The sequence below is a fragment of the Nostoc sp. DedSLP04 genome, from assembly GCF_034530775.1.
GTDB lineage: Bacteria > Cyanobacteriota > Cyanobacteriia > Cyanobacteriales > Nostocaceae > Nostoc.
The window spans coordinates 1-57,671 of the sequence record NZ_JAVRCL010000004.1; the positions used below are offsets into that span (position 1 = coordinate 1).

The 57,671-nt window shown below is 41.4% G+C and carries 44 protein-coding genes (1 of these 44 running past the window's edge); 26 read left to right on the forward strand and 18 right to left on the reverse strand.

Features of this window, described 5'->3' with window-relative positions; all coding sequences use genetic code 11:
* The first annotated feature begins 53 nt into the window (after nt 1-53).
* Nucleotides 54-5,279 carry a PAS domain S-box protein gene (locus tag RMX89_RS03390; RefSeq protein ID WP_322687925.1) on the forward strand — a complete coding sequence of 1,742 codons (5,226 nt, stop codon included), beginning with the start codon at nt 54-56 and terminating at the stop codon, nt 5,277-5,279.
* 125 nt (nt 5,280-5,404) lie between these two features.
* Here RMX89_RS03390 and RMX89_RS03395 read toward each other — a convergent pair whose 3' ends face one another.
* Both RMX89_RS03395 and RMX89_RS03400 read right to left on the reverse strand, forming a co-directional pair.
* Nucleotides 5,405-6,454, reverse strand: a complete 1,050-nt coding sequence (locus RMX89_RS03395; RefSeq protein WP_322687926.1) for a DUF6745 domain-containing protein — start codon at nt 6,452-6,454, stop codon at nt 5,405-5,407.
* A complete protein-coding gene (locus RMX89_RS03400) occupies nt 6,441-6,734 on the reverse strand; it encodes a hypothetical protein (protein WP_322687927.1) in 294 nt (97 codons plus the stop codon). Before RMX89_RS03400 ends, RMX89_RS03395 begins: the two co-directional genes overlap by 14 nt.
* A 509-nt stretch (nt 6,735-7,243) precedes the next feature.
* On the opposite strand from RMX89_RS03400, the gene topA reads away from it, so the two are divergent.
* The 4 genes from topA (at nt 7,244) to RMX89_RS03420 (ending at nt 11,943) form a co-directional block, all read left to right on the forward strand.
* Complete coding sequence (gene topA / locus RMX89_RS03405; RefSeq protein WP_322687928.1) at nt 7,244-9,895, forward strand: type I DNA topoisomerase; 2,652 nt, start codon at nt 7,244-7,246, stop codon at nt 9,893-9,895.
* A gap of 414 nt (nt 9,896-10,309) precedes the next feature.
* A complete protein-coding gene (locus RMX89_RS03410) occupies nt 10,310-10,450 on the forward strand; it encodes a hypothetical protein (RefSeq protein WP_012410890.1) in 141 nt (46 codons plus the stop codon).
* A gap of 7 nt (nt 10,451-10,457) precedes the next feature.
* The gene (gene aroQ / locus RMX89_RS03415) at nt 10,458-10,922 is read left to right on the forward strand and encodes a type II 3-dehydroquinate dehydratase (protein WP_322687929.1); all 465 of its coding nucleotides are present in this window, start codon (nt 10,458-10,460) and stop codon (nt 10,920-10,922) included.
* Nucleotides 10,923-11,001: 79 nt separating this feature from the next.
* Complete coding sequence (locus tag RMX89_RS03420; RefSeq protein WP_322687930.1) at nt 11,002-11,943, forward strand: ADP-ribosylglycohydrolase family protein; 942 nt, start codon at nt 11,002-11,004, stop codon at nt 11,941-11,943.
* Between the two features lie 109 nt (nt 11,944-12,052).
* Here the strand turns inward: RMX89_RS03420 and RMX89_RS03425 are convergent, their stop codons facing one another.
* The gene (locus tag RMX89_RS03425; RefSeq protein ID WP_322672928.1) at nt 12,053-12,217 is read right to left on the reverse strand and encodes a hypothetical protein; all 165 of its coding nucleotides are present in this window, start codon (nt 12,215-12,217) and stop codon (nt 12,053-12,055) included.
* On the opposite strand from RMX89_RS03425, the gene RMX89_RS03430 reads away from it, so the two are divergent.
* Both RMX89_RS03430 and RMX89_RS03435 read left to right on the forward strand, forming a co-directional pair.
* The gene (locus RMX89_RS03430) at nt 12,170-14,863 is read left to right on the forward strand and encodes an HD family phosphohydrolase (RefSeq protein WP_322687931.1); all 2,694 of its coding nucleotides are present in this window, start codon (nt 12,170-12,172) and stop codon (nt 14,861-14,863) included. The two genes, RMX89_RS03425 and RMX89_RS03430, sit on opposite strands and share 48 nt — an antisense overlap.
* A 269-nt stretch (nt 14,864-15,132) precedes the next feature.
* On the forward strand, nt 15,133-16,401 hold the full coding sequence (locus RMX89_RS03435; RefSeq protein ID WP_322687932.1) for a GTPase: 1,269 nt from the start codon (nt 15,133-15,135) through the stop codon (nt 16,399-16,401).
* A 102-nt stretch (nt 16,402-16,503) separates the two neighbouring features.
* Here the strand turns inward: RMX89_RS03435 and RMX89_RS03440 are convergent, their stop codons facing one another.
* The 3 genes from RMX89_RS03440 to RMX89_RS03445 all read right to left on the reverse strand — a co-directional run bounded on the left by RMX89_RS03440 (nt 16,504) and on the right by RMX89_RS03445 (nt 17,910).
* Nucleotides 16,504-16,941 (reverse strand): DUF2442 domain-containing protein, encoded by a 438-nt coding sequence (locus RMX89_RS03440; protein ID WP_322687933.1) that lies wholly within the window; start codon nt 16,939-16,941, stop codon nt 16,504-16,506.
* Nucleotides 16,942-17,067: 126 nt separating this feature from the next.
* Nucleotides 17,068-17,178, reverse strand: coding sequence for a DUF4160 domain-containing protein (locus tag RMX89_RS34430; RefSeq protein ID WP_416211958.1), 111 nt, complete (start codon nt 17,176-17,178; stop codon nt 17,068-17,070).
* Nucleotides 17,179-17,253: 75 nt separating this feature from the next.
* Nucleotides 17,254-17,910 carry a TetR/AcrR family transcriptional regulator gene (locus RMX89_RS03445; protein ID WP_322687934.1) on the reverse strand — a complete coding sequence of 219 codons (657 nt, stop codon included), beginning with the start codon at nt 17,908-17,910 and terminating at the stop codon, nt 17,254-17,256.
* Nucleotides 17,911-18,243: 333 nt separating this feature from the next.
* Here RMX89_RS03445 and RMX89_RS03450 point away from each other — a divergent pair, with 333 nt between their 5' ends.
* The 4 genes from RMX89_RS03450 to RMX89_RS03465 all read left to right on the forward strand — a co-directional run bounded on the left by RMX89_RS03450 (nt 18,244) and on the right by RMX89_RS03465 (nt 22,515).
* The gene (locus RMX89_RS03450) at nt 18,244-19,197 is read left to right on the forward strand and encodes a Rieske 2Fe-2S domain-containing protein (protein WP_322687935.1); all 954 of its coding nucleotides are present in this window, start codon (nt 18,244-18,246) and stop codon (nt 19,195-19,197) included.
* Nucleotides 19,198-19,267: 70 nt separating this feature from the next.
* Nucleotides 19,268-20,617 (forward strand): cytochrome P450, encoded by a 1,350-nt coding sequence (locus RMX89_RS03455; protein WP_322687936.1) that lies wholly within the window; start codon nt 19,268-19,270, stop codon nt 20,615-20,617.
* A 138-nt stretch (nt 20,618-20,755) separates the two neighbouring features.
* Nucleotides 20,756-21,817 carry a hypothetical protein gene (locus RMX89_RS03460; RefSeq protein ID WP_322687937.1) on the forward strand — a complete coding sequence of 354 codons (1,062 nt, stop codon included), beginning with the start codon at nt 20,756-20,758 and terminating at the stop codon, nt 21,815-21,817.
* Nucleotides 21,818-21,939: 122 nt separating this feature from the next.
* Nucleotides 21,940-22,515 carry a Uma2 family endonuclease gene (locus RMX89_RS03465; protein WP_322672889.1) on the forward strand — a complete coding sequence of 192 codons (576 nt, stop codon included), beginning with the start codon at nt 21,940-21,942 and terminating at the stop codon, nt 22,513-22,515.
* 74 nt (nt 22,516-22,589) lie between these two features.
* Here the strand turns inward: RMX89_RS03465 and RMX89_RS03470 are convergent, their stop codons facing one another.
* From RMX89_RS03470 to RMX89_RS03480, 3 genes are all read right to left on the reverse strand, one after another.
* Complete coding sequence (locus RMX89_RS03470) at nt 22,590-23,825, reverse strand: DUF445 domain-containing protein (RefSeq protein ID WP_322687938.1); 1,236 nt, start codon at nt 23,823-23,825, stop codon at nt 22,590-22,592.
* 145 nt (nt 23,826-23,970) lie between these two features.
* A complete protein-coding gene (ubiE, locus tag RMX89_RS03475; protein WP_322672887.1) occupies nt 23,971-24,675 on the reverse strand; it encodes a bifunctional demethylmenaquinone methyltransferase/2-methoxy-6-polyprenyl-1,4-benzoquinol methylase UbiE in 705 nt (234 codons plus the stop codon).
* A gap of 82 nt (nt 24,676-24,757) precedes the next feature.
* Nucleotides 24,758-25,702, reverse strand: a complete 945-nt coding sequence (locus RMX89_RS03480; protein ID WP_322687939.1) for a response regulator — start codon at nt 25,700-25,702, stop codon at nt 24,758-24,760.
* 305 nt (nt 25,703-26,007) lie between these two features.
* Here RMX89_RS03480 and RMX89_RS03485 point away from each other — a divergent pair, with 305 nt between their 5' ends.
* Nucleotides 26,008-27,096: a RuBisCO accumulation factor 1 gene (locus tag RMX89_RS03485; protein WP_322684986.1), complete on the forward strand. Its 1,089-nt coding sequence runs from the start codon at nt 26,008-26,010 to the stop codon at nt 27,094-27,096.
* Nucleotides 27,097-27,423: 327 nt separating this feature from the next.
* Here the strand turns inward: RMX89_RS03485 and RMX89_RS03490 are convergent, their stop codons facing one another.
* Both RMX89_RS03490 and RMX89_RS03495 read right to left on the reverse strand, forming a co-directional pair.
* On the reverse strand, nt 27,424-28,434 hold the full coding sequence (locus RMX89_RS03490) for a TauD/TfdA family dioxygenase (RefSeq protein WP_322687940.1): 1,011 nt from the start codon (nt 28,432-28,434) through the stop codon (nt 27,424-27,426).
* A gap of 86 nt (nt 28,435-28,520) precedes the next feature.
* Nucleotides 28,521-29,180: a hypothetical protein gene (locus RMX89_RS03495; protein ID WP_322687941.1), complete on the reverse strand. Its 660-nt coding sequence runs from the start codon at nt 29,178-29,180 to the stop codon at nt 28,521-28,523.
* Between the two features lie 538 nt (nt 29,181-29,718).
* Here RMX89_RS03495 and aqpZ point away from each other — a divergent pair.
* From aqpZ to RMX89_RS03510, 3 genes are all read left to right on the forward strand, one after another.
* Nucleotides 29,719-30,471, forward strand: coding sequence for an aquaporin Z (gene aqpZ, locus RMX89_RS03500; protein ID WP_322684987.1), 753 nt, complete (start codon nt 29,719-29,721; stop codon nt 30,469-30,471).
* 255 nt (nt 30,472-30,726) lie between these two features.
* Nucleotides 30,727-33,153, forward strand: coding sequence for an ATP-dependent helicase (locus tag RMX89_RS03505; RefSeq protein WP_322687942.1), 2,427 nt, complete (start codon nt 30,727-30,729; stop codon nt 33,151-33,153).
* A 199-nt stretch (nt 33,154-33,352) separates the two neighbouring features.
* Nucleotides 33,353-34,075, forward strand: a complete 723-nt coding sequence (locus RMX89_RS03510) for a hypothetical protein (RefSeq protein ID WP_322687943.1) — start codon at nt 33,353-33,355, stop codon at nt 34,073-34,075.
* 4 nt (nt 34,076-34,079) lie between these two features.
* Here RMX89_RS03510 and RMX89_RS03515 read toward each other — a convergent pair whose 3' ends face one another.
* Entirely contained in the window at nt 34,080-34,619 is a 540-nt protein-coding gene (locus tag RMX89_RS03515) for a GrpB family protein (protein ID WP_322687944.1), read from the reverse strand.
* 115 nt (nt 34,620-34,734) lie between these two features.
* Here RMX89_RS03515 and rpmI point away from each other — a divergent pair, with 115 nt between their 5' ends.
* From rpmI to RMX89_RS03545, 6 genes are all read left to right on the forward strand, one after another.
* A complete protein-coding gene (rpmI, locus tag RMX89_RS03520; protein WP_109007939.1) occupies nt 34,735-34,932 on the forward strand; it encodes a 50S ribosomal protein L35 in 198 nt (65 codons plus the stop codon).
* A gap of 19 nt (nt 34,933-34,951) precedes the next feature.
* Complete coding sequence (gene rplT, locus RMX89_RS03525) at nt 34,952-35,308, forward strand: 50S ribosomal protein L20 (protein ID WP_322672880.1); 357 nt, start codon at nt 34,952-34,954, stop codon at nt 35,306-35,308.
* 12 nt (nt 35,309-35,320) lie between these two features.
* Nucleotides 35,321-36,136, forward strand: coding sequence for a transporter substrate-binding domain-containing protein (locus RMX89_RS03530; protein ID WP_322672879.1), 816 nt, complete (start codon nt 35,321-35,323; stop codon nt 36,134-36,136).
* 111 nt (nt 36,137-36,247) lie between these two features.
* Nucleotides 36,248-36,772, forward strand: a complete 525-nt coding sequence (locus RMX89_RS03535) for a tetratricopeptide repeat protein (protein ID WP_322684992.1) — start codon at nt 36,248-36,250, stop codon at nt 36,770-36,772.
* 406 nt (nt 36,773-37,178) lie between these two features.
* Nucleotides 37,179-39,161 carry a primary-amine oxidase gene (locus RMX89_RS03540; protein ID WP_322687945.1) on the forward strand — a complete coding sequence of 661 codons (1,983 nt, stop codon included), beginning with the start codon at nt 37,179-37,181 and terminating at the stop codon, nt 39,159-39,161.
* Nucleotides 39,162-39,503: 342 nt separating this feature from the next.
* A complete protein-coding gene (locus RMX89_RS03545; protein WP_322687946.1) occupies nt 39,504-40,073 on the forward strand; it encodes a peptidylprolyl isomerase in 570 nt (189 codons plus the stop codon).
* A gap of 72 nt (nt 40,074-40,145) precedes the next feature.
* Here the strand turns inward: RMX89_RS03545 and mutS are convergent, their stop codons facing one another.
* Together mutS and RMX89_RS03555 are read right to left on the reverse strand one after the other, a co-directional pair.
* On the reverse strand, nt 40,146-42,827 hold the full coding sequence (mutS, locus tag RMX89_RS03550; protein ID WP_322672927.1) for a DNA mismatch repair protein MutS: 2,682 nt from the start codon (nt 42,825-42,827) through the stop codon (nt 40,146-40,148).
* A 251-nt stretch (nt 42,828-43,078) separates the two neighbouring features.
* On the reverse strand, nt 43,079-43,537 hold the full coding sequence (locus tag RMX89_RS03555) for a tellurite resistance TerB family protein (RefSeq protein ID WP_322672875.1): 459 nt from the start codon (nt 43,535-43,537) through the stop codon (nt 43,079-43,081).
* Between the two features lie 660 nt (nt 43,538-44,197).
* Between RMX89_RS03555 and RMX89_RS03560 the strand changes: the two genes are divergently transcribed.
* Both RMX89_RS03560 and RMX89_RS03565 read left to right on the forward strand, forming a co-directional pair.
* A complete protein-coding gene (locus RMX89_RS03560) occupies nt 44,198-45,490 on the forward strand; it encodes a hypothetical protein (RefSeq protein ID WP_322687947.1) in 1,293 nt (430 codons plus the stop codon).
* A gap of 1,548 nt (nt 45,491-47,038) precedes the next feature.
* Nucleotides 47,039-48,208 (forward strand): PAS domain S-box protein, encoded by a 1,170-nt coding sequence (locus RMX89_RS03565; protein WP_322672873.1) that lies wholly within the window; start codon nt 47,039-47,041, stop codon nt 48,206-48,208.
* An 11-nt stretch (nt 48,209-48,219) separates the two neighbouring features.
* Here RMX89_RS03565 and RMX89_RS03570 read toward each other — a convergent pair whose 3' ends face one another.
* The gene (locus tag RMX89_RS03570; RefSeq protein WP_322672872.1) at nt 48,220-48,909 is read right to left on the reverse strand and encodes a type II CAAX endopeptidase family protein; all 690 of its coding nucleotides are present in this window, start codon (nt 48,907-48,909) and stop codon (nt 48,220-48,222) included.
* Between the two features lie 781 nt (nt 48,910-49,690).
* Here RMX89_RS03570 and glpK point away from each other — a divergent pair.
* From glpK to argC, 3 genes are all read left to right on the forward strand, one after another.
* Nucleotides 49,691-51,205 carry a glycerol kinase GlpK gene (gene glpK, locus RMX89_RS03575; protein WP_322672926.1) on the forward strand — a complete coding sequence of 505 codons (1,515 nt, stop codon included), beginning with the start codon at nt 49,691-49,693 and terminating at the stop codon, nt 51,203-51,205.
* 103 nt (nt 51,206-51,308) lie between these two features.
* Entirely contained in the window at nt 51,309-51,911 is a 603-nt protein-coding gene (locus RMX89_RS03580) for a hypothetical protein (RefSeq protein ID WP_322672871.1), read from the forward strand.
* Nucleotides 51,912-51,983: 72 nt separating this feature from the next.
* A complete protein-coding gene (argC, locus tag RMX89_RS03585; RefSeq protein ID WP_322672870.1) occupies nt 51,984-52,958 on the forward strand; it encodes an N-acetyl-gamma-glutamyl-phosphate reductase in 975 nt (324 codons plus the stop codon).
* A gap of 103 nt (nt 52,959-53,061) precedes the next feature.
* Here argC and RMX89_RS03590 read toward each other — a convergent pair whose 3' ends face one another.
* The 3 genes from RMX89_RS03590 to RMX89_RS03600 all read right to left on the reverse strand — a co-directional run.
* Nucleotides 53,062-54,060, reverse strand: a complete 999-nt coding sequence (locus RMX89_RS03590) for a DUF1350 family protein (protein ID WP_322687948.1) — start codon at nt 54,058-54,060, stop codon at nt 53,062-53,064.
* A 164-nt stretch (nt 54,061-54,224) separates the two neighbouring features.
* Nucleotides 54,225-57,092 (reverse strand): hypothetical protein, encoded by a 2,868-nt coding sequence (locus RMX89_RS03595; protein ID WP_322687949.1) that lies wholly within the window; start codon nt 57,090-57,092, stop codon nt 54,225-54,227.
* Between the two features lie 198 nt (nt 57,093-57,290).
* Nucleotides 57,291-57,671 carry the final stretch of a TonB-dependent receptor gene (locus RMX89_RS03600; RefSeq protein ID WP_322687950.1) on the reverse strand. Its footprint extends 3,516 nt past the window's final position, so the window shows 381 of its 3,897 coding nt (coding positions 3,517-3,897); its start codon lies beyond the right edge, outside the window; its stop codon occupies nt 57,291-57,293.

Sequence of the window (57,671 nt, forward strand, 5' to 3'; positions counted from 1 at the left end):
TTTTTCTTTTAATCCTTTTATTCAGAATACTCGGAAAGTGACAGAAGAGGGGTATGCTGACAGGACAAGGAGATGAAATTACTGCTGTCCGTGCGATGAAAAGTGGTGTGCAAGATTATCTGGTTAAAAAGAAACTCACACCTGAAGTTCTTCAAGGTGCAATTCATCATGCCATTGAACGGATGGACTTGACTCGACAGTTAGAACAAAGTCGAGAACAACAACAACTGATAGCCGCGATCGCCTTACGGATTCGTCAGTCTCTAAAGTTAGAAGAGATTCTGCGTACCACAGCCACAGAAGTGCGGCAGTTTCTCAAAGTAGATAGAGTAGTTATCTATCAATTTCAGCCGGATATGAGCGGCACAATTATGGCAGAGTCAGTGCTTCCTGGTTGGACAGTGGCTGTGGGAAAGCAGATTCTAGACACCTGTTTTCACAAGGGAGCCAGAAGTGACTATCGTCAAGGGAAAAAACGAGCAATCGACGATATTTATCAGGCTGGCTTAACCAATTGTCATTTGCAGCTTCTAGAACAATTTGAAGTTAAAGCCAATCTAGTAGTACTTATTTTGGTCAAAGAGCAATTATGGGGATTATTAATTGCTCACCAATGTAGTGCGTCTCGTCATTGGCAATCAGTAGAACTAGATTTGTTAGATCGACTAGCGGTGCAAATAGCGATCGCCATTCAACAGGGAAGTGCGTATCAGCAACTACAGGCAGAACTAGCAGAACGCCAACGGACAGAAGCAGCGCTAAAAGCCAGTGAAGAAAAACTCAAGCTGACCCTGAGTTTTGCTGGTATTGGCTATTGGGAATGGAACCCAATCACTAATCAAATATTTGCTAACGAGAATGCAATTCGCTGTTTTGGTGCCGATCTGAGTGATGTGAACTGGACTTATGAAAAGTGGCGGGGTCAAGTACATCCAGAGGATCGAGAATGTATTGAGCAGCAACTGAGGCAGGCGATCGCCACCCAAACCGATTATGCTGTGGAATATCGAGTTGTCTGGCAAGATGGCAGCATTCACTGGGTATCGGTAAAAGGACGGGGAGTTTACAACGCAACCGGACAATTACTGCGAATGCTGGGCGTGCTGATAGATATCACAGAACGCAAGCTCTCAGAGGAGGAACGGCGGCGGGCCCAAATGCTGCGAATTGAATTACATCTTCTGGAGCAAATTCTTGAAGTCGGCCTAGCAGGTTACTGGGACTGGGATATTCCCGGCAATCAAGAGTACTTGAGCTTAACCTTCAAGCAGATGTTCGGCTATGAAGATCGTGAGTTGCCAAATACACCAGAGAGCTGGCAACGCCTGATTTTTGCAGAGGATTTACCAGGTGTTCTGCAACTTTTTGAGCAACACGTCCAAAGTCGCGGACAAATCCCCTTTTACAATGAGGTGAGATATAGACATAAAAATGGTTCTACCGTTTGGGTCATTTGTTCCGGTCGCGTCATTGCGTGGGATCGAGACGGCAATCCCCTGCGGATGATTGGTTGTCATATTGATATTACACAGCGCAAACAGGCAGAAGCTCAATTGTTAGCGATCGCTAATTTGCAACAAGCTATTTTAGATGGCACTGACTATGCCATTATTTCTAATAACTCAAATGGCATTCAAACCTTCAACGCAGCTGCTCAGAAAATGTTGGGCTACACAGCAGATGAAGTTGTTCGGCAAATAAATCCAACTACATTTCACGACCCAGATGAACTCAAACAACGAGCAGCAGAACTCTCGTTGAAATTGGGTAGGGAAATTGCACCTGGTAGGGAATTTTTTACTATCGTCACTCAAGACGGAAATACCTATGAAAACGAATGGACTTACATTCGTAAAGATGGCTCTCGGTTCCCTGTATTTCTGTCAGTAAAAATTCTCCAGGATCTAGAAGGAAACAATATCGGCTTTCTGGGTATTGCCAAAGATATTACCCAGCAAAAACAAATAGAGACAGCCCTGCGAGACAGCGAACTCCGTTATGCAAATTTGGCAGAAGCTGCTCCTGTAGCTATTTTCCGACTGGATGCCTTTGGTAACTGCATCTATGCTAACGATCGCTGGAGTGAGATGACTGGTAGACCAACACAGGCAGCATTGGGGATAGGTTGGCTACAGGCTTTGCACCCAGAAGACGCCGAGCGTTTGGGCAGGGAATGGTCTCTAAAATTTGAGCAAGAACATGTTAATCCAAGGGAATTCTATCAGAGTGAGGGCAGACATCTACGCCCAGATGGCAGCATCAACTGGTTCTATGTCCAAGTGTTACCTGAAATCAACACCAACGACACCATTATTGGCTACATCGGCACGCTGACAGATATCAGCGAACAGCAAGCTGCGCTGCGCGAACGCAAACAAGCAGAAGAACAGTTGCATCACCTCTCCGAACGGCTAACCATAGCTATCGGTTCTGGAGGATTTGGTATTTGGGAATATGATTTCGTCCAAGCAAGGCAGATTTGGGACGAGCGCATGTACCAACTATATGGAGTGAGCAACACTGATTTTAGTGGTTCTTTTGATGCTTGGTTAAACTGCCTACACCCAGACGATCGCCCTTATATGTTGGAAACTATAGAGCAAGTTTTGCTAGGAAAGCAAGAATATAATGTCGAGTTCCGCATCGTTCAACCAAGTGGAGAAATTCGTTATCTTAAAGGCTACGGCATTCTCAAGCGTGCTCAACAGGGTGAACCTGTACAGATGATTGGGGTTAACTATGATATCAGCGAACGCAAACAAGCCGAAGAGGAACTCATCCACAATCGGGATTTGCGAGAAGCAATTTTTAACGAATCTGCCGATGCCATTTTTCTAGTCGATCCGCAAACCCTGCTCACCCTAGATTGCAATCGGCGGGCAGTAGAAATGTTTGAGGCGGTTGACAACGCTGAATTGATCGATATCAATGGGCAGACACTCCAGTTGCGGCCATTCACTACCAACGAAACGGATGCGATCGTCAGAGATATGCAGTCAAAAGGTTTCTGGAGCCTAGAGATTGAATATATTACTCTTCAGGGTAAGATTTTCTGGGGAAACATTGCAGCCAAGCCGATTACTGTAGCCGGACGCACCATGAATCTAGTTCGGATCGCTGATATCAGCGAACGAAAAGAGGCACAAGAGGCATTGGCGAAATATGCCCATGAGGTCGAAGATTTATATAATAATGCTCCCTGTGGCTATCATTCCCTCGATAGCGAAGGCCGATTGCTCAAGGTCAACGAGACTGAACTGCAATGGTTGGGTTATACGCATGAGGAAATGATTGGTCAACCCCTGCTGAATTTTTTCACCCCAGCCAGTCGCTTGTCCTTCGCACAAAACTATCCTCACTTCAAAAAGCAGGGTTCGTTGAAGGATGTGGAATTTGACATGATTTGTAAAGATGGCACAGTTTTCCCAGTGCTGGTAAGCGCTACTGCTGTTAATGATGCAGAGGGTAACTATCTATACAGCCGCACCACCCTGTTTGATATCCGCGAACGCAAACAGACCGCGCAAGAACTGGAAGAATCACGTAAAATGCTGCAAACTGTACTAGATACATTTCCGCAACGTGTTTTCTGGAAAGACCGCCAATCACGCTTTCTCGGCTGTAATCCAGCATTTATCGACCATTCTCAACTGACAGCCGATGAAATTATCGGCAAGACCGATTTTGAATTACCTTGGGCAAAGTTGGCACACCTTTACTGTGCAGACGATGAGATGGTGATGAATACTCGAACACCTAAGCTAGGCTATGAGGAGCCATTTGAAGGGGCTAATGGCGAACAACTCTGGCTACGAACTAATAAAATTCCCCTGACCAATAGCGCCAAAGAGGTGATTGGCGTAGTGGTATCTCACGAAGATATCACAGAACGCAAACAAGCCGAAGCACAATTGCGGCAAACGAATGAGCAGCTTGCTAACGCCAATATGGAACTTGCCCGCGCCACTCGCCTCAAAGACGAATTTCTCGCAAACATGAGCCATGAATTGCGAACACCTCTGAATGCGATTTTGGGTATGTCAGAGGGCTTACAAGAAAGTGTATTCGGCTCCATTAATGAAAGACAAGCAAAAGCGATCGCTACTATTGAGTGCAGTGGCAGACATTTACTAGAACTAATCAACGACATTCTAGATTTGTCTAAAATCGAATCTGGCAAACTGGAATTGCAACTAAGTGATGTTTCTGTTAGGAGCCTTTGTGATACCAGCCTTGCCTTTGTCAAACAGATGGCTTTGAAAAAAAGTATTCGTCTTAGTATTCATATTTCTGACAATATTGACAGCATCCAAGTAGACGATCGCTGCCTGCGTCAAGTACTGATCAACCTGTTAAGTAACGCTGTCAAGTTTACGCCAGAATGGGGATCTGTAACGCTAGAAGTCAGGCTGGAGGGGGCAGAGGGGCAGAGGGGCAGAGGGGCAGGGGAGCAGGGGAGCGGGGGAGCAGGGGAAGTAAATTCTTCCTTGTTTTCCTCATCTTTCCCAAATCTCTGCTTCTATATCACTGACACCGGCATCGGTATCGCCCCTGAAGAAATTGGCAAGCTGTTTCAGCCTTTTATCCAGCTTTACAGCAGCCTTAACCGCCAGTACAGTGGCACTGGTCTAGGTTTGGCACTGGTACAAAAGATTATTACCCTACATGGAGGAACAGCAGAGATTCTACGGTTGTCAGGTTTGTCATTTGAACAGCATCAAGGAAAAGTCAATCAAATTTTAGTTGCTGGACAACAACTACAATCGTTGATCGACAGCTTGCTGATTATGGCAAAGCTGGAATCTGGGAAAATGGTTCTCAATTACACAGAAGTAGACCTTTGTACGCTGTGTATGTCAGCATTGGCAGATATTGAGGCGATCGCTAATCAAAAGAACCTGACTCTGATACGCGAACTACCCGAACCTGGTGGTATTGTTGCAGTAGATGCAGTTATCTTTCGTCGAGTGCTGGATAATTTGCTCTCCAATGCCATTAAGTTCTCCCCGTCCAAGTCTCAAGTTACCCTACGGGGAGAGTATTTAGCAGCAGGCGGTGTAAAAGTGCAAGTCGCTGATTCTGGTTCGGGAGTAAGTCTGGAGTTACGACAAATCATTTTCGAGAAGTATGAAATTGGAACTTCGATACCAGAAGTTTCGCAAATTGGTTTAGGATTGGCTTTCTGCAAAATGGCGATCGAGGCACATTCTGGTACAATTACCATCGAAGATAATTATCCAAATGGTAGTATCTTCACTGTACTACTCAAAAATAAATAATTAACTCTCAAGTTACTGCATTTAAGAATTTATAGTATGCTCTTTCTGCTAATGTGACATCTAGTATGAATGGCTTGTCATTACCTATTTGAACAATTTCTAAATGGGGAAAGTCCTTTAGGCAATTATGTTTGCACACCAAATTCTTCTGGATCTACGCCCCAATTTACCCAGCTAATTGCTTCACGCGCTGAGTTCATATTTGGTGGAACTCGCAAGGCGTGAATAAACCCTGTACTAGGGCAAGTCATTTTTAATAAATAAATCGGCTCGATATCCACATTGTTATCAATTCCTAATAGTGTATATTCATGCCAATTATCTAATTCAATAGCTTGCAATTCTTCGCAAATTCTAGCGTAACCGATACCCTGAATTAGTACTCGCCGTAGCTCTGCGTTTTCCTCTGATAAAAGCCATTGAGATTGCCATTGTTCAGGGTGGATCTTACCATATTTTTCAGGTAAGGTTACATCGTGATAGAAGTAAAGGCTAAATCCATCGGCATACTCTATTGCGGGTTCGCCTTCCGCGTGGAGGCGATTTTGATTGTCGAAGCGCAGGTGAAGGGGGCGATCGCATACTATACAAATTTTTTCAAATGTAAAAATCCAACCACAATCCTTAATTATCGCCTGAAATAAATTCCATTTTCTTGAGTTATGAGTACAATTTAACACTGAAATACAAAAATCCTTATCAATTCCATTAAGAAGGATTTTTGTAGGGGAAATACAGCAATCTACTAATGATGCTACATCTTGCTCTGTATCATCTAATTCATTTATTAAAGGTATACCTAAATACAATGAATCTTGCCTTAATAAAATATAAGCATCGCTAGAAAATTCTGCACTTAATTTATTAATAATTTCTATATGTAGGTGTTGATATATCTCACGCAAACCAAAAATTAACTTCCATAATCCTTGATATAACTTATATTCCAATTTGCTCTTCAAGCCACCATTAATAGCAGCCCAAGCAGCATAGGGACTATCAAAAAATAAAATCTCAGGCTTAGATAATCCCACAAATACATAAGCAGCTTTTACCACCTTGGCCGCTTTTTCACGATCAATCCGCTCAGTTGAAAGCGCGATCGCTCTCCACTTCTCCCGATAAACTGGAATCAAAGCCTCTTGCTCAGGCGTTAACTTTTCAATCAGCGACATATCGCCAACCTTCAGGCTCGTATTCCCGTTGAATTTTCACTATCCAATCACCTTGGGGAATAGAAATAGCTTTATGCTCCTCATGGGCAAGCAATGCCGACTCTGAAAACACACGTAAATAAAGTGTGCTATCTTTCTCGTATAATTCGGCGTTTCCCTCAGTAATGCGATGCTTATGCCCCGTAACTTCGCCTTCTGCCAAAGTTAAGTGAGGTAATTTTTGTCCTTCAACCTGTTGCACAGGTAGTAAAATAACATCACCCTGACGAATTGGTTGCATAGTTTTGCTTTCCTGATATAGGTATAAATGCTACTTCGCTTTTCCTCTCAAGTTTGGTTTAATTTTGGCACAAGCTTTATTAAAGTGGGGCATTGGGCATGGGGCATGGGTCATTGGGCATTGTGAAGAGGAAGGATAAGGAGAAAGACTTGTTATAAGTACTCACTCAAGTCACCTTGTCTCCCTGTTCCTTGCTTTCTCATCTTCCATGCCCAATGCCCCATGCCCCATGCCCAATTTCCCAATTAAAGAATATTTTGAAAACTGTAGTCGCCAATTATGCGTTAGATAAGTTAAAGATTGAAATAGCTGGAAATTCAGACCCAGCGTATCCTCATTTATCCTCTGGGACAGACTGGGCATTAAGTTCAGCGGATTTTCTCCCAAACAGGCAGTTTATGTGAGGATTAAATCACCGCCCTAAGCGTGACCATTTATCTTGACAATTTGTAAAAGTTACCTCAATTTGACTGTTTAGCTTAGTAGCTCTTCTTTTTATTGAAATTTCCATGTCAACTCTCGTCATCGTCGAATCTCCAACCAAAGCTCGTACCATTCGCAACTACCTGCCAGCAGGCTATCGGGTGGAGGCGTCTATGGGTCATGTGCGTGACCTACCCCAGTCGGCTAGTGAAATTCCCGCTGCCGTCAAAGGGGAATCATGGGCACAGCTAGGGGTAAATGTGGACGCCGACTTTGAACCGGTATATGTTGTCCCGAAAGACAAAAAGAAAATTGTTACCCAGCTCAAAGATGCCCTCAAGGATGTAGATGAACTGATTCTGGCAACAGACGAAGACCGGGAAGGTGAAAGCATTAGTTGGCATTTATACCAACTACTGAAGCCGAAAGTTCCGACTAAGCGGATGGTGTTTCACGAAATTACCCAAGAGGCGATCAAAAAAGCTCTGAAAGACTGCCGCAATATTGATGAGCAGTTGGTTCGCGCCCAAGAAACGCGGCGGATTTTAGATCGGCTTGTCGGCTATACCCTGTCTCCCCTGCTATGGAAAAAAATCGCCTGGGGATTATCTGCTGGGCGGGTACAATCTGTAGCTGTGAGGCTTTTAGTTACTAGGGAACGCCAACGCCGCGCTTTCCATGAGGGTACATACTGGGATTTGAAAGCTAGTTTGTCAAAGGAAAAAACCCCCTTTGCTGCCCAGTTGGTAACACTGGGAGGAACCAAAATTGCTAACGGCAGCGATTTTGATGCCGCAACCGGACAAATTACCGCAGGTCGTAATGTCTTGTTGCTAAACGTTGAACAAGCGGTAGCCCTCAAGGAACGCCTAACTGGGAAAACCTGGAATGTTAACGACATCGAAGAACGCCCAGTCACGCGCAAACCGTCGCCACCGTTCACCACTTCGACGTTGCAACAAGAATCTAACCGGAAACTGCGTCTCTCAGCCCGTGACACAATGCGGGTTGCCCAGAATTTGTACGAGCAAGGGTATATTACCTATATGCGGACAGATTCGGTGCATTTGTCAGACCAAGCGATCGCAGCTGCTCGGAGTTGTGTAGAAAAGCTCTACGGTCAACAATACCTCAGTCCCCAACCCCGGCAATACACCACCAAATCCAAAGGCGCACAAGAGGCGCACGAAGCAATTCGTCCAGCGGGTAGCACCTTCCGCACCCCCCAAGAAACTGGTTTGGGCGGTCGGGAACTTGCCGTTTACGATTTGATTTGGAAGCGGACTGTCGCTTGTCAAATGGCTGATTCCCGGCAAACTCAAATTACCGTGCAATTGCAAGTCGAGGATGCTGGATTCCGTTCTTCTGGCAAACGAATTGAATTTCCCGGATACTTACGCGCCTACGTTGAAGGTTCAGACGACCCAGAAGCAGCACTGGAAGACCAGGAAGTAATTTTACCAAATCTGAAAGTGGGCGATCGCCCCGATTGTACAGAACTGGAAGCCGTTGGACACGAAACCCAACCGCCAGCTAGATACACCGAAGCAACTTTAGTGAAAACCTTAGAAAGCGAAGGTATCGGTCGTCCCAGTACTTACGCCAGCATCATTGGCACCATCATCGACAAAGGTTATGCCCATTTAGTAAGTAACGCTCTTATTCCTACCTTCACCGCTTTTGCAGTCACCGACTTGCTGGAAAAACATTTCCCGGATGTTGTCGATCCCAGTTTTACCTCGAAGATGGAGCAAACTCTCGATGATATTGCCACAGGTGAAGCGAAATGGCTACCCTACTTGCAGCAATTCTATCTGGGAGACAAAGGACTGGAAACGCTGGTAAAAGAGCAGGAAAGTCAGATTGATGCCACCAAAGCTAGGACTGTAGAACTTGAAAATTTAGATGCCAAAGTCCGCATTGGAAAATATGGCCCCTACATTGAAGTCGAAAACGGTGAGGGGGTGATCACCGCCTCAATTCCCAAAGACTTGACACCAGCCGACCTCGACCCCAAACAGGTAGAAGTATTGCTGCGGCAAAAAATCACAGGCCCTGACCAGGTAGGCCGCCATCCCGAAACTGGCGAACCGATTTATGTGAAAATTGGTGCTTACGGGCCTTATGTGCAATTGGGTGACAAAACCGACGAAAACCCCAAACCAAAACAAGCCTCCCTACCCAAAGGTGTTACCCCAGAAACCGTTACCCTGGAAATGGCTGTTGGTCTATTGGCACTACCTCGGACATTAGGAGTTCATCCAGTTACTGGCGGCAAAATTCAAGCAAGTTTAGGACGCTTTGGCCCTTATGTGGTTCATGACCAGGGTAAGGAGGGGAAAGACTACCGCTCCCTGAAAGCTGCCGATAATGTATTGACAATTAACCTAGAACGTGCACTAGAACTGTTATCCGAACCCAAAAAGGGGCGCAGTTCCACCAACAGCAAGTCAAAGGCAGCCTTACGCGAATTAGGTACGCATCCAGAAGATGGAGAAACAATTAACATCTACGATGGCCCCTATGGCCCTTACATCAAGCATGGCAAAACCAATGTCAGTATCCCAGAAGGTCAAACGGTAGAAGATGTAACCCTGGCGGCGGCGCTGAACTTGTTGGCAGCTAAGACATCGACCGGAAAATCGACTCGCAAAACGAGTAAATCAACGACTTCCAAATCTAAGTCAACTGCGAAATCATCAACAACCGCTGCAAAGAAAAAGGGTACAGAAAACTAGTGGTAAGTCAAACAATTTTGGATTTTAGATTTACGCTAGCGTAGCGTTAGCGACAAAGGCGTGTCTTTGAGATTTATTTCGCCCATAACGGGCAAGGCATGAATCTCAAAATTCTCTTAATCCAAAATCTAAAATCTAAAATTCCTACTCAATAGTCTATCTAAAGTCCGATTTTTAACTCTTGACCCTTGATATCCATCCTTGATAGGATACAGTTCATTAGGTTCAAGTGTGATACTCTAAAAAGTAAGGGAAAACACAACGCTAAATTTTAGAAGTGGCTTATGTCCCAAATGCGGGCCCAAATGCAAGATTGTGTATCAGCCCGATTGGAAGCCAGAGGTGCGAAAGTATGTTTTTTTCTGCGTACCTGTTAATCAAAAATTGAGGTAGTATCTCAGGAGCGATCGGTTCATGGACTATATAGAAAAGGTGCTGGAAAAGCTTAAGGAATTAGCTCGTAGGTTAATTGAAAGCCTATTAGGGCCAGAGGCTGAACCGGAACCGGAACTGATTCCGATTCCTGTGAACGATCGCTCGCGCCGTCGCCACTAACCCCACAGTGGTAAAGTCGGCGTTAGAACCCTTAAGTATTCTGGCACTGCACGGGCCAAACTTAAATTTGCTAGGACAGCGAGAACCAGGAATTTATGGTTCGCTGACACTAGATGAAATTAACCGCCTGTTAGAAGAAGAAGCATTCAAATTACAGGCGAAAGTTTTTCCTTTGCAGTCAAATCATGAAGGAATTTTGGTAGATAGTATTCATGGCGCGTTAGGGCAACATCAGGGAATTCTGATTAATGCAGGAGCATACACCCATACAAGTGTGGCCTTGCGAGATGCGATCGCTGCTGTTAACTTGCCCACAGTGGAAGTACATCTAAGTAACATTTACCGCCGGGAAGAATTTCGCCATCATTCTTATATCGCTCCAGTTGCGATCGGGCAAATAAGTGGTTTTGGCGTTCAAAGTTACTTATTGGGCTTACAAGCTTTGATAGAACATTTAAGAGTTAGGAGTTAGGAGTTAGGAGTTAGGAGTTGGTAGTAAAGTTAGGAATTAGTAATATTTCATTAACTCCTCACTTTTAACTACATAATTTATGCGTTACTCTCCTATAAGTCGGTTTAAAGGAACTTTACTTGGGGCATTCCTGGGAGGAAGTTTAGCTCCTAGTGGTAAAGTACAGTTTGAGAGTTACCCAGATTTAGGCAGAGTAGCAATTCTGGGTATCCAGAGTTTGATTGCCTTGGGTAGATTAGATTTAGATGATTGGATAGAGCGTCAGCAAGAAGAATTTCCTCATTTAGTAGGAACTGATGACATTTCGATAAAAATAATTATTGCCACATTACCAGTAGCACTTTTTTTTCACGAAAATCCGATTAAGCTCCGACAAAACTTGCTGCGTGTGCTGAAAATTTGGGAGGATGACCCAGTAATCAGGGATGGAACACTAGCAGTAGGATATGCGATCGCTCTTGCCCTAACTGAAAAACTTGACCCTCTAACTCTTATCCCACAAACAATTTCTTTTATCGGAGAAACACCGACATCAATACCAAAAAAATTATTAAGAGTCCAGACTTTATTAGAGCAAGGGGCTGGATTATCAACAGCCCAAGCCGAGTTTGCTAAGGAAGAAAAACTCAGTAACAGTATTGCTATGGCATTTTACTGCTTTTTGAGTACCTTAGAAGACTTTCGCCTAACAGTTTTACAGGCTACTCACAATCACAATTATCAACTGCAAGGTGCTACGCTTCTAAATTCACAGGCTACAGGTGCAATTACTGGTGCTTTGTCGGGAGCATATAACGGGATAGGTGGAATTCCCGTAAATTGGCAATTGCTCTTGCAGAGGAATTCTCCAGTATGGGGATTAACTAGCTTTTCCCAAGTGTTAGAATTGACCGATGCATTTGTGGGGGTGTGGTCAGGAGTGTATAATCTTACCTTAAACCCAAAAGAGTTAACAGAGGAGGGATGTGAGGTGGCTTTGCTTTCAGTTTACGCAGCTCCTCGCGTTATTCGGTCGCGTTAATCTTAAATTAACCAGATAAGGGGTTAAAAGTAGGTAAACTTCCGCCACCGTGTATTAATCTCATATACTAGAATTTTTCAGTAAACCCTCGGACTGATTTTGTAGCTAGCTATTGTGGTAAATCAGCAATAAAAAAGCCCCCGCTACCAAGTTGCAGCCGCAGATCGAACTTTCCTGATGATTGTCTTTTTTGAGCTATCAAAGTCGGCAATTGCAGGTAGAGATAATGAAAATGCATCAATTTTTGCAGTTCTTGAACCAGCAATTGACTCACTGGCGGCGACAGTACAAAACACTACGCCGTAAAGGAAAGTTAATAAGAAGTCCCAAAGGTAAAACCCATAGAAGGGAACTTCTAAGGACTATGCTCAAGAATGTATTCCTGTTTTTATCAAAAACCAATGAGAAAAGCGAACGCCGAAAACAAGAAAGAGCGCTAAGGTCAAAGGCAAAATCTGTCAAGATTAAGAGTAGTATTTGTACAGTCGGTTTAGATTGGGCATATAAACAGCGTTACTCGGTGATTTTGGCGATCGCTGTAGTGTCCCTTACAGGTATTATTGGTCATAAATTATACAATCAGACTCAACTCCAAGTAGGACATCCCGCGCCCCAAACGATTACAGCGCCTTACACAGCTAGCATCGAAGATAGGAAAAAAACTGAAGCCGAGCGCAAAGCCGTCAGCACAAGCTCCTTACAGGTGTTGATGCTTGATGCGCGAATCAACGAAAAAATTAACGAAAATTTGCAACAACTTCTAGATGATGGCAACGAAATTCGCGCTGTTGCTGGAGCTTTTCCTTTTTTCGATCCTGTAGTTTTATCCATTTCTAGCCAACGTTACCTCCGCTCTTGTCCTGACTTGGAATGGCAAGCACTGCTATCGGCTGTAGAAAATAGTAACAATCAGCAGAAGAAGGGAATCGGACAAACTACCGCTTCATCCAATCAGAAACGCCAGCCGCGCATCACATCCAAATCTGATTCCCAGAGTTCAAAAAAGACAGAGCCAGTAGATTTTTCTCAAAACACTGATTTTACTCAAGGAGTAGCAGAACTAGAATCTTACCGTCTCACAACTTCTGAGAAAAACTTGTCTTTACTAATTGGCAAAATTTATCAAACACGCCAAAGATATACCCAAGCCACTGCCAAACTTCTACAGTTAGAGACTGTTGGTGCAGAAGCAGTATACGAGGAATCTCTACTTTTAGATTTGTCAGATGTGGAATGGGAAAAAACACAATGGGGAATCCATCAGAGTACAGAACGGATTCTCACCCAAGGGATTCCACAGGGACTACCAAAAAATATCTTACAGGATGCGGTGAGTTTACAATTACAGACCTTTGTACCAGAATCTGCTGAAACTTTGGCAAAGAATCTGTTGTTAGCTGTACTCAAGCCGAATCTGCAAAAAGATGAAGAACAAACTAGACAAAACGCTCAAAAGGCTGCGGCTGTTGTGCCATCTGTGATGGTGAAGGTACGGCATGGTGAGGTGATTGTCAAAAGAGGAGCGCAGATTACTGCATGGGACTTTGAGGTGCTGGAGCATTATCGCCTGATTCGCCGGGAGGTAAAGTGGCAGGAGTTGGTGAAGTTAGGAGGCATTATTGCGATCGCTATTGGTATTTTTGTCTGGGTAGAACGCCATATTGATTACGAATTGCGACAACGCGATCGCCTATTAGTATTATTGCTAACTCTAAGTGTGCCAGGAGTAATCGTTATCGGATTGCCCTATACCACCTGGAGCGCCCTTGGTTTATTGTTGGGAAGCTTTTACGGCCCCACTTTGGGGTTGACAGTTGTCGGCCTGCTGTGGCCGATATTAGGCATTAGTTTGGATATGAGCAAGGCTGCGCTTTTAGCTGGTGTCGGCGGAGGAATATTAGGTAGTTATATTGCCCACCGATTGCGATCGCGTGAAGAATTGGCATTATTAGGCGTTGCGATCGCCTTAACTCAAGGTGGCATTTACCTGTTTGTTAAAATCTTAATTGGTCAAATATTTGGTTCAACTTGGTATATTGTCTTCCAAGAAGCGGGATTATTTGCTTTATCCGGCTTAGGCTGGAGTGTTATCGCCTTGGGTTTGAGTCCTTATCTAGAAAAAGTTTTTGATTTAGTTACCCCAATTCGCCTAGCAGAACTGGCGAACCCTAACCGCCCTTTATTAAAACGACTTGCTACTGAAACTCCGGGAACTTTTCAACATACGCTGCTTGTAGCTACCCTTGCTGAAGCTGCTGCAAAAGAATTAGGATGCAATGTTGAACTAGTCAGGGCTGGTACATTATATCACGATATTGGCAAAATGCACGACCCTCTTGGCTTTATTGAAAATCAAATGGGGGGGCCGAATAAACACGATACAGATATTAAAGATCCTTGGAAGAGTGCAGAAATTATCAAAAAGCACGTAAGTGAAGGGTTGGTAATGGCGCGTAAACACCTTTTACCTACGGCGATTCAAGCTTTTATTCCAGAGCATCAGGGAACGATGCTGATTGCTTATTTCCATCACCAAGCCCAGCAAATGGCTCAGTCAGATCCAAGTTTAACTGTAGACGACGCAGACTTTCGTTACGATGGCCCAATTCCCCAATCACGGGAAACCGGAATTGTCATGTTAGCAGATTCTTGCGAAGCAGCGCTGCGATCGCTGCAAGCATCGGCTAAATCTGGGGGAGAAAAGCGATCGGTTAAAGATGTCTCCACAGAACAAGCTTTGGCAATGCTCAATAATATCCTGCGTGCCAAGTGGCAAGACAATCAACTCGTAGATTCAGGACTAAAACGGGAAGAGATGTCACAAATTGCCCAGATATTTGTGGATGTTTGGCAGCAATTTCATCACAAACGCATTGCTTATCCTAAGTTGAAGACTAGTAGCGCTGCGCGGAATTCGTAATGCGATATCTAAGATGGGCTACGCCTACGCATATCTGTTGATAATCTTGTTAAGAGGTTTTTTTGAGGTGCGATCAAAGTGAAAATAAGAATCGCAGTTCATTGCAAAAGAGAGATATAAGAGTAGATTTGGGCAATATAAATAGCAGATACAGGCTATGAGTTCTCATAGACGGTGGCAAGGGTTATACATCATTGAGTAAATTCTTGAATTGTCGTTTGTCACTCAACGCTGGATCGCTGCAATTTAACCCCAATAGAGTAAACCTTATGCTAAATAGTAGCAAAAAAATTATTTCTCCATCGGAAAAGGCTCATCCGCAAGAAGCTAATATTCAGGAACTTCTTGAGATTCAAGAGCAATTGAGAGATGCTTTGAGAACGATTACAAAAGATTTGGAGAATAAGCTTAAGCCAGAAGAACTACAGGTTATCAAGGCTGAGTACAAAGCACTCATCGATCTATTTGAAACTCTCAAAGATGGAAAGATCAAAATCGTATTATTTGGTAAGACTAATGCGGGTAAATCGTCCGTAGCAAACTCCATTCTTGGTGCTGATGTTTACAACATGGATGTAGGCATGGGAGCAGAAGTGAAGGCTGATGGAATTATCGACTACGGTAAGTGGAGGATCATTGACAGCCCAGGTTTTATGTATTCAAGCTCTGACAACAATCAAGCCTTGCAAGAGATTAAACGCAGTCATGGACGAATTTTTGTTGTTGATTCTGAGCCATTTAAACCTGAACTAGAGATGTTTGACAATGTGGCAAGTTTCTTCCAGGCTCCAACAATTGTTTTCTTTAACAAATGGGACTCTGTGGAGAGAAATATGCCTACCAAAGATCGCGAGAAAGTTCGGCAACTCGTGATTCAGAAGATGTCTCGGTATGTTGAAGACCCGGAAAGAGACATTATATTCGGTTCAGCCCGGACTTATGATCCACAACTCGATACATTCGTTCGTCAAGATAATCCAAAGCTGATCGAGCAAATGTACGACATGGCAGGCGATTTAGGTTTGGTTGTTAACATTATCAATCCTGCTGAAAAAATGAGCAGTAAGATTAACTCCCGGCTTTACGAAATTCGTGAAACTGCTGCACGCAGAATCATTAGTACCTATGCAGATTTATGTGCCTGGGGTTCAATACTTCCATTTTCCTCTGTGACGGCCACTCCATACCTTCTAGCCAAGATGAATCATGCAATCTGCAAGGTGATGGGAATGAATGAAGAGCAAACACTGCAAGCAAGTAATAATATCTCTACCGTATTTAATGAGGCAATCACCCGATCGGCAGGTGTTGAAATTGCTTGGTCAGCCGCAGCAATTGTACTGGCTCCACTTGCCGTACCTCTTGCAGTATGGGGAACTTATGCAGAGTGGGATAATAATGTTCTTCGAGTTCAAGTTGTTGGCGAAGCTCTTCTGGAATACATTCGTTTAGACTTCAAACCAATTAGCGACATTAATACGTTGTTTGAGCAGATGAAAGAAAAAATCAAGAATCAAAAACTTTACTCAATTAAGTGAACGAGACATTAATGGTATTAAAACGGCTGTGATGCAAGCCCAGTCTAATAGCACGTTGTTAGAGCGGTGAGTAAAGTCCTTCAACTTCATTTCGGTGATATATTATCGCCGCTCACTTTCTTTTCCTGGGCGATCACCCTTTGTACCATTTAGTCGAGATGCCTCAGATTTTGCAGCAGAAGTAGAACTTCCATCCTTTCTAGCAAGTTCAGCCATCCATTTTTTAGTTCCAAATATTCCATTCATCAAAGCAGGAATACTCAAATCTACATCTAAGGTTTTCCAGTGTAATCCCTCACCAGAAGGTGTTACCTCTACTTCTGCTAAGTCCTTGACTGAAGCGCCTGCTAGGCCTTGTCCTACGTCTGAAGGGAACCCAAACATACATTTGTTGGACAATAAAACTATAATCATTCCTAAATAAGGATCATAAAAAGCACGAGTAGCCCGTGGTTCAGATGTAGCGATCGCATCTGAGTTTGCTCTGGCATTAGCTAGCTTTTCTTCTACTACTTCTGTAGCCGCAATCTTCTTAACCATGATATTCTCGCCACTTTTTTAGTAGTTCCAATTGGTGATCTGCAACCAACTGTAAGGCTTTTACCGCATCTTTATCACTCATTCCTGGGGATACCCAAACCCACTCTGGAGCTAGGTTTTCATCTCCTATATTGATTTTTGCCCTCCGCCCCCTTTAAAAACATGCACATGAGCAGGAATATGATCGTTAAGGTAGATACGAACCTCAAAACCGCCTTTTCTTAAAATTGTTGGCATTTAATATCTTAATTTTATCAGATATAACCTAAGCGCTTGGGTTTATCAATAGATTGAGTACCCAATATTCAATCCCTAATTCTCACTACATCGCACACCAGCCAAGATAAAATTAACTGCTGCTTGAGTATGCTGCTCAATCATTTCTGAACTTAGTAGTTGCAAATCGGGTCTAGTATGTTTGATATTTTCGTAAGCGTTGAAGTACATATTACAAACTCCAATAATATGCAGAGTGGTGATAAATGGATCAAGTTGACGGAAACAACCTTCTGCCATCCCGCGCTCTAAAATCTCGATCAGATAGCTAAAATTTTCTTGCCAATTCCCCTCTTTAAAATACTTCCCCTGATTTTGGTTTGCTTCTTGGAACCAAAGCATTCCTCTGTGCGGATGAGCAGCTTCGTAGGCGATCGCTTCTTTAACTAGCAGTTTCAAGGCTTCCTCTGGTGGTAACCGATCCAGATTTAGCTGCCCAAACCCTTCGTGCATCTCTACCGCGGGACGTTGCAGAACAGCTTGATATAGTCCTTCCTTGCTCTGGAAATAGTAGTAAATCATCGCTGTGGTGACACCTGCACCTCTAGCGATCGCTCCTGTCCGCGCCCCTTGAAGTCCATTTCTGGCAAACTCCGCTTCCGCCGCATCGAGAATCTGCTTTTTCGTCGCTTCTGCATCGCGCACCTGACGCGGCTTTTTAGATGAGAATTTTGACTGCGTTGAACGACCCACATTGCTCCATCATCATAACGAAAATATATTAACTAAAAACTTGGTTAATAGTTGACATATAAAATGAAATTTATTAAATTAATATTCATTAACTAAAAAATTAGTTAACTGTATAACTTGTCTATGGAGTAGCCGAAGTTAGCCGATCAAATGCTCGGTAGTATTAGTTCGTCCATTGTAGACAAGACTTTAGTTATCCCAATTTACATTCAAAAGAGTGATGTAGAACAGGTGACACCAGCTTATCTACAACTTTTAAGTTTCAAGATTCCGTTACCTTTTGCTAACGCATCTAGCGACTTTTCAAACAATTTTTAAAATTTTGGAGAAAAAATGGAACCAATTTTACCTGGTGCACCTTGGTTAATCGCGCACAAATCTATATTGGGAGTGAATAAACCCAATAAAATCACATTAAATGGATTGGACTATGTTATTTGGCAAAACCAAAAAGGCGAAGTGTTTGCCCTTGATAACATTTGTCCGCACATGCAAGCCCCCTTATCAAACGGTTGGATTTGTCAAGCAAGAGATACTATTACTTGCCCTTTTCATGCACTAGAATTTGATGGACAAGGTAGACTACAGCAAGGAGATAAAAAAGACATTCAGCCAATTAGCAAACGATTAGAGTTAATTATTAGAAATAATTGCATCTGGACTTATGGTGGATTTGAGCCAAGATTGCCCCTCCCAGATTTGCATCAAAAAATTGTAGATGAATACGACTTTATCGGAGTAACTGGGGACAAAAGTATTCAAGGTAATTTTTTGAGTAACCTGATGGTTAACTATGACTATAACCACCAGAATGGTACTCATAAAGAACTATTTAAAATTACATCTTGTAATGTAAGTAATTTTGAAGACAAAGGATACTATTCCACAGTCAAACAAGAACTGACAAGAGCCAACAACACGCTAGGAGAAATTATCAAAAATCCTATTTTGGGAATCTTCCCGAAAACGCTTGCTAACACACTCGAATACGCTTTTCCTTCAACTACAGCTTTGTTGGCTAAAACCCCTATTGGTGATATTGCTCAAATTCATATTCTCTACCCGAAAACAGAAAAAATTACCAAGACGTTTATTTTGATGTATGCCAAAATCGTCAATCCTGTGATGAAATTTCTGTTTAAACATTCAGTTTTACAAGCAGCAGCCACAGTTATTGAACAGGATACAGGTGCAGTTGAAAGTTTGTATCCTCGACAAAAACCAAAAATCAGATTGCCAAATGAAGAGATTATGTTCTACGCAGAAAAACTCTACCAAAATTGGTAATTTGGATTTGCAAAGCCTAACTGCGCTTTACAATTAAACTGTAGCTAATTACTGCTGGAGGTACTCAAATATGCGGCAGCTAAAATCAGCCGAGGAAATGCCTGGTAGTTATGGCTTGCCCATCTTGGGGGAGACTTTAGAAATATTTCGGGATTTAGAACTGTATCTATGGCGAAGATTCCAGCAGCATGGTTCAGTTTTTAAAACGAGCCTCATGGGGCGTAAACGTGCTTATTTAATTGGGCCTGATGCTAATCGGCTGGTACTGGTGGAACAGGCGGAAAATATGTCGTCGCGGATCGGGTGGTATTTCTTAGAATCAACATTTGGCAACAATATTTTATTACAAGATGGGGAAGAACATCGCCTAACTCGTCGCTTAATGTATCCAGCATTTCACGGCAAAGCGATCGCTACATATTTCGACACCATCCAAAACATCGTGCAAGACTTCCTCAAAGATTGGGGACGGGGAACGATTTCCTTAAATTCTAGTTTCCGTCAGCTTACCCTGATGGTTGCGACTCGCCTATTTTTGGGAAGTCAGAACAAGAGCGAAGTTGAGCAAACTAGTCAGTGGTTTACACAACTGCTAGAGAGCAGTATGGCGATATTCAAATTGAATTTCCCTTTTACTTTATATGGTCGCGGTCAAAATGCTAGGGGTAAGTTAGTAGCTTTCTTGCGTCAAGCGATCGCACAGCGTATCGAGCAAGGTAACTTAGAAGAATCAAAAGATGTTTTGGGATTACTGCTAGCCGCTGTTGATGAAGATGGCAATAAGTTGAGCGAAGCACAGATAATCAACGAGGCATTATTATTACTATTTGCTGGACATGAGACAACAGCCTCATTGCTGACTTGGGTAATCTTTGAATTAGGTAATCACCCAGAATGGCGAGAGCGACTGCGTAAAGAACAATTAGCAGTTGTGGGAAATAATCCCCTTAATCTGTCTCATCTCAAACAACTTCCAGATTTAACCAACGTTTTAAAAGAAGTAGAACGGCTTTATCCGCCAGTGTATGCCTATAATCGTGGAGTTCTCAAGGATATTGAGTATGCAGGTTATCGCATCCCAGCAGGTTGGTTTGTGACCATCTCACCGATGCTGACTCACCGTTTACCAGAACTGTACACCGAACCCGATCGCTTCGACCCCGATCGCTTTGCACCACCTCGTGAAGAAGATAAGAAACATCCTTTAGCACTAATGGGTTTTGGTCATGGTTCGCACCGATGTCTAGGCATGGAATTTGCCCAAATGGAAATGAAAATCGTGCTTTCCACACTGCTTCGCCATCATGACTGGACAGTAAAACCTGATTATTCTGCGATCGCTCCAATTCGTCAGCCTTCTAAAGTTAAAGAGACTCTCCAAGCATATATTGAGCCTTTGCATAGCAAGCTAAATTTTTAACATGATAAAAAGTTCGATTTGGTGGAGAAACCAAAAAAAAGGTAAGTATAACTGCTACAACTTTCAGGCAGTGTTAGACTGTTCAGTTTTTAGGGAATCCTATATCTGAAACTTTATAATACTTGTCAGTCAAGAGGTATGAAAATCACAGGGACAATCAATAGTATTAGTATCCGAGAAGGTAAAGCACCTTATGGCTTTATTGTTCCTGATACAGCAATACCTGGCCACGAGGGAGACATACGTTTCTTCGCAGATAGATTAGTTGGAATCGTGATTAAAGATTTAAAAAAAGGGAATTTAGTAGAATTTGTTGTCAAAGAATGGAATAAAAAAGATGGTACTGTGGAAAAAGTTGCTGAGGAAGTATATTTTCTGAATGAGAATAATAGACTTACGGGGGTTATTAACTGGCTAAATCACGAAGAAGGTAAAGGTTTTCTTAGACCTGACAAGTCCTTAAATAATCAAGATAAAGACTTACTATTCTTTAAGCAAGACTTAGAGGAAATTACAATCGAAAATCTTTCTAAAGGAGATAAATTAGAGTTTAAATTACAAAATATAAATTATAAAGATGGAAAAGTCGTAAAAGCTGTTAAGAATATTCGTTTGATTTTACCCGATTTACCTAAAAAATCGGTATCAGTTAACAAGAAAACTGTTGATAATTTGAATGTTAAAGATATCAAATTAGAAATTAGTTCATGCTTGGGTAATTGCATTAAGCTTTCAGACTCAGCAGAATTTGAGGATTATGTATTTATGGTTCTCAGGCTTCTCGGTATCCATAACTTGTATCAATATGACAAAAAAAATCAAGCTGGTAGAGCGGATGGTTTCTTTATAATTGGAAGCCTTGCAGTCATGTATGATTGTACGCTTAGAAAAAATTTTGATGAATATAAAAAAGACCAGATTGAAAACTATGTAAATAAATTAAAAAATTCTCAGATGACAATTGATATAAGACTTACAGATGGCGGGGGAAAGAAAAAAACTCTGCAAATTCAAGGTAAAAATCGTCAAGTCTGGATAATTACCCAAGAAAGTACTAGAGAATTATATGATGTTGATGGTATTCGTATTAAGGAAATTGCAGTGCAAGATTTAATTCAAATATTCAATAAAAGACTATATTCAGATGCATTTGAAGAAGATGAACTATCTGCACACCTTGCGGTGATTGATAAAAATTGATTTTACTCTTTTATAAAATTTATTCCAATTTATATACTGAGCTAAAACCTCATCTCGATAAATAGATAACCTAGTATGTCAACCAAGTGCTACGCTACAGTTAACAAGATTGAGAGGCAACTATGACTGCCCTGATTCTAAACCTCAGCCCCACCATTGAACTAACAGATGAGCAGTTCTTCCAACTGTGTCAAAATAATCGAGATTTGCGACTTGAGCGCACAGCAGAGGGAGAATTAATTATCATGCCACCAACTGGATGGGAAAGTGGAAATCGAAATAGTAGATTGACACAGCGCTTAGGTAATTGGGCTGACGCTGATGGCACAGGTTTAACTTTTGACTCTTCAACGGGTTTTAAACTCCCCAATGGTGCAAATCGCTCTCCAGATGCATCTTGGGTCAGCCGAGAGCGATTAGAAGCCCTGAATCCAGACCCCGACAAATTCCTACCACTCGCTCCAGATTTGGCGGTAGAATTACGCTCTGCTTCAGACAGCTTAAAGACAGTGCAAGAAAAAATGCAGGAATACATTGACAACGGTGTGCGTTTAGGATGGCTGATCGATCCGCAAAACCAACAGGTAGAAATTTACCGTCCAGGACAGGATATTGAGGTTTTGCAATCGCCTACTAGCTTATCAGGAGAGGATGTATTGCCTGGATTTGTGCTGGATTTGACGCAGATTTTGAGTTAAGCGATCGCTCAATTTCACTCATTTCAAAATCGGCAGAACTTGCAACTCTAATGTAATACAAATTTACAGACAAATTAATATTGACTTAAAACTAAAAACGCTGTTTGGAATAACCCAACAACAAAACCTAAAACACCACCTAAAGTTACAATCGCCTGCAATTCATTTTTGACAATTCCCTCAATTGCAGCTTCTAAATCAGCAGGTGAAGTTGATTTGACACGATCGACTATCACTTGATCTATTGACAAAATCGGAATTGCTTGCGACACAATTGCTTCTAAATCTTTTTCCAAATACTTCTCTAAAATTAGAGCTAATTCTTGACTCATGACTTCTAAAGAAGTACTGACAACTGGTGAAGTACTAACACGATTCAGCAAGACTACAGCAATATTTTCCCAATCAACAGAATCAGTTAATCCTTGTAAAAAATCGCTGCCACTATTTTGCAGGTAATGGCGGACACTTTCGCGGGTGGTTTTTCGGAGTTGACGAACCGTACCCATTGGCAAGTTTTGTAATGATAAATTTTGCAGTAATTTCCGAATGCGATCGCGCATTTGCAAATCTTGAGTCAATTCCTGCAAGCGAGTATTAGCAACCTCTTTTTCATCCAAACAAAAAGTTCGTAGCCGTGTAAGAGTATTACGTAAGCCAAACAAATTTGCTACTACCCAATAAGTTCCACTGGTTTTTTCGCGGAAGCCTTCATCGATAATTTGAATCGTGCGATCTGTCAAAAAATCAACTATCGTTTGGCGTAAAAGATCCGGCGGTAAAACTACTTGCAACAACCAATCAGCAAGCCGTGTAGCTTGTTCTTCACTCAGTTGAAATTCCAGCAATATCTGGTCAAAAATTTGATTGATCTGCGCTTCTAAAAAATCTTCACGCCGCGCTAAAACCTTAAGCAACCGTGGCAAAGATTCTCCTAATAAATCCCGCAAAATTCCCGCTACAATTTTGGCACTTTTCTCGTTTTTATCTGTTTTGATTTGTTCAATTGCTAACCGCAACAACCAAAGAATTGCTGATTGCACGCGTTCTGTTTGCAACAAACGCCGCGCCAAATTTTGCAATTCTTGCGGTGTCAAAAGTGACCCCATGATTGTCTTAGAAATGTTCAAAGCCAAACGTTCCTGGTTGCGGGGAATCAATCCAGGGGTGAAGGGTACTCTTCGTCCAGCAATATAAATTGCTTGATAAGGACGGAACAACATTTTGATGGCTATATCATTTGTGAAATAGCCAATAATTCCACCCAGTACCGGGGGAGACACATAAAGCCAAAGATGAGACCAGTCCAAGGGAAGAATTAAAAAAGTTAGGAATTTAAAGTTAGGAGTTAGGAGTTAACAGTAGAGACGCGATTAATCGCGTCTGTACAAGAGTTAAGAGTTAGGAATGATAAATTTTAAATGAGAATTTATCACTACTCATAATTCATAACTTTTAACTAATAACTCCTAACTTACTAAGCACTAGCACTCCCATCATACCGTTCGCAATGGGGTAGTGTGTGGCAACTGCAAAACCAACTTGATGAGCTAACTCTATTTGCTCTTTACCGATGGGAAAGCGATCTAAGCTGGGACTGATGTAAGCATATTCTTCTTTTAAGCCTAAATAATTGGCAACTGGTACCACAAAACCGTCCAGATACCACTGTTGAAAGGCGCGTAGCTGAGGATTACTCGGTCGATGAAAGTCTAAAATTGCGGCTTTAGCTCCCGGCTTCAAAACCCGGTATAACTCTTGGAGACTGCGGGGAATATCTTTAACATTTCTTAAACCATAGCCCATTGTTGCGGCATCAAATTGGTTATCGTCAAAGGGTAAATTGAGGACATCAGCTTCTACCCAGCTGATAGCAGGTTGCGGGTACTGCGAATGTGAGCGTTCTTTAGCCTTTTCTAGCAGGTTTGGAGAAAAATCCACTCCATACACCTGTCCTGTTGCTCCGATACGCCGTGCCAAACGTAAAGCTAAATCACCGCTACCGCAACACAAATCTAATGCAGTATCTCCTGGTTTAGCTGCACTCCATTTTACTGCCATTTCCTTCCAGATTCGATGCTGCCCCAGACTCAACCAATCGTTCAACTGGTCATAAACTGGAGCAATACGGTTAAAAATGGACTGAATTTCGTTAGTCATTGGTCAATAAGTCATTGGTCACTAGTCATTCGTCATTTGCCAAGGATAAAGGACAAATGACTAATGACAACTACACAATACCTTAATGAGAGTGACTACTAGTCAGAGCGATCGCCACCAGTTGCGCTGATAAATTAATTAGCACTAATTCATCTTCTCGCAAAGTGCAAGGTTGTTTCCACTGTAGCGACAATACACCTAAAAGTTGATTGCGGTAGCTAATTGGGATGACTAAGTGTGCTTGCACGCCGGTATTTTGGTAGTGAATCGCATCAACTAATTTAGTGTCTTTAAGTACATTTAAGGAAACTTGCATTTGTCCCGTGGCGATCGCTTCCCTGGTTAGTGGGTCAAGAGATAGCCAATTTTCTATTGTACCTGTATAACTGTAAGTTCCTTGAGTTGCAACCAGAGTATTTCCATCTGTAAGTTGTAAAATACAGCCGTCTGCCCCAAAAGTTTCACTCACAGCTCTAGCAATGGGAGCGAGAGTTTCTTCTAGGCTAGAAGCGGCTTGAGTTACCTGTACCAAAACACTCAGCAACGCCATTTGAGCATGAGCGCGGCGTAATTCTTCTGTACGTTGCTTAAGCAAGTCGTAGGTTTCGGCTGCTCTTTGCACCACTGCCTTCAGTTCCCCTGGGTCCCAAGGCTTGGTGATATATTTGTAAACTTGTCCGGCATTAATTGCTTCTACCAAGTCTTCTATATCAGTAAATCCAGTGAGAATTATTCTTACTGTATCGGGAAACTGAGGTACAGTTTTGCTGAGAAATTCAGTCCCTTTCATTTCTGGCATCCGTTGATCGGAGATAATCACTGCTACCTCCCCTTCTGCTGCCAAAACTTGTAGAGCGTTCACCCCACTATCAGCTTTCAGAACATTAAAGTCACGTCGAAATGTGCGATAAAGTAAATCGAGATTATCTGGCTCATCGTCAACTACCAGTATTTTCAGCTTTTTTGGTCGTTCGAGAGTCATAACTTGAGATTGGACTTTATCAATTTCGAGATTGGGTTTATCCATAAGATTTTCCTTTAAATATTCACTCTCTTGTTATATTCCATACCAAGTTTAGTTGAGAATAGCCGAAAATCGCCAAGGGTTTATACGGAGTTATTTTGCATATTTGAGAACGCTAATAGTGAACGCTACAGAGGAAATTTATCTGCCCAAATATCTGAAAAAATGTTCCACTAGAAAAACTAACTAAATCAGCAAAACTATGGCAGTTTCGATCGTGGATGAGGTGTAGGTCTGGGTATAGATTAGAATAATACTTGCTCATGAGGTGTTAATTAACCTCTCAAGTTGAAGCTTGCACTCCGATTATGACTGATTTACCACCCAACACTCAGAATCCCGAAGATAATGCTACAAACGATGTAGCACAAGAGTTACTCCGAAAGCTGAGGCAAAAACAAGGCAACTGGGTGGAATGGGGAGCCGCGATCGCCTCGTTGCTAAAAATCGGTTACAACCCCCAAGAAATTTTTGAGGCGACTGGATTTGAGCCGATTCAACAAAACCAGGTGGTTGTTGGTTCTCAAGTTTACAATTCTTTGGAAAAGTTTGGAGTATCGCAAGAAACGCGATCGCACTATACTACACGTGGCAGCGATGTTTTATACGAGTTACGTTTACTTACTCAAGAAGAACGCGCCGCTGCTGCCGAACTGATTTTTGTCCATAATGTTGATGCTGATGAGGCACGGGATATAGCAAAAGCAATTAAAGAGTTCTCCTATTTCCGCACTTTGCCAGAAGGGTTTTCTGCTCATCCTGGAGATGCTGTTGCTCACCAAGTTTGGAAACTGGCACGCCAAAATGCAGATTTACAACAGCGATCGCGCCTAATTGCCAAAGGTTTGCGTTTTGCTCACACGCCAGGTGCAAGGCAAAAAATCGAACAACTACTGACTGATTTTACTACCGTTCCTCAGCGTCCAGCGCCAATTTTACCGTTTTACCGCCTGGAATTTGAAGAACAGTTACCCCGAATCTTGCCTGTAGTAGGAGAGTTGCCATTATCACGCCAAGATTTGCAAGCTGTGCCCATACTGACAGAAATTGAACCTTTTCGGATGGTAAAGTTTTCTGGAGAGCAAGCTTGGGTTCCCTTACCAGGTTGGCAAGTACTATTGGCGGCAGAAGATCCAGTGGTGATTTTAGCGAATAGCGATCGCTTCCCCATCCAAACCCAAAGCCAAACAGGGCCAGTCTTAGTTGTGATAGATCGTGCCCAACGAGAATGGGATGCCTCTAGCTATTTTGTCGTTGAAAATGGTGGTGAATTAGATTTTCAATGGTTTGAAACTGAGCCAGAAATTCCTCTATTAGGACAAATTATTATCATTGTGCGTCCTAAGAGAATTCTGGATGAAGAATTAACTAAGGATTCCTGGCAGATTGACGAATAAATTCAATTTTAGACGAGCTAACTGCGTGATATAAACTTGTTTTGACTGTCCAAACAGCGTATAGAGACTGGCGGCATTGGTTCAATTTTTGTTTGGCCAATGCCGCCAGTTGTTTTAACTCTCTTAACCAGAACAAGGCACTGGCTCCACAATGCTTTGCCTAAACCTTTGATTTTTCCTTGACCTGTGTAAGTCCACATTTTGAGCGATTATGACATTCCTTGAACAGTCACGAAGTAACGACCGTAACAGGAAAAACTCAAATTTTTTAAGCTGAAAGTAGAGAGGCAGTCCACGTCTGGCATGTCCACGAGGTTAGAAGTTTACTCATAGATTACAAGATTGTGTTGAGTACAGTATAGTTTTATCATTAAAACTCGCCGAGCAAGACTTTTTTAAATTCTTTAGATACTTTTGTTCTAGTGCTGAACCTAATACTGGAATTATGCCAGGAGATATTCCTTCTGCTTCTTCACGCTGTTTAGTCTCTGTGTTAAAAACTCTTACAGTAGGGAGACCTAAATGCTGAGTAAATACTGTCAGCCTTTCGCCTACAGGAAAGGCTTCACGACCATGCAAATGCGAATTTTTTATAATTGCAACACTGTTTGGCTCAAGAGAAATCGGAATTCTTAAATTATCTTGATAAGTTAATTCTTTAATTCTCTCCATTCCACTTGAAACAAGATTATCGTTTGGCGGCATCTCAATCCACGAAGGATCGTGATAGTAAACTTCTAAAAAGTCCTTTTCAGTAAACGAGAAAACCGGATGTTTTTGAGTTTGACCAGTAAACGGTATTAAGAATTTTGTCCTTTTAGGATCACAGAGAGCATCAAACTCTTCTTCATATTTCTCTGCCATCAAGTGGGCAATATAACTCATATCAACCACATAATTTCTCCCTTGAGGACTTTTAGCTCTATGAAGATGTAAGATAGACAAAAACTTTTCTGTGCAGCAATATTCAAGACCGTCTGTATGAGGCGGAAGAGCATTTTTGTCACGTTTAGCTACTGCATAGCTTCCTTCTCCCACTGTTGAAATTACAAAACGCGTTTGATAATTGTTAATAACAGATTGCCAAGTATCCTTGAACTTAAACTCAATAGGCTCACGAAACATTTGGGGATAAAACGCCCCTAAAATCCCATCAATGTATTTAAGATCAAAGACTTTTTCATCTAAGGAAGTAATGATTACACAGGGAAAATAGCTTAGTAAGCTTTTAATTTTTTTTAATGTCTCCTTTTCACATACATACCAGCTTTCCTTCACACGAATCGTATACACTTCTGGATCGATTTGATTAAATGGATAAATATTGGTTATTCTCATATTATATTAAAATTTTATTTTTTTATAATAAATACTATTAAATAACTTATTTTTTATGAGATTCACTACTTTCCTCTGTTAACTCTTTAACGGTGTGACCACTGCATTCGGTTAAGGACTTTTTGAAACTGAAACCAGAAGTATATACCACTAAAAAATAAAATAAGCATAACAATGTAAACAATGATTTTAAGATAAGGAATGTTATTATCTTTACAACAGTCTGAACCGTAAATTATACTAAATATTGACGAACAAATAGCTATTAGGGAAAAATTTAATGGCAGTATCAATAGCTTTCTCACTAATTTGTCTTGAATATGCATAAATTTATGAAGCTGAGAAATTTCTTCAGGAAGCTGAGAAATTTCCCAATTGCGAATACCACTTTCCCAGAATAATAGATGTTCTCCAAACAGTGTGTTGATCTTATATTCAATAGCAACAATATATCTCGAAATTCTAGCTGTGTAAATAAATTCAAGGTAATATTGAACAAAAGCAAACCAACACACAAAAGGTATAATTACTGCCGTTGCTATCAAGACAAATTCCTCTCCATTTTTTGGTTCCTTCGTCACCACAGTAGCTATAGCACCTAAAGTTACACCAATTATTGCAAAACTAAAATTTACAATATTGTTAATTAAAGTCTGTTTATTAATAATTTCAGTACGAAGAGTCTTATACTCTTCTAACATAATTTTTGCATATTCAATCTTTTTTTCCAACTCACTATCTTGCATGAAAACTACTCCTTCTAAAAGCTCTTACCTAATTCATCTTTTAATTCCTATCAAAATTAGCAGTATCACAACCTGGGTATAGAATCAACCTTTGTGCCCCCGCACGCTGTAAGGATTCCGGTGTAAGTGACTCAAACCCTGATTATTTCGTTCCTGTTTGCTCTTGTGTTTGGAAATTACGTTTTGCTTATAAATCTACATGGCGATGCAGATATGGTTTTTTACCAGAGAATCAGGGTTTGGGGCTTGAATCATAAGTGGCGTTTATGACAGCGCTCTCGATTGAGTTGCGAACCTTGGCGCAACTAGATTTAAAGTAAGCTAAAAAAAGTGTATAAAGCACAAAACTTATTTTAATTTTGTAATAACTTTTAATAGAGGGCACTGGATCAAAAATCTCAACAGAAACAAATTCCTATTTTTTCGATTTAGTTTCATAACGAAACAAACGCAATGGATTTCCTGTTGACAGCAATGACTCAAGCATTATTCAACATAGCTATTACTCGTTTGTAGCTGAACAAGGAATTTTCCAAAAATGTCTCTCACAAAACGTTGTTTGGCAGAATTTATCGGCACATTTTGGCTTGTTTTAGGTGGCTGTGGTAGTGCTGTTCTAGCCGCCGCCTACACAGAAGATGCTGCAAAAATCAGCGAGAATACTTCTTTTCCATTGGGTATTGGATTAGTAGGTGTATCCCTGGCATTTGGGCTTACTGTCCTCACAGGGGCTTATGCTTTTGGTCATATTTCTGGTGGTCATTTCAACCCAGCTGTTTCGTTTGGACTATGGGCAGGTAAGCGCTTTCCGGGATCTGACTTACTACCTTACATCCTCTCTCAAGTGATCGGCGCAATTGTTGCTGGGGGGATTATTTACCTGATTGCTAGCGGCAAAACTGGATTTACGCTGACTGGCTTCAACCCACTGGCTACCAACGGCTATGGTACTCATTCTCCAGGTGGTTACACGCTGTTTGCTTGCCTGATTACTGAAGTTGTGATGACTTTCATGTTTCTGCTGATTATTCTGGGTGTGACTGATAGCCGTGCTCCTAAAGGATTTGCACCACTGGCAATTGGTTTTGGACTCACTTTAATTCACCTGATTAGTATTCCTGTAACCAATACTTCGGTTAATCCTGCCCGTAGTACTGGAGTTGCTCTATTTGCAGGTGTAGAACTCTTTTCGCAAATCTGGCTGTTCTGGATAGCTCCTATCTTGGGAGCTATTTTAGCAGGATGGTTGTACGTAGCTATCTTTAGTGAATCAACTGTGGAAGAACGGTAAACTCAAAGAACTAGTTTAACTTTCTTAACAATCCCCTAACTAAACAAATTAACTAAGTGTTATATGTTTAGTCAGGGGGTTGACATAATATTTAAGTATATATACACGCATTTGATCCAGATCGTTTACTAGAACAGTTAAAACAAGAACGGTGGAGTATTTTGTTAGTAATTTGAGATTAAGAATCACCGAAGATTATTCATATCTGCGGTTTGGGAATTAAATTCAATATCTATTTAAAATATATAATTTAAGATGTCCGACTCTAAATTTACTGCTCCTATTATTCAAGAATTACTCGACTCAGAATTGTCTGAGCGATCGCTCATTCCTTCTTTGCAGGAGAAGATTCTCACAATCCGCAACAGTCTCCGCCCTGGACAGCAGCAAATGGCTGATTGGCAATCTGGGCCTTTGGCGATTTCAGCCGTTCCTGGTGCAGGCAAATCTACCGGAATGGCGGCGGCGGCGGCAATCGCGATCGCCCGTCAATATGAGCGTTCATCCTCCCGCCGTCAGTTGGTAGTCGTTACTTTTACTCGCTCTGCTGCTGCCAATATTAAAGCGAAGATTCGTAAATTTTTAAGAGATGATTTATCTCTACCTCAGACAGGATTTTTTGTCTATACCCTACACGGTCTAGCGTTGAACATTGCCAACCGCCATTCTGATTTGTCGGGTTTGCAGTTAGAAAATGTCATATTAATTACACCAACCCAAAGTCACCGCTTTATCAGAACTGCTGTAGAACAATGGATTATAAATAATCCAGATGTATATTTGCGGTTATTGGAAGGTCATCAATTTGATGGAGAAGAGACAGAAAGGTTGCGTCGTCAATCGGTGCTGCGAACAGAAGTATTACCAGAATTGGCTAATACGGTAATTCATGAAGCAAAAAGTTCTGGGATATCGCCAGAATTGTTGCGGGAGTGGAGTAAGCAAACCACAGATGAATATGCAATTTTGAGTGTAGCGGCGGGATTGTACGAGCAATATCAAAACTTGATGCGATCGCGTGATTTTATCGATTATGACGATATGATTTTAGCCGCACTGCGCGTTTTAGAAAATGACAGTGCCCGTCACATCGAGCAAAACCAAATATTCGCCGTCTTTGAAGACGAAGCCCAAGATTCTAGCCCTCTACAGACGCAGTTGTTAGAAATTTTGGCGAGTAATCGAGAATATGAGGGGATGAATACAGACGCGATCGATCGCGTCTCTACGTACTCCCCACTCAATTTAGTCAGAGTTGGCGACCCTAACCAGGCGATTAACTCTACCTTTACTCCAGCCGATCCGATTTATTTCCGGCAATTTTGCGAAGAGTGCGATCGCATCGAACGATTGGCAACGATGGATCGAGCTGGTCGCAGTACTAGAATTATCATTGAAGCCGCTAACTTTGCTCTCAAATGGATCAATAATCAGTGGTTAGCAACAACCAAAACCAACAACAAACAACAGATTGCTGACAACCGACAAGTACCATTTCGCTTACAGACAATTCGCCCTGTGGAAGTTGGCGATCCGCAAGCTAACGCTAACCCCGCACCCGTAGGACAAGGATTAGAACTTTATACCCCGCGCGATATTCATCACACCGTTGAATTGTTATCTCAAAGAGTGATTGAGTTATTTGGTGAAGATCCAACAAAAAATAGTGCAGCGATTTTAGTCCGAGAAAATCGTCAAGGACGCTGGTTAGCAGAGGCTCTGACACCTCTGTGCAAAGAGCATAAAATTACACTTTACGATGTGGGAGAACGCGATCGCCGTTCCCATGTCCCCCAAGAGATTTTGGCATTATTGCAATTTTGCGATCGCCCCCACTCCCCCGATTACCTCAAAGCTGCCCTAGAAGCATTAGTACAGCGCCAATTAATTCCTACCCAAGACCTCAACGCCCTTGCTAGTCTGCCAGAAGAGTTTTTGTATCCTGGCCCCCTAGCACCACCCCAGCCAGAAACAGTACAAAAAGCTGCTCGCATGTGTCGCAGCTTACTCCGCGCTCGTTTAGAATTGCCTCTTTACCAGCTAATTTCCTTTCTCGCCCTGACTTTAAATTATGACCAAGCAGAATTGGCAACTGCTGATAAACTTGCAGAACGGGTAAACCAGCAGATAGCTGGCAATAGTTCGATGGGAGGAATGCTGTCAGCTTTAAGTGAAATTGTTAGTTCCGAACGGTTTGAACCAGTGGAAACCGAGGATTCGGAAGAACGTTATACCCGTCGCGGTCAACTGACAATTATCACTATGCATAAAGCTAAAGGGCTAGATTGGGACTATGTATTTCTTCCCTTTCTCCACGAAAACTTGATTCCTGGCAGATTTTGGGTTCCTCCCCAAAGCCAATTTTTAGGCGATTTTACCTTATCAGAAGTAGCTCGCGCCCAAATTCGCGCTACTCTCCACGAAGAATCTATCATACCGGATGTTAGTCAAGCATGGGAGGTGGCAAAGAATTTGAAAACATCTGAAGAGTATCGTTTACTCTATGTGGCCATGACACGAGCAAAGCTTCTGCTATGGATGTCTGCGGCGCAGAAAGCCCCCTTTACTTGGAGTAAACCGGACAATTTACAAGAACAAGCGCCTTGTCCGGTGTTTCCAGCATTAAAACGCCAATTTCCTGAATGTGTGATGAATTTAGCGGTAATGAGCAAACAAGTATAAGGGATGGGGCATTGGGCATTGGGCACAAGAAGCAGAGGAGCAAGGGGGCAGAGGGGCAGAGGAGAAAAACTTACTGTAACTTCTCCCCTGCTCCCCCACTCCTTATAAAGAAGAAACTGAATTAAGAGTGCAACGTCAAACAAATTATGATTGCAATTGCAATATTATCTGTTCAATTTTTAACAATCAATACGTATATATGAAATCCATCATCCAAGCATCTGCCGTAATTAAAAGTAGCTTCCAGTCACCCAGAGGAATTTTCTTGACGCTGGTGTTGACAAGCTTGCTATCTTGTGGATTTGGACTGATTGAAAACACTTCTGTTGGTGCTATTCCTTACCCAGACGGCACTCAAGTATCCCAATCCCAAGCAAACGAGTTACCGAAAGCGATCGCTAATAAAATTTTAAAAGATGCATCCTTCCGTTCCGGTGTACGTAAACGCGAATTAGAGATTACCCAAGTCACATCGAAAACCTTTGGTAATCCCTGTGAGTTCAAATTTGGAGAAGTTTGTACTAGGGAATACAACTCCATTGAAGGCTGGGAAGTAGTTGTCAAAGTCCGCCAAGATTCGTGGACTTACCATGTAGATAAATCTGGAAAGCAAAGAATTTTAGATCCGAAAGTGAGTACTTCACAAACATTGCCGAAGGCGATCGCAGATGCAATTTTGAGCGATGCCTCAAGCCGTTCTGAAGTGGTAATTACTGATTTAAAAATTACTCAAACTACACCAAAAACCTTTGGAAATCTCTGTCAATTCAACTTTGGCGAAGTCTGCACCCAGCAGTACGACCCCGTAGAAGGTTGGGAAGTGATTGTCAAGGTTAAAGAGCAATCTTGGATTTACCATGTGAATAAATCCACTTCGCAAATAATTTTAGATCCCAAAGCCAACGCCACTGAAAAAAGTTAAATAATCAATGGTTTTGGTTTTTTCCCATATCCTCATTCCGTGCTTTGACCATCACAGCACAGATATAGTCATTTTTACCATTCGTATAAGCTTCGCGATCGCTCCGAAAACTTGCCGCCAAATCGCGTTTTAGAACTTCGTAACGTTTTGCTTCTTTAGGATGCTTTCTCAGATAGTCGCAAAATAGCTTGCGTTCCCAAAATTCGCTGTCAATCTCGACTATGTGAACATGATGAGTACGTTGCTTTCCGTATGGTGGCATTCCTTTAACAAAAAACATCCGTCCAGGACGCGGGTCTTCACGCCAATAAACGTATCCCAAGGATTCTAAAGCCAAAATAGCAGATTTTGCATTTACCAAGGAACGCACTCCCACCATAATGTCAATAACTGGTTTGGCTGCCATTCCTGGTACTGCGGTACTACCAATATGTTCAATTTCTACAACTAAGTCATTGCCTAGTGCCTGCCAAATCCGCTCGGCTTCTTCTGTAAACAAAGTCGCCCAACGTGGGTCATATTCAACTATATTGACCTCATCCATAAGTGAAGCTAAGTTTGTCTACAGCGATCGCTGTTGGCTAAATCCTTTATTTAATTGCAGTTATAGCAATTTTAATAGTATATAATAATGGATCGTGTCGAATCAAAGCTAGACCATGCCTAAACTAAAGACTCGTAAAGCTGCGGCAAAGCGATTCCGTGCCACCGGTACCGGCAAAATCGTCCGTCGTAAAGCGTTCAAAAGCCACCTTTTAGAACACAAATCTTCTGATAAAAAGCGTAGTATGCGTCAGAGTGCGCTTGTACACGAACGCGATGAACTTAACGTGCGCTTGATGCTCCCATATTTGTAAGTATTTTAGGAAATAAATTATGACTCGGGTAAAACGCGGTAATGTAGCTCGCAAACGCCGCAATAAAATTCTCAAACTAGCTAAAGGTTTTCGCGGTTCCCATTCAACTCTGTTTAGAACTGCCAACCAACAAGTGATGAAGGCGCTACGGAGTGCCTACCGCGATCGCAAAAAGAAAAAGCGCGATTTTCGTCGCCTTTGGATCACCCGCATCAATGCTGCTTCCAGGCAACACGGCTTGAGTTACAGCCAGTTTATTGGTAACTTGAAAAAAGCTGATATCCAACTAAATCGCAAGATGTTGGCGCAATTGGCAGTCCTCGATCCAGCTAGTTTCGGCAAAGTTGCTGAATTGGCACTTCAAGCTAAAGGATAAAGGTGGTGAGGGATGTATAACAGATGTAACAGACGGCAAACAATTACTCGGTTACATCTGGTATTATCCGCCACTATATTTTGGATTTTTTGCTTTTCTTTAGTAGGGACGGGATTAACTGCATCTGCTGCCCAAATGTCAGAAATTCAGCAACGGGGCTATTTAAATGTTGCCGTGAAAGATAACTTGCGTCCCTTGGGATTTAAAGATGACAACGGGAATTTGCAAGGTTTAGAAATTGACTTGGCCAAGCGTTTGGCAGTTGACTTGGTTGGTAAAGCCGAAGCTGTAAAATTTCAAGCTGTAGCGAATCGCGATCGCCTTTCTGTAGTCTTAGACAAGAAAGTTGATTTTGCGATCGCTAGAGTCACAGCAACCGAGTCACGCGCCCGCATAGTTAGTTTCAGTGTTCCCTACTATTTGGATGGCACTCTATTAATTACAAAAGATGCATCTGTGCAGCAGTTGAGCGATCTATCAAAACAAAAAATTGCCGTACTCAATAACTCCAGTACCATTGCTAAAGTGCGCTACTATCTACCAAACGCCGAGTTAGTAGGAGTGGATTCTTATAAAGAAGCGCGAGAGGAAATAGAAAATAATGCCGCAATAGCCTTTGCCGCAGATGCTAGTGTTCTAAGCGGTTGGGTGCAACAATATCCTCAATATCGGTTACTGCCAACTAAGTTATCAACTGAACCCTTATCTATAGTCATGCCCAAGGGATTGCAGTACGATGAGTTTAGACGAAATGTGAATCAAGCGATCGCTCGTTATTTAGAAAAAGGTTGGCTCCAGCAACGGTCTCAATATTGGGGTTTACCGTAAATTGGTCATTTGTCATTGGTCATTGGTCATTAGTCATAAACGAATAATAAATGACAAAGGACAAATGACAAATGACAAATAACAAACTTTATAATATTTGTATTTGCAGTAATGGATAACAGTCTAGCCGTTGTTTATCTCTCAATTTTGGTGGTGATACTCACAATTGCAGCCGTGAGTGTTTTTCGCCAGATTTTCAAAACTCGCAAGGTTGAAGGCTCTTTTGCCAGGTTGCGAAAGAAGTTAGAGAAAGAAAAGGGTACGACTCAAGAATATTATGAGTTAGCCAGTATTTATTCAGAAAAAAAAATGTATTCTCCAGCGATCGCGCTATTTCAAAAAGCTCTCAAAGCAGCTGAAGATGAGGGAGAAGAAGATATCGCCCCCATTTACAACGGACTCGGCTATATTTATTTTACCCAAGAGCAATATGACTTAGCAATTCGTCAGTACAAAGAAGCTCTCAAGTCTAAACCAGACTACGTAACAGGATTCAATAATCTCGGTCACGCTTATGAGAAGAAAAAATTAACTACTCAGGCGTTACAAGCTTACGAAGAAGCACTCAAATTAGCTCCAAATAACTCTATTGCTAAACGTCGTGCTGAATCTTTACGCCGTTTAGTTTCGGCGTAAGATAATGTTCAGGTAATTAAGCATAATACCCAAAACCCCACCCTGCCAAACCTGTGCTTTAGCTCCCCTCCCCACAAGCCTACGGTGTACACATAAGTCTGAAATAGCTGAAAAACCCAAGGTTTTACCCCACCCTAACCCTCCCCTTATAAAGGGGAGCCACTGCGTTGGGCGGGCAATGCCCGACTTGAAGCACGTGGCGTGAGGGAACTAGATTTCTTTCTTGTTTCCCCCCTTTATAAGGGGGGATTAAGGGGGGTAATTCGATTTGTGTGTACACTGTAGCCCCACTTGCACAGTGGAGTTATTTTATTATAATTAATTTCGCTTTAGCCTCTTAATTTATCGGTTTTCAATCTTAGGTTTGGAAATAGATAACTATAAGTCTTTTGTAAAAATGTAAAAGATGATTAAGCGGCTAAAGCGTTTTTTATGGCTAGCTATTGCCATCATTGTTGTCATTTCTTTCTCAATCGGATTAATGGAAACATTAACGGCTCAACAGCCTTCGATTTCCCATCCTCTCACTTCACTAACTGAGGTAGAAATTAGCACAGCTGTTTCTGTCATCCAAAGAGAAAAAAATTTGAGCGAAATGGCAGCTTTTCCTCTTATTGCTTTACAAGAACCAGATAAAGAAGAAGTTCTAAATTTTACACCTGGTAAAGTCTTTGGGCGAAAAGCTTTTTTGGTAATCTATGAACGTTCAGAAAACAAAACCTTTGAAGGGATTGTCGATCTGAGAAGCAAAACCTTAAGTTCTTGGAAAGAAATACCGTCCGTTCAACCTGCGATCGTTAATTCAGAATATGAACTAGCAACTCAGGTAGTTAAAGCCGATCCCCGATGGCAAAAAGCGATGCAAAAGCGGGGAATTACCGATTTCGAGCAAGTTAAAATCAGTTGGTGGGCACCAGGAATTCTCAGCCAACAGGAAGAAGCAACAGGTAATCGTCTTTGTCGCGGCTTATCTTACTACAAAGGTAAAGGCTGGAACTATTACGGTAGTCCGATTGAAGGAGTTTTAGCAACAGTCAATTTGAATACGGGTAAAATTGCTAGTTTTGTTGATAGAGGAAATGTACCTTTCTCTCAAGAAAACTGGAATTATGATGTCAAATCTTTGGGGAAATTACTGTCACCACTTAAAGCATTAAAAATACTCCAACCGAATGGTAGAAGTTTCCAGATCGAAGACAATGAAATTAGTTGGCAAGGTTGGAAGTTTCGCTATTCAATGCATCCTCGTAATGGATTAATGCTTTACCAAGTGACGCACAAAGATGGGGAAAATATTCGACCAGTTTTATACCGCGCCAGTCTCTCAGAAATGGTAGTACCTTATGGCGATCCTCAGCCTACTTGGTCATTTAGAAATGCCTTTGATGTTGGAGAATACAATTTAGGTTTACTAGCAAATACAATGGAATTAGGTAAAGAAATTCCTGAAAATGGCTTGTTGTTAAATGCTGTATTTGCTAATGAGCAGGGAGAACCTTATCAAATACCAGGGGTTATCGGTATCTACGAACGCGATCGCGGAATGCTGTGGAAACATTATGAATATAATACTCAGCGTAATGATGTCCGTCGCAGTCGAGAATTAGTGATGAAGATGACGGTAGCCATTGACAACTATGATTACAGCATCAATTGGATCTTTCATCAAGATGGGACTTTGGAAGTCCAAAATGAATTAACGGGTATTGTATTGGCGCAGGGAACGGCTGCCCAAAAGCAATCTGATGATGATTCCTATGGTCGATTAATTGCTCAGAATATCTTTGGAGTAAATCATCAGCACTTTTTCAATTATCGCCTAGATTTCGATGTTGATGGTCAGGCTAACTCTGTGATGGAAATGAATGTGAAAGCTTTACCGATGGATGAGAAAAATCCTTTAGGAAATGCGATCGCACTTGCAGAAATCCCACTAGTCAAAGAAACGGCTGCTATGCGCGATTTGGATATGAAAAGCAGTCGAGAATGGATGATTGTTAGTGCAGACAAAAAGAATGCTCTCGGTGCTGCACCTGGATATATGCTGATGCCTGGTGGAAACTCGATATTTTTCCCTGTGGAAGGCTCAAAAATCCGGGAAAGGGCAGAATTTGCGACTCATCACCTCTGGGTAACAAAATATAAACCTACTGAACTTTATGCTGGCGGCGATTATCCCAACCAAACTCAACCCGAACAGGGTTTACCAAAATATATTGCAGACGATGAAGCCTTGATGGGTGAAGATATCGTACTGTGGTACACAATGGGCGTAACTCATATTCCGCGATCGGAAGATTGGCCGGTGATGCCTGTTCACGAAGTTGGCTTTAAGCTAGTCCCTAGAGGATTCTTTAGCCGGAATCCAGCGATAAATTTACCTGAGTAAAATATTTGTTGGCTCAAGTTTCCTTACTAAAAGGCAGGAGTTAGGAGGCAGGGGGCAGAAGGTTAGGAGTATCAATTAAAACTTTAGTTCTGGGTTTAGAGCCACGTTTAAAGAAAGAATTATACTCAGACGTGCAGCGCGTTCGCGCAGCGTCTCGCAGAAAAGTATAAAGCGTCCTTGCTTCAATCCTACTATAAGGGTGGGTTCCTCCTGCCTCCTGCCTCCTGCCTTCGACCTCCTGCTTCTTGAATTCAGGTTTTTTTTCATGTCTAAAGGCGGTAACTTGAATGCTGATAAACTTGTATAGTTCAAATACTGGCACTGGTTAAAATAGGATATCTAATGAACTTTCCAGAAATTAATATTCCCGGTGATGGAACACTGCACGCTCGTTTAATTACTTCCTTGGGTGAAATTGTAGTTCGTTTGGAAGAAGAGCGAACTCCTAACACTGTCAAAAATTTTGTTGGTCTAGCAACTGGAACAATCGACTGGAAAGACCCTAAAACTGGTGCATCTGGTAAGGGAACTCCAGCTTACGATGGAGTTCGCTTTCACCGGGTCATCCCTGATTTTATGATTCAGTGTGGCGATCCTCTGAGTCGTTATCTAGATACAGCTAGCCGATGGGGTACTGGTGGCCCAGGATATCAATTTGAAGATGAGTTTCATCCTGAATTGAGACACACTCGTGCAGGTATCTTGTCGATGGCTAATGCCGGACGCGGTACTAATGGTTCGCAATGGTTCATTACAGAAGCACCAACACCTCACCTTGACAACAATCACAGTGTTTTTGGTGAAGTTGTCCAAGGTCTAGATATAGTCAGCAAGATTGCTAATGTGCCTACAACTAGAGATCGTCCCAATCAAGAAGTGGTGTTACAAAAAGTAGAAATTTTTCGGCAGTAATTAACACCTCAATTTGTAGTAAGCACTTTAGTGTTTAGAAAATAAGGACTAAAGTCCTTACTACAAACTTGCTTATCCATCAAGATTTTGCAGCCCCATTGCAATCTTACTGTGTTTTTCAATTTGCCCCATGACTTGTTTTGCCCGTTGAATAACTACGGCTGGTAAACCTGCCAATCTCCCCGCTTCAATTCCATAAGATTTATCAGCACCTCCTGGTTGAACTTGGTGCAAAAAGATAATTTGGTCGGGTAATTCTTTCACTGTCACTTGATAGTTAGCCACATTCGGGATAATGCTAGCCAGTTCATTTAACTCGTGGTAATGGGTGGCAAAAATTGTGCGCGATCGAATATCCACTGCTATATATTCTGCCACCGCCCAAGCTATGGAAAGACCATCAAATGTTGCTGTCCCGCGACCAATTTCATCTAACAGTACCAGCGATCTAGATGTGGCATGATTGAGAATATTTGCCGTTTCATTCATTTCTACCATGAAGGTAGATTGACCAGTTGCTAAATCATCTACTGCACCGACACGGGTAAAAATGCGATCGCATATTCCCAACCTGGCAAATCTTGCTGGTACAAAACTACCAATTTGTGCCATTAACTGAATCAATCCCACCTGACGCAAATAACAACTTTTGCCACTGGCGTTTGGCCCGGTAAGAATAATTAAATCGGGATAGTCATTTGTCATTTGTCCTTTGTCACTTGTACTGAGCGTAGTCGTTGGCGCAGCCTCTCCAAGAGTTGTATTTGTTATTTGTTCTTGGTCATCTACTAATGACAAATGACTAATGACTAATGACTCTTGACCCAATTGCGTTGAATTTGGCACAAAGAACCCCGCAGGTAAAGACTGTTCCACTACCGGATGACGACCATCAACAATATTTATCTCCCTCCCTGGCAATATTTCGGGACGACAGTAACCTTGATGTACCGCCAATTCAGCCAAACCACACAACACATCCGCCGCCGCCACTGCACGAGACAGATTGCGAATTACTTCCGCCTCTTGTGCTACCTCTTCTCGCAATGCTGTAAAAATCTCATATTCCAACTGATTTAAATCATCCCGCGCCGTCAAAATTCGGGCTTCTCGTTCCTTCAAATCTGGGGTGATATAACGTTCCTCATTAGTCAGAGTTTGCTTGCGGATATAGTTAGCGGGTACTTGGTCGGCTTTGGTGCGAGAAATACTGATGTAATAACCAAAGGTTTTGTTAAATCCTACCTTGAGGGTGGAAATTCCTGTTTTAGCTCTTTCATCAACTTCCAAATTGGCAATCCATTGCTGGTCTGCTTCTACAGTCGCTTTTCTTTCATCCAATAGGGGATTTACACTAGGGCGAATCAATCCACCTTCTTTAATTAGTATAGGTGGTGACTCTACAAGATGTGCGTGTAACTTTTGTGCTAATTCTTCCAACACACTTGGGACTTTCTGCAAAGCTTTGAGAAATGGAGAACGCGTCTCAACTACTAAGTTGGATAATTCCGGTAAACGTGAGAGGGAATCTGCCAAAGCTACTAAATCTCTAGCATTAGCTGTACCAGAACCCGCCCTTCCTGTAAGGCGTTCTAGATCGTAAATTTGCCTTAATAAATGCCGCAAATCTTGACGCAGGGGCGTATTTTCCATCAATTCTTGGATGGTATCTTGTCGTGCCCGAATGCCTTTAATATCGAGTAGAGGTTGCAACAACCACCGCCGCAGAGCACGCCCACCCATTGCTGTACTAGTTTTATCTAACGCCCAAAGTAGGGAACCGTGAAAAGTGCCATCTCGAACGGTTTGGGTAATTTCTAGGTTACGGCGGGTTTGATTGTCAACAATTAGGTAGTCGGTGACAGTGTAGCTGCGGAGTCTCTGAAGGGTGACAGGGTTTTCTTTTTGAGTATCTTCCAGGTATTCCAGAAGACCACCAGCCGCACGGACGGCGAGAGGAAGACGATCGCAACCGAGTCCTTCGAGCGATCGCACCTTAAATTTCTGCAATAATCTCGGTCTAGCTTCACCTTGGGAAAAGGGAAGTTGCGATCGCAAACTATAGCAAAATGAGGGTGGCAAACACTCTGGTAGATGTGGCGATGTTTCTCCCGGACGCAGCAAACTACCCAAATCGGGCGCATTTGTCGGCACTAACACCTCTGAAGGTTGCAAGCGCATTAATTCTTGGGTCAAATGTTCTAAATCGCTACCTTGAGTCGTGAGAAATTCACCTGTAGAGATATCTGCATAAGCTAAACCCCAATGATTTGCGGCAATTACTACTGCTGCTAAGTAATTATTGCGACTGGATTTGAGCATTCCTTCTTCTAGCAAAGTGCCAGGTGTCAGAATGCGCGTTACTTCCCGCCGCACCAATCTCCCAGCAGCTTCAGAAGCATCTTCAACTTGGTCGCAAATTACTACTGCGTAGCCTTTTTCTACCAGCATTGTCGCGTAGCGTTCCCAAGCGTGATGTGGAACACCAGACATCGCCACCCGTCCTTGTTCCCCAGCTTGCTTACTAGTGAGAACTAATTCCAATTCTTGCGCTAGTTTTACAGCATCTTGGAAATAGCATTCAAAGAAATCTCCTACCCGATACAGCAATACCGCGTGAGGATATTTATCCTTCGTCTCGACATAATGCAAGTACATTTGACTTAGCTTACTGCGATCCACCTGTAGATGGTCAGAAATAAAAGTACTTGCATCGGGCTTGGTAGATGGAGTTTCGGAGTGAGAGGCAGTCATAGATGCTATCGAGTTATGCACGGAAATTCCCCAAGATCCGATGATAACGTGATGTGAAAGTTGAATGGCGATCGCTCAAGGATATTTTACTTTTATCTGACAAATGTTAATTTTGATACAATGCAAAATTCCCAACTTCTTCATGAAGCCGGGAATCTGAACAACTTAACCCAAACAAAATTATTTCATATTCTAAATTAGCAACCTCAAATTAAAGATAGTAGATGACTGAGGTTGCAAGTCAATAAATATTACTCCTCTTCCTCTTCTTCTTCTCCGAACACTGCGTCTATGAGTTCTTGTGCGCGTTCGTCTGAAATATTTAAGGCTTCTTGAAGTTCAGAAATATAATCTTGTTCGTGTTCGGGTACTTCTTCATCAATCCCTACTACTAAGATAGCTGTGATGTATGCAGCTTCGCGATAATTTCTATTGGGTAAGGATTCGATAGACTGAGCGATTAAATCTTCTGGTTCTTCTTCTTCAATCAAACTGACGACTTTTTCGGTCAATTCTTCAAAGTCTTCTTCAGAGTAATCTTCAAATAAGTCAACCCGACCGAGAAATTCACTCAAAGCATATTCTTCTGTGGAAGAAATACCCTCACCATCAGCCGCAGCAGAAAATAACCCAAGAATTGCGATCGCAACTTCTGGTTCTATAGCAACTGAACTAACACTACGGCCTTTGGGCAACTTGCGTTTAGACATAATTATCCTCTCAAAGTTACGTGATATTTCAGGAAGTCATATTTTGCGGTTTATCATGCTTCCTCGATTTATGATTCCCAAAATAATGCGGAAATATACATTGGGATGAATCTTTTTTTCATAAAAAATACGCAGAGAATATATTCATCTGCGTATAAAAACGGTTAATTTTCTTTAAGCGATAAGATTTTTAGTACTTGTGTACCCTGCGTAGCCTAAAAGGATACTGTGTACACACAAGTCTGAAATAGCTGAAAAACCCAAGGTTTTACCCCACCCTAACCCTCCCCTTATAAAGGGGAGGGAACTAGATTTTTCCCCTTTCTAAGGGGGGATTAAGGGGGTAATTCGACTTGTGTGTACACATAATGTTATTTTGGCGATCGCATTTATTGATTTAGCGATCGCATTTGCTGATTTCATTTATTCTCAAATAACAAATAGATATGAAAAATGAGTAAAAATACAGACAAACTCGTAATTATTTCGTTGAAGTTTTAATGAAATAAATCTACAAAACTGCTGTAAACGCTAGGATTAAAATTTCTGGCTTACAGTGGAATGTTAAGAGTGTCAACCAAATTGTTTCTATTTGTTGTTGCCAAAACCGGATGCTCCTCATTCACACCCCCTATTTTTCTTGAAAATATCTGAAAATATATGAAATTTAGAGCCTGCAAATATCCTTTCGCACTCATGCTAGTCAGCTTCGGTTTTGTGCAGATAGCTGATGCTCAAACTCCTGTAGCTGAAACCTCCAAGCTATCTCAAGAAGTTTCTGTACTTCGGAAACAGGGCCCAAAAGGGTTAGAAGTATTTCTTAAATCCCATGCTAATACGTTAAATACCGCTTCTTCAGGAGCAGTTCTACCTTCCCCTGCACTTCGGCTAGCTTTAGACGAACTTTGTCAACAACGCGACTGTTACGCCTCTCGTTTGTATTGGTACACTGATATAGAACAAGCCAAAGCTGCTGCTAGAACCAGTGGTAAACCTATTCTATCTCTGCGGTTATTGGGTAGGCTGGATCAAGATTTGAGTTGTGCTAATAGTAGGTTCTTCAGGGTAGCACTGTATCCGAATGTGGAAATTTCTAAACTGCTTCAAGACCGTTTCATTTTGCATTGGCAATCAGTGCGTCCTGTACCCAAAGTAACTATTGATTTTGGCGACGGACGCAAGTTGGAGCGAACGATTACAGGCAATAGCATTCATTATGTATTGGATGCATCAGGTCGTCCAATCGATGCTATTCCAGGGTTGTATAGTCCCAAAGCATTTTTGCGTCAGCTAGAGCAAGCTGAATTAGCAGTAAAAAATTACAGTAAACTTACACCAAGCGATCGCGAGTCTTATTTAAGAAAATACCACAGCGATCGCTTAAATTCTATTCAAGGCCAATGGGTTGCAGATTTATCCCGCCTGGGTATCCAGTCTCCCCCTAAGTTGGTAGAAATTCCGAACAATCGCAGTCAACCACCGACAGCAGAAATAGCAAGCTCTCTAGCAGTTTCTAAAATGAGAGTTGAAACGCCAATGTTAACTGCTCTCCAGTCTGATGCTGAACGGAATCAAAACGCCTTAGCTGAAATTACTGACCAGAAAGTTTGGGACAAAATTGCTCAACTTTATGCCGCCGATGTCAAGCTAGATCGAAACAGCATCTCTCTAATTAGAGCTAAAAAATCTCAATCTGCCAACACTGAAGAAGATAATTTGCCGATAATAGTGAAAAATTTTGAAGCCACAATGGCTTTAGATACAGTTAGAAATGAATATATGCTGCATAGCCAAATTCATCAATGGTTTATGCAGGGTAAGCAAACAAGGAGTGTGGAAGCGCTCAATGAACAAGTATACGGACAACTATTTTTAACTCCTAGTTCTGACCCTTGGTTGGGGCTTTTCCCTAGCGACAGTTACAGCGCCATTGATAATGATGGTATTCGTTAGTAGCTCATAAACCAATACAGTTCAGTTAAGAAAAATTGTAGTGGCGTGGCAAGCAAAAAAATTGTGCATTAAAGGTAGGTTGGGTGGAGCAAAGCGCAACCCAATATATATCAGAATGTTGGCTTTGGCAAAGCCTCCACCCAACCTACTAGCGCTACTACATAGTTTAAGGTTTTTGGGGCTAACCCAAGCCTATTGGCTCATAAACTGATGTAAGTAAAAAGGAGTGATGAGATTTTATTGCATTGACACCTCACTCATCACTCCTTGTAACTTGCGCGTTGATTAGCTGTTACGCATTGTTAAATTACACCAGCTTACTACTTCATTTATCCTCTAACTAAAGAGACGGATAATTATTAAGTTCAGATGTGATTGGCTATACAAACCTTTTTAACTTATTAATATTTATCTTTGCAATTCTAGATATAGAAGTTCGACCATTGCTTGTTCTCAATAGTTTTACTCTTACCCGTGTCAGATAGTTTTATAATGAATTTGAAGATGGAAAGGCTTGGATTCCCAACTTTTTAAAGAAATTGGAAGGTCTTCGCTAAAGGAGAAGTACCTAGCGTAGACATGAAATCTAACCCCTACAAAGGAGTAAGGTTTAGATTTCTAAGCTTTTGGTGTTAGCAATAATACTTTTAAAACATCCTCTTAAAGAAGTTGGGAATCTTGTTATGAATTTTATTAATAGGCAAAGTATTCAGAATCACCCACAAACTTAACTTAGATTCTATATCTTTGGTAGTAGTTGCTTAATTCTTGTGATGGAAGTTGGGGAAAGTCTTATCAGTTATTCTTAGAGGATGTTTGAAAAGTGTCGTATAGCATATTAAATTTTGACATTACCCCCCAACCCCCCTTATAAAAGGAGGCTTTAAGAGACTATTTCCCCCCCCCAATACATCGGGGGGTTAGGGGTGATATTAGATACTTTGGATAACAAACATAGCTTTCCAAACATCCTCTTAGTAATAAACGGAAACAATTATTATTAGCACTAAATTATTTATTGGGGGAATTACAAAGCGGATTCAACAATAATAGTCAAAAATTAAAGTTGAAATGTAGGGTTTTCCGAGTGTAGTATCTGCTCTTTGCTAGTCATTATTTTGACTTACTTATCAGTTTAGTCAAAAATTAGCATAATCTTAGATGGCAGATTTGGTACTCGTATTTAGCTAAGTTAACAGAATTTTACCACCAATGGTAGAAGTAATACTTAACAAAAGCCAGTAAAATTTTGGCTAAATAAATATATAAGTGGATGCTTTGTAATTTGCTAGATTCAATTTACTTTAAGCATTTAGGTTGAATGGTATATGTGTCATTTAAAAACTGGCTCATTTGTAGCAACTATATGATAAAAATTGTCAAAAACCCAAAATAAATCTAACTTTATTACTTCAATTACGTGAAAATTGCAATTTACAACCTATTAAATTTATAACTCAATAAAATTAAGTATACTGCAATTTTCTCAAAGATTTACTTACTAGGTTTTTTTGCTTAACTTTTGCAAGCAAATAGCGGGAATTTAAAGTGAACATAGAAAAATTTGTCCAACGTACAGAAATATTGCACAAGCGTTTAGCAGATTTATACCAAACTGCTAGTTTATTACCTTGGATTTCCCCTGATTTGTTGCCAGAAGCTTTTAAGGAACTCCATAATACCTCAAAGGTAGCACAGTTAGCGGCAGATGAACTTTATCAGCAAAACGAGGAACTAATAAAAACACGGAATTGGTTAGAAGCAGAGCGCCATTACTACCAAGATTTATTCGAGTTAGCGCCAGACGGCTATTTAGTGACTAATACAGAAGGAATTATCCAAGAAGCTAACCTCACCGCAGCTAAGTTGTTGAATGTTTCCAAGCATTTTTTACTGGGAAAACCAATAGTTAACTTTGTCCTTCTAGAAGAACGTCAGCAAGTTCGCAACGAACTGATACAGCTATCGCAATCAGACAAAGTTCAAGAGTTATTGGTACGTTTGCAACAACGTTATGGCGAGTTATTTTATGCAGCTTTGACAGTAACAGTTGTCCGCAATCAGCAGGGTAAGGCAATTTCTCTGCGCTGGATGGTGCGTAATATAACCCAGCGTCAGCAATTAGAATCAGTAAAAGTTAAAGACAAGAATGACATTTTCAACAATCGCCCCCTACATAAATATGATAAAGGAGAAACTATTCCCCTCAACCCATTAGCAATTTGGTATGTTTCTCAGGGTTTGGTTAAACTCAGTACCTACTGTGAAACGGGTGAAGAAGTGCTGATTGGATTGGCAACACCAGGAATGGTTTTTGGTTCTAGTTTGACATCTTTAGACATTTACCAAGCAACAGCGCTTGCTGATGTTGAGTTAGTGTCAGTTTATGTAGCAGAAGTATCAGCTTCTGCAACACTGAGTCATACACTTCTACCAAAAATTAAGCAGCGATTACAGCAAACAGAATCTTTTTTAGCTATTTCTGGTAGACGGCGAGTACAAGATCGCTTACAGCATCTATTACAACTTTTGAAACGAGAAGTGGGTGAAACTGTACCAGAGGGAACTCGCCTAAATGTTCGCTTTACTCACGAAGATATTGCTAGCGCCTGCTGTACCACTAGAGTAACAATTACACGATTGATGGGGAAATTACAAGAAGAAGGTAGAATCAGTTTCGACTTAAAAAAACATATTATCTTGAGAGATGTTGATTGATTACATTTTTCTTAAGCAAAGATCAGTTGCCAGCCAATCAGGAAAATTGCTATATCTGCAAAAATATGGCTGATGTATCCAGGCCAAATCGAGCAATAATTTAAGTAGCACCATGACCAAACCGCCCCTGCTATAAATACTCCCAATGAGCATAATGTTGTCGCACGCCAGTCAAAGTAAGCTGCTAAACCAACAACATGATGAATCGTAAAAAATAGTGCAGACAGTACTACAGCTAAAGGACTTGATACCAAAATTTCACATTTACGATAAACAAACCAACGCCAGACAAATTCCTCAAGTAAAGAGTTAACAAATATCCAATACACTGCACCTACTAAGTAAATTGCAAAACTGTTCAATCCAACTTGTGTTGCGCGATCGCGAACATATTCAATATCTATCCATTTTGCGCCCAGCAGCCAATAAACAATCAAAATGATGCCTAGCATTAATAGCCCTAATCCAACTCCAGCGAATAAATCGCGTCTTTTAGGATATTCAAATTTTAAATTCTCTTTATCAACAAATAACAACCAAATAATGGGTACTAGCAATAACCAGATTTTAGCTAATAAAGCTACTAAATGTCCTTGGAAGCCAGGGAGTATATATAGCTGAGTTGCAATACCAATGCTTGGAACTGGCACAAGTAACAACAGAGCTAGTAGTGCATTTTGATTTTGGTTAGCTTTTAACATGGGGAGACTTTGTTATATTTTGATGGTTTTAACTTTTAAATCCATAGTTTTTAGATCGAGTTAGGATAATTAATTGTAATAAAATCTATATTCACCAGGTTTACTATCAATACTATTGGTTAAGGCAAGAGACGCGATTAATCGCCGTCGCTACAATAGACCTCTTGCATAAGTCGAATAGACCTCCCTTAATCCCCCCATATATTAGGGGGAAACTTAAAATCTTGCCCCCTCTCCTTCATAAGAGGAGAGGTGATTAAAGGATTTTTGTAAGAGGTCTAATAATTAGTCTTTTGTGAAGATGGCGATTTGTATTTTTATGATGATTTTTCACATCTTGGTGAACCGGATTGAGTTACTATGATTAATTTTTATATGCAAAATATAAAACATGAGTATCATAATCAGACTTGAATAAGGTGACACTTTGTATATTGCCACATAAATTTAATTCTAAAACTTCTATGAATTTGTGTGTAATATTCCTTTGAAAGCAGCATTTTGATAATTATTTACTGTGCCAATATACTTACTTAGACATAATTCAAATGCACAGCGTCTTGTAATGTTGTGAAGGTCTGGGATTTGAGACGGACATCAATACCCATTGTGCTAAGTACAAATTTGCATAAACCTGTAGCTTTTTAAACTTACAGAGACGTAACGCTATCCAAACAGGAAATTCAAAATGTACCCAAAATAATGTATATGTGATTGAAGGCGTATTGCTAAAATCGCGATGTCTAGGTTGGGCTACGCCTACGCAACATTAAAAGCGGTTATGCACACACTTGGCAAAAAAACTCTATCATCGGGCTATATCTTAGCACTAGATTTAGGTACGACAGGCAACCGCGCCTTTGTATTTGACGCAGACGGCAAGCTTGTTGGGCAGGCATATAAAGAATTAACTCAGTATTATCCTCAGCCAGGATGGTTAGAACATGACCCTCAACAAATCTGGGAAGATACCTGTTGGGTAATGCAAACCGCAATTGCAAATGCCCAGATTGTACCATCAGCGATCGCAGCCTTGGGACTAACTGTACAGCGCGAAACCTGTTTAATTTGGGACAAAACTACTGGTAAACCACTCCATAAAGCGATCGTCTGGCAAGATCGCCGCACTGCTCCCCTTTGCCACCAGTTACAAGAGCAAGGCTACGCTGATGAAATTTACGATCGCACCGGATTAATCATTGATGCTTACTTTTCAGCTACTAAGCTCAGATGGCTATTAGATAATGTTACTGGTATCGATATAAACAATGTCTTAGCAGGTACTATTGATAGCTGGGTGTTGTGGAATCTCACAGGTGGAAAAGTCCACGCCACTGACCACAGCAACGCCAGCCGGACAATGTTGATGAATCTCAAAACCTGTGAGTGGGATGAGATTTTACTGGATCTGTTTCAAATTCCAGCGCATATTTTGCCCCAGATTCAGCCGAGCTTAGGAGTATTTGGAGTTACCGATGCGACTTTGTTGGGTGCGGAAATTCCGATCGCGGCCATTTTGGGAGATCAGCAAGCGGCTCTATTTGGTCATGGCTGCGATCGCCCCGGTTTGGTAAAATGCACTTATGGTACTGGTAGCTTTTTAGTAGCTCACACAGACGCTCAAATTGTGCGAACGCATCATCAACTCATTTCGACAGTGGCATGGACACAAGCAAATACCAGCGATACTTTAGATGTCGGCTATGCTCTAGAAGGTAGTATGTTTACTAGTGGTGCTTGTATTCAATGGTTGCGCGATCGCCTGAAGTTGATAAAAACTGCTGCTGAAACTGAAGCGATGGCCAATCAGGTAAAAAATAATGGCGGAGTCTATTTTGTGCCAGCATTTAGTGGACTGGGCGCACCTTATTGGGATATGAGCGCCAGGGGAGCTTTTTTCGGCATTACCGCCAGTGTACAACCAGAGCATCTAGTTCGCGCCGTGTTGGAAGCGATCGCTTATCAAGTTCTGGAAGTGGTGCAAGCGATTAACGCATCTAGTAGTACTCCAGTTGGGCGATTAACCGTAGATGGTGGTGCTTGCGAGAATAATTTTTTGATGCAGTTCCAAGCTGATGTGTTAGGTATTCCAGTTGAACGCCCAATAATGCGCGATACGACCGTTCAGGGTGCAGCATTTGCGGCAGGTTTAGCTGTAGGATTTTGGCAGAGCTATGAAACACTAGTGGAACAACGGCAAATTGAGCGTGTGTTTGAGCCGAAGAGTGATTTCCCCTTATCCAAATTTGGTACTTGGCAAAAAGCAGTGAAACGTACTCTAGCTTGGGAGGAATAGCCAATCCAAAAACGAGTTAAAGCGAAATCCATATCCTGAAACGGGGAAGGCGAAGGAACAAATACTATTACAATCAAGCAAATGGATGGAGTATTGATTTATCATGCCCTACAGTCAATTTAACATTGACCGAGTGAAACAAGATTTTCATCTGAGTACTGTCGAAGGAGTCCGCTTTTTCCCAGACTCGATTGAACCCATTACTCCAAGCTTCAGACTGCAAGGTATTTTAGAGGATCTACCGTGGGCGATCGCAGTAGATACAGAAAAAGCTCGTTCAGAGGCGATAATTAATCCTATCTTACTGAAAGTGCGACGCATCTTCAATTCCACAATTAGCGTATTTTCAGGGGAAGAGTTTAACGTTGATCCGAGTATTGGACTCAACGATGTATGTGACTTCCTACTTTGCCGTTCACCTGAACAATTAACGGTGGAAGCACCTGCAATTGTCATAGTTGAAGCGAAAAAATCAGATTTAAAATCTGGATTGGGACAATGCATTGCAGAAATGGTAGCTGCACAGCGATTCAATCAAGCAAGAGAACAACCCTTAACAGCAGTTTACGGTACTGTAAGCAGTGGAACCCAATGGCGATTTCTGAAACTAGAGGGTCAAACAGTCACAATTGATTTAATGGATTATTCTCTTCCTCCTATCGAACTAATTCTGAGCTTTTTGGTGTGGATGGTGAAAGCAGGTTAATTTCATTCAAAAATCGCTCGTTAAAATAACTCTTACTTTGTCAAAATATCACTCTCACATAATAAAAAGCGCATGACTACTAAACCGAAGATTTTCATTGATGGGGAATCAGGAACCACAGGCTTACAAATATACTCACGCCTGAACCAACGGGATGATATCGAGTTAGTTAGCATTGAAGCATCTAAACGTAAAGATGCAAATGAGCGAACCAAACTAATCAATGCTGTTGATGTTATCATTCTCTGCCTGCCTGATGATGCGGCTCGTGAAGCTGTTAGCTTAGTCAGTAATAATAGGGTTAAGATCCTTGATGCTAGTAGTGCCCATCGCACAGCTAAAGACTGGGTATATGGTTTCCCTGAACTAAATCCAGGACAGCGAGAGAAAATCGCCAGCGCGCAGTTTGTCAGCAATCCGGGCTGTTATCCCACAGGATTTTTAGCTTGTATCCGTCCGTTAATTGCTAAAGGACTCCTGAACAGTAACTTTCCCATCACCGTTAATGCAGTGTCAGGTTACTCTGGTGGCGGAAAGAATCTGATTAAACAGTATCATAGCTTCCACGAGCAGCAAGCCGGAGCAGAATCACTCTATCCTTATGGAATCTACGGTTTGCAGTTTGGGCATAAGCACGTCAAAGAAATGCATGAGTATTCAGGGCTAGCATCACCGCCGCTGTTCGTACCAGCTGTGGGAGATTTTGAGCAGGGGATGCTAGTACAGATACCTTTACCACTGGCAACTTTGGATAATCCACCATCAGGTAAAGTTATCTATGAAGCGATCGCTGACTACTACCAAAGTGAAAAATTCGTACAGGTTGCTCCATTCCAAGATTCTACACTGCTTAGAGATGGAACATTTCTGGATGCGATTGCACTGAACGGGACTAATATTGTTCAGGTTTTTGTATTCGCCAATGACACCACCAAAGAAGTCTTGCTAGTTGCTCGTCTTGACAACCTGGGTAAAGGCGCATCAGGAGCCGCAGTCCAAAACCTAAATATCATGCTCGGTTTTCCAGAAGAGTTGGGATTGTCATGAAAGAGGGTTAAGCAGTAGGGAGTGGGGAGCAGGAGAGCAGAGGAGAAGTTGCAGTAAGTTTTTCCTCTGTGCCCCATGCCCAATCCCCCATGCCCAATGCCCATTATCTTGATTTTTCTTTCAATTCTTCAAGCAATTGAATTACATTATGCTCAAATGCTTTGTTTCGCTCTTGAACTGATTCAATTAATGGTTTATCAAAAAGATTAACGACATATTTAGTTAGCTGAATACCTAAAGGTCTTAAATGTCCACCTGCTACAGTGTTGCGAAAATCTTGCGGTGGCTTTTGCAGAATATTAGTAAACCATTCACAGGTTGATTTAGCAATATTGTCTGATTTGAAACAGACTAAACCCATGATATTAAATAGCCCACTATCCTTAATTAAATAATGAGTTTCTTCAACAGTTGGTTTCACACCCAAACCAAGATTATCAATAATATTCGCTAAAAATCGAGGACGAATTGCACTCCCTGTGTCAGCAATAGCAGGTGCTAAGAGGATAGAAACCTGTCCTTTAATGAAGACACTGTTAATATTGATATTCTTATGTACATAAGTGTAAATTAATGTTTTAACTTCATCCCTTTTTCGCGTTAGTTCATCAAAGAGAATGTTAATGTCTGCAATCACATTTTCTATCTGTAACTCATCGGAAGTTTTAAATAGTAGCTTCCGAATAAACTGTTCTCTATCTTGAGCATTTGGAGGTAGAGCAGTAAATCCTTCTAACAGCGAGATATATTTACAGCCAAGGCTATGCCCAATCCAAGAAAAGTTTTTATCATCTAGATAGGCTTCATAATCATATCCTGCAACACTTGCCATTTTCACAAGCTCTGGCAGAATTTCATACTGTTCTCTCATGAGAAAACCAGCTTCTAGATAATGGTTAAAAGTAAAATTAAACGGCAAAAGAATAATTGTATATCCCTGCTCAAATAGAGATTGAAGCAGATAACGATAAAAAAGCATAGGGCCAAATGTACCAAAGAAAGCCCCAGCAATAAATTGAATTACCCCTTTAGGCTTTGGATGTAGAGCAACCCAACTGTGAGAAACTGGTTTAAATCTCAGTTTTAGATTCATATTTACCATGACTTATTTGTAGGTATATGCTGAATCTCCAAACTGAAGTTATTGCTTTTCGGATTATTCAAAAGATATTTTTACAAAACTGCGATCGCTTTGTTACCGTACAGCCAAAACTCTCCTAATGGCTTCCTAATGGCTTTAATTCCACTAGTTAGCCGTGGTTAAAGCTATTTCACCTTAGCGCGGAAGCGAACAAAACCATAAGAATTCGCTGGTGTGCCAGATCCAGTAGCTGCGGGTAGATTGGGAAAACTGGGGACTGTAATATTGACCACTACTGCTCCATTGGTGTTAGTACCACAGTATGATGGTGTACCTGCTTCATTAACTGTATAAAAATGTCCGCGATCGCTATCTCCTACATTAGTGAGATAAAGGGTAGGTGTAGTAGAACCAATAGCTAGGGCAATTCCTCGATCTGCTCCTGGTAAGCCACCATCACTAGGAGTCATACCATTAAAAGCAGTAGGAATAAAATTAACATTAGTCGGAACTAAGTCACAGAATTTTACATTGGTTGCATTACTAAGACCATTGGAAAGGAAATATATAGTGTATTCCAATTCATCTCCCGGTTTGACAGTGCCAGCATTAATTAATCCTCGCAAGTAGCCAGCAGGCCATTTAGGATCGCTATCATCAGTAGCATAAGGTTCTGGTACATAGTTACTGGCATTAGTAGCAACGTCACTGCGACCATCCACAATATTAGTTAAATCTTGGTTATTGAGGCGGGTAATACGTTTAATTAACAGCAATTTAGGATTAGAACTAACAGTATTTAATACTGTAAATAAAGTGGGGTCATCATCTGCCGTACTGGCAGGATTATTACCGATATTTACACCATTATCAGTAATTTGTAAGAACGAATTACCAAGAGTAGGTGGATTATTGGTAGCACCAGCAGAGTCTGCATCTGTGAACACTGTACCAACAGTTCCTGTAGGATTATCAGGTGTGTTAAAAGTAGCATTTGCTTGGTTACTAATTGGATTACCGCCATTGGCATTATTAATTGTGGCAGTAATTTTAATGGTAATCGTATCATTTACACGGAGAATTCCAGAATTTGTCACAGCAACAACACTAGCACCGTTGTAACTGGGATTGAGTGTAATGTTATTCCCTGAAGTTGCAGCAGTAATCACTGCACTCACAAAGGTTAATTGTGAGGGTAATAAGTCGTTAATGGCAAAGTTAATTGCATTGCTATTACCTGGATTTAGGTTGGAGTAAGTGATGGTATATTCGATGCGATCGCCTACAGTCACTGTTCCACTAGTATCATTGTCTGCGAGGAAGCGAACAGATTTAGTTCCTATGACATTTGCTTGAGTGTTAGTAGTAATTACCAAGGGAGTAAGAATTGCTTGACTTGGGAAATATGTCCAAGTATCTATTCCCTTAAAGTCACCATAATTACTACTAAATTCATGCTCTCCCGTCGCACTATTGATCCCTCTAGCAGCATTACGCGGATTAGTAGCTCCCGTACCATTTAAGTTAATCGCCGTGCCGTTAGCGGTAGTATAGTTGTTGTCGTTGTAATAAACGGTAGTCGATCCAATCTGCTGTCCATTTTGATCTACAAGGTTAGGAAAAGCAGCAGGAGGGTTTTCCATTGTGATTTTAAACCCCAGTGGATTATTTTCAGCATCCAACATGGGAAAATGATATTCACCCGATCGTGTTGTGATTATGGCATTGTATGCTGCATTTCCTGGTAGAGGTTGGAGATTTACCCCACTTGCATTCTTCCCATCCCAAAGCACCACATTTGATCCGACAGACAGCACATTTTGTATTACTCTATCGCTACTAGGGTCAAAAATGCCATCATTGTTGGTGTCAATAATTATTTGATAGCTACCAGTTGAGGCAGCATTGAAACTAAAATTGCCTCCCACACCCACAGAAGTTTGGTTCCCACTACCTCCATTACCCCCAGTGAATTTGAACGAAGTCGGTACTGTGGGAATCGTCGCGGCAATAGGAATACTCAAAGAATTGAGAGTTGCCGTGTCGGGTCGATTGAAGAAAACTAGGTGGGTAATGTCTGTTGTAGTATCAGAAACATTTGGATTTTGAACTTGCACATTGCCGGGAAAGATCAAACTATTATTACTAGCACCGCCAGCAGAATGATAAAGAGTGCTGTTATTTGTTGTGTCAATATATCCCCGGTTATTAGCAAAAAAGATGAAGCCAAAAGGATCGACTCCATTCATGTCAGTTTCGTAACGATACCCATCTTTGGTTTGAATATAAAGCTTAGAGTTGAGTCCTACGGGAGTACCACCACTGGCATTTGCCCCCATATTCATAGCAATATAGCTAGTAAATACTCGCCCTTTTTTGGCAACACCGTTACTATCTCGAACTGTGATATCCCAAGCAGCTACCCCTGAAAATTGAGTATTACCTGTAGGAAATGCCGCTGTTGCAGCTGTTGGCGGCGGATTGCTTGCACCAGCTGTATTCGGAGAATGAAACTCAACTTCGTAAATACCTGTTTCTGTAGCGACGAAAGTACAAGGGGTATAGCCATTAGCATTAGGTAAAGGGCCAGCCGTTTCTTTGGTAACGGTGTCAATAAAACCAAAACCACTAGCCAGAACATCACAAGAGCCATTTTGAGTACCAAAGGGACTGCGGTAAACAATATCTTGTGGGTTCGAGAAACTAGTATTCACGCTAGAGCCAAGATTAACTGTTTCTCCTTGCTGAACATAAACTTTGAGTATGGTTTTCCGAACAATACCTGCCAGTAGTAAATCTGACCATTCCAGGTAAGGTCTGTATCCGCCATCAGAAACTAACTCTTTGCTGCCTTCAGCCCAGCTAGGTTGGATACTAGTTCCGAAAATACATAAAAAAAAGCCCAAGCTACTGAGCCATAGTTTTTGGCGTCTACTTGTTAATGGCTTTTCCATATTTTTTTTTACTGGATTGTCCACAGTTAGAGAAAATTTATCATTTTCATCAATATTTACTGTGGCGATCGCTCTTAATTTCTTAAATAAAGATTTCATTATTTAGTTCCAATAAAAATACATAATATGTAAGTAATGATATTGAGTTTATAAATATACAAATACCAGAATGAAAATCGAAACGTTTTTGCACTAGATTCAAAGCGGATAAAAATCGTTACGACAATAGTATTCCCACAAGAAAGGGTTAAATTCGTAACAGAGGTTCATTCAACGTCTTTACATCAAATAACCCTTTTATATTTCACGCCTTTGCATCCCCCTCATTGCAGCCTTGAGTTTACCCACCAAAGTTTTCATCGCCGATTCCTGTGGCTGGCGCGCTACAGGTTTTTGTTGTCCAAAGCCGTCAAACAATTCGTTGAGCTTAACCGTAAAGCCTAAATACGCACCTCCCGCAGAACGTGTGCCAGAAAAATCTCGGTCATCAACTTTCCCAAAAACGTAACCAGCCGAAACACGCAGGTTAGGCGTGAGGTAGTAGCCTGTTTCCAGAACAAAGCCTGTCTCACTGTAGCTAGACTGACTAATTACACGAGCCTCACCCACCAAATCCCAGCTATATCCCAAACGATAGGTAGCGCGTACTTGGGCCAGATTTACTGTGCTAGTACCGAC

Coding starts and splice junctions, on each gene's coding strand:
- RMX89_RS03390 (WP_322687925.1), top strand. CDS start 54: ATGCTGACAGGACAAGGAGATGAAATTACTGCTGTCCGTGCGATGAAA.
- RMX89_RS03395 (WP_322687926.1), bottom strand. CDS start 6,454: ATGTCGCTGATTGAAAAGTTAACGCCTGAGCAAGAGGCTTTGATTCCA.
- RMX89_RS03400 (WP_322687927.1), bottom strand. CDS start 6,734: ATGCAACCAATTCGTCAGGGTGATGTTATTTTACTACCTGTGCAACAG.
- topA (WP_322687928.1), top strand. CDS start 7,244: ATGTCAACTCTCGTCATCGTCGAATCTCCAACCAAAGCTCGTACCATT.
- RMX89_RS03410 (WP_012410890.1), top strand. CDS start 10,310: ATGGACTATATAGAAAAGGTGCTGGAAAAGCTTAAGGAATTAGCTCGT.
- RMX89_RS03420 (WP_322687930.1), top strand. CDS start 11,002: ATGCGTTACTCTCCTATAAGTCGGTTTAAAGGAACTTTACTTGGGGCA.
- RMX89_RS03430 (WP_322687931.1), top strand. CDS start 12,170: ATGAAAATGCATCAATTTTTGCAGTTCTTGAACCAGCAATTGACTCAC.
- RMX89_RS03435 (WP_322687932.1), top strand. CDS start 15,133: ATGCTAAATAGTAGCAAAAAAATTATTTCTCCATCGGAAAAGGCTCAT.
- RMX89_RS03440 (WP_322687933.1), bottom strand. CDS start 16,941: ATGGTTAAGAAGATTGCGGCTACAGAAGTAGTAGAAGAAAAGCTAGCT.
- RMX89_RS34430 (WP_416211958.1), bottom strand. CDS start 17,178: ATGCCAACAATTTTAAGAAAAGGCGGTTTTGAGGTTCGTATCTACCTT.
- RMX89_RS03450 (WP_322687935.1), top strand. CDS start 18,244: ATGGAACCAATTTTACCTGGTGCACCTTGGTTAATCGCGCACAAATCT.
- RMX89_RS03455 (WP_322687936.1), top strand. CDS start 19,268: ATGCGGCAGCTAAAATCAGCCGAGGAAATGCCTGGTAGTTATGGCTTG.
- RMX89_RS03460 (WP_322687937.1), top strand. CDS start 20,756: ATGAAAATCACAGGGACAATCAATAGTATTAGTATCCGAGAAGGTAAA.
- RMX89_RS03465 (WP_322672889.1), top strand. CDS start 21,940: ATGACTGCCCTGATTCTAAACCTCAGCCCCACCATTGAACTAACAGAT.
- ubiE (WP_322672887.1), bottom strand. CDS start 24,675: ATGACTAACGAAATTCAGTCCATTTTTAACCGTATTGCTCCAGTTTAT.
- RMX89_RS03480 (WP_322687939.1), bottom strand. CDS start 25,702: ATGGATAAACCCAATCTCGAAATTGATAAAGTCCAATCTCAAGTTATG.
- RMX89_RS03485 (WP_322684986.1), top strand. CDS start 26,008: ATGACTGATTTACCACCCAACACTCAGAATCCCGAAGATAATGCTACA.
- RMX89_RS03490 (WP_322687940.1), bottom strand. CDS start 28,434: ATGAGAATAACCAATATTTATCCATTTAATCAAATCGATCCAGAAGTG.
- RMX89_RS03495 (WP_322687941.1), bottom strand. CDS start 29,180: ATGCAAGATAGTGAGTTGGAAAAAAAGATTGAATATGCAAAAATTATG.
- aqpZ (WP_322684987.1), top strand. CDS start 29,719: ATGTCTCTCACAAAACGTTGTTTGGCAGAATTTATCGGCACATTTTGG.
- RMX89_RS03505 (WP_322687942.1), top strand. CDS start 30,727: ATGTCCGACTCTAAATTTACTGCTCCTATTATTCAAGAATTACTCGAC.
- RMX89_RS03510 (WP_322687943.1), top strand. CDS start 33,353: ATGAAATCCATCATCCAAGCATCTGCCGTAATTAAAAGTAGCTTCCAG.
- RMX89_RS03515 (WP_322687944.1), bottom strand. CDS start 34,619: ATGGATGAGGTCAATATAGTTGAATATGACCCACGTTGGGCGACTTTG.
- rpmI (WP_109007939.1), top strand. CDS start 34,735: ATGCCTAAACTAAAGACTCGTAAAGCTGCGGCAAAGCGATTCCGTGCC.
- rplT (WP_322672880.1), top strand. CDS start 34,952: ATGACTCGGGTAAAACGCGGTAATGTAGCTCGCAAACGCCGCAATAAA.
- RMX89_RS03530 (WP_322672879.1), top strand. CDS start 35,321: ATGTATAACAGATGTAACAGACGGCAAACAATTACTCGGTTACATCTG.
- RMX89_RS03535 (WP_322684992.1), top strand. CDS start 36,248: ATGGATAACAGTCTAGCCGTTGTTTATCTCTCAATTTTGGTGGTGATA.
- RMX89_RS03540 (WP_322687945.1), top strand. CDS start 37,179: ATGATTAAGCGGCTAAAGCGTTTTTTATGGCTAGCTATTGCCATCATT.
- RMX89_RS03545 (WP_322687946.1), top strand. CDS start 39,504: ATGAACTTTCCAGAAATTAATATTCCCGGTGATGGAACACTGCACGCT.
- mutS (WP_322672927.1), bottom strand. CDS start 42,827: ATGACTGCCTCTCACTCCGAAACTCCATCTACCAAGCCCGATGCAAGT.
- RMX89_RS03555 (WP_322672875.1), bottom strand. CDS start 43,537: ATGTCTAAACGCAAGTTGCCCAAAGGCCGTAGTGTTAGTTCAGTTGCT.
- RMX89_RS03560 (WP_322687947.1), top strand. CDS start 44,198: ATGAAATTTAGAGCCTGCAAATATCCTTTCGCACTCATGCTAGTCAGC.
- RMX89_RS03570 (WP_322672872.1), bottom strand. CDS start 48,909: ATGTTAAAAGCTAACCAAAATCAAAATGCACTACTAGCTCTGTTGTTA.
- glpK (WP_322672926.1), top strand. CDS start 49,691: ATGCACACACTTGGCAAAAAAACTCTATCATCGGGCTATATCTTAGCA.
- RMX89_RS03580 (WP_322672871.1), top strand. CDS start 51,309: ATGCCCTACAGTCAATTTAACATTGACCGAGTGAAACAAGATTTTCAT.
- argC (WP_322672870.1), top strand. CDS start 51,984: ATGACTACTAAACCGAAGATTTTCATTGATGGGGAATCAGGAACCACA.
- RMX89_RS03590 (WP_322687948.1), bottom strand. CDS start 54,060: ATGGTAAATATGAATCTAAAACTGAGATTTAAACCAGTTTCTCACAGT.
- RMX89_RS03595 (WP_322687949.1), bottom strand. CDS start 57,092: ATGAAATCTTTATTTAAGAAATTAAGAGCGATCGCCACAGTAAATATT.